This is a genomic window from Blautia sp. LMAG:89, assembly GCF_008679485.1.
GTDB lineage: Bacteria > Bacillota > Clostridia > Lachnospirales > Lachnospiraceae > Blautia_A > Blautia_A fusiformis.
On the sequence record NZ_NANC01000012.1, the window covers coordinates 115,343 to 171,902 of the forward strand.

Annotated in this window: 66 protein-coding genes and 6 pseudogenes (1 of these 72 only partly in view); 10 read left to right on the forward strand and 62 right to left on the reverse strand. The window is 40.3% G+C overall.

Annotated features, from left to right (window positions below; genetic code table 11):
* The 3 genes from CCC70_RS13655 to CCC70_RS13665 all read right to left on the reverse strand — a co-directional run.
* Positions 1-805: the 5' portion of a sensor histidine kinase gene (locus CCC70_RS13655; RefSeq protein WP_287085069.1), read on the reverse strand. Its footprint begins 95 nt before the window's first position; only the first 805 of its 900 coding nucleotides appear in the window; its start codon is at positions 803-805; its stop codon lies off the left edge, out of view.
* Positions 798-1,475 (reverse strand): response regulator transcription factor, encoded by a 678-nt coding sequence (locus tag CCC70_RS13660; RefSeq protein ID WP_118169678.1) that lies wholly within the window; start codon positions 1,473-1,475, stop codon positions 798-800. The genes CCC70_RS13655 and CCC70_RS13660 overlap by 8 nt, the downstream gene beginning before the upstream one ends.
* A 176-nt stretch (positions 1,476-1,651) precedes the next feature.
* A complete protein-coding gene (locus tag CCC70_RS13665; RefSeq protein ID WP_092072146.1) occupies positions 1,652-2,608 on the reverse strand; it encodes a helix-turn-helix domain-containing protein in 957 nt (318 codons plus the stop codon).
* Between the two features lie 488 nt (positions 2,609-3,096).
* Between CCC70_RS13665 and CCC70_RS13670 the strand changes: the two are divergent.
* Positions 3,097-3,328: pseudogene (locus CCC70_RS13670) on the forward strand (DUF6061 family protein).
* Positions 3,329-3,624: 296 nt separating this feature from the next.
* Here CCC70_RS13670 and CCC70_RS13675 read toward each other — a convergent pair.
* From CCC70_RS13675 to CCC70_RS13690, 4 genes are read right to left on the reverse strand one after another with little or no spacing between them, the layout of a single operon-like run.
* Positions 3,625-3,969, reverse strand: a complete 345-nt coding sequence (locus CCC70_RS13675; protein WP_330577224.1) for a hypothetical protein — start codon at positions 3,967-3,969, stop codon at positions 3,625-3,627.
* Between the two features lie 4 nt (positions 3,970-3,973).
* On the reverse strand, positions 3,974-4,738 hold the full coding sequence (locus CCC70_RS13680; protein WP_270652694.1) for an ABC transporter permease: 765 nt from the start codon (positions 4,736-4,738) through the stop codon (positions 3,974-3,976).
* Between the two features lie 16 nt (positions 4,739-4,754).
* Positions 4,755-5,480 carry an ABC transporter permease gene (locus tag CCC70_RS13685; RefSeq protein ID WP_117657556.1) on the reverse strand — a complete coding sequence of 242 codons (726 nt, stop codon included), beginning with the start codon at positions 5,478-5,480 and terminating at the stop codon, positions 4,755-4,757.
* Positions 5,477-6,241, reverse strand: a complete 765-nt coding sequence (locus CCC70_RS13690) for an ABC transporter ATP-binding protein (protein ID WP_055067099.1) — start codon at positions 6,239-6,241, stop codon at positions 5,477-5,479. The genes CCC70_RS13685 and CCC70_RS13690 overlap by 4 nt, the downstream gene beginning before the upstream one ends.
* A 156-nt stretch (positions 6,242-6,397) precedes the next feature.
* On the opposite strand from CCC70_RS13690, the gene CCC70_RS13695 reads away from it, so the two are divergent.
* Positions 6,398-7,099 (forward strand): response regulator transcription factor, encoded by a 702-nt coding sequence (locus tag CCC70_RS13695; protein ID WP_015515120.1) that lies wholly within the window; start codon positions 6,398-6,400, stop codon positions 7,097-7,099.
* Between the two features lie 4 nt (positions 7,100-7,103).
* Positions 7,104-8,468 carry a sensor histidine kinase gene (locus CCC70_RS13700; RefSeq protein ID WP_118369280.1) on the forward strand — a complete coding sequence of 455 codons (1,365 nt, stop codon included), beginning with the start codon at positions 7,104-7,106 and terminating at the stop codon, positions 8,466-8,468.
* 382 nt (positions 8,469-8,850) lie between these two features.
* On the opposite strand, the gene CCC70_RS13705 is transcribed toward CCC70_RS13700, so the two are convergent.
* The 13 genes and pseudogenes from CCC70_RS13705 to CCC70_RS13765 form a co-directional block, all read right to left on the reverse strand.
* Positions 8,851-9,792: an IS3 family transposase gene (locus CCC70_RS13705; RefSeq protein ID WP_118369387.1), complete on the reverse strand. Its 942-nt coding sequence runs from the start codon at positions 9,790-9,792 to the stop codon at positions 8,851-8,853.
* The gene (locus tag CCC70_RS13710; RefSeq protein ID WP_118369385.1) at positions 9,750-10,433 is read right to left on the reverse strand and encodes a helix-turn-helix domain-containing protein; all 684 of its coding nucleotides are present in this window, start codon (positions 10,431-10,433) and stop codon (positions 9,750-9,752) included. Before CCC70_RS13710 ends, CCC70_RS13705 begins: the two co-directional genes overlap by 43 nt.
* Positions 10,434-10,553: 120 nt before the next feature.
* Positions 10,554-11,015: a hypothetical protein gene (locus CCC70_RS13715; protein ID WP_118064587.1), complete on the reverse strand. Its 462-nt coding sequence runs from the start codon at positions 11,013-11,015 to the stop codon at positions 10,554-10,556.
* A 5-nt stretch (positions 11,016-11,020) separates the two neighbouring features.
* Positions 11,021-11,836 (reverse strand): ABC transporter permease, encoded by an 816-nt coding sequence (locus tag CCC70_RS13720; protein WP_118369374.1) that lies wholly within the window; start codon positions 11,834-11,836, stop codon positions 11,021-11,023.
* Positions 11,837-11,848: 12 nt separating this feature from the next.
* Positions 11,849-12,643, reverse strand: coding sequence for an ABC transporter permease (locus tag CCC70_RS13725; RefSeq protein ID WP_021651949.1), 795 nt, complete (start codon positions 12,641-12,643; stop codon positions 11,849-11,851).
* Complete coding sequence (locus CCC70_RS13730; RefSeq protein ID WP_118064583.1) at positions 12,636-13,562, reverse strand: ABC transporter ATP-binding protein; 927 nt, start codon at positions 13,560-13,562, stop codon at positions 12,636-12,638. The genes CCC70_RS13725 and CCC70_RS13730 overlap by 8 nt, the downstream gene beginning before the upstream one ends.
* A 216-nt stretch (positions 13,563-13,778) precedes the next feature.
* Positions 13,779-14,696: a sensor histidine kinase gene (locus CCC70_RS13735; RefSeq protein ID WP_021651951.1), complete on the reverse strand. Its 918-nt coding sequence runs from the start codon at positions 14,694-14,696 to the stop codon at positions 13,779-13,781.
* 5 nt (positions 14,697-14,701) lie between these two features.
* Positions 14,702-15,394 carry a response regulator transcription factor gene (locus CCC70_RS13740; RefSeq protein ID WP_270406295.1) on the reverse strand — a complete coding sequence of 231 codons (693 nt, stop codon included), beginning with the start codon at positions 15,392-15,394 and terminating at the stop codon, positions 14,702-14,704.
* Positions 15,395-15,427: 33 nt separating this feature from the next.
* Positions 15,428-15,679, reverse strand: a pseudogene (locus tag CCC70_RS16410) (nucleotidyl transferase AbiEii/AbiGii toxin family protein); the annotation flags it as partial.
* Positions 15,680-16,273 (reverse strand): type IV toxin-antitoxin system AbiEi family antitoxin domain-containing protein, encoded by a 594-nt coding sequence (locus tag CCC70_RS13750; protein ID WP_021651954.1) that lies wholly within the window; start codon positions 16,271-16,273, stop codon positions 15,680-15,682.
* Positions 16,274-16,355: 82 nt separating this feature from the next.
* Positions 16,356-16,442, reverse strand: a complete 87-nt coding sequence (locus CCC70_RS13755) for a DUF6040 family protein (protein ID WP_242997104.1) — start codon at positions 16,440-16,442, stop codon at positions 16,356-16,358.
* 21 nt (positions 16,443-16,463) lie between these two features.
* A pseudogene (locus tag CCC70_RS13760) lies at positions 16,464-17,445 on the reverse strand (MobA/MobL family protein); the annotation flags it as partial.
* A gap of 326 nt (positions 17,446-17,771) precedes the next feature.
* Positions 17,772-17,936 (reverse strand): annotated as a pseudogene (locus tag CCC70_RS13765) (relaxasome subunit MobC); the annotation flags it as partial.
* 633 nt (positions 17,937-18,569) lie between these two features.
* Here CCC70_RS13765 and CCC70_RS13770 point away from each other — a divergent pair.
* Together CCC70_RS13770 and CCC70_RS13775 are read left to right on the forward strand one after the other, a co-directional pair.
* Positions 18,570-18,815 (forward strand): helix-turn-helix domain-containing protein, encoded by a 246-nt coding sequence (locus tag CCC70_RS13770; protein ID WP_243003937.1) that lies wholly within the window; start codon positions 18,570-18,572, stop codon positions 18,813-18,815.
* Between the two features lie 45 nt (positions 18,816-18,860).
* Entirely contained in the window at positions 18,861-19,403 is a 543-nt protein-coding gene (locus tag CCC70_RS13775) for an SMI1/KNR4 family protein (RefSeq protein ID WP_118369294.1), read from the forward strand.
* 241 nt (positions 19,404-19,644) lie between these two features.
* Here the strand turns inward: CCC70_RS13775 and CCC70_RS13780 are convergent, their stop codons facing one another.
* The 10 genes from CCC70_RS13780 to CCC70_RS13825 form a co-directional block, all read right to left on the reverse strand.
* On the reverse strand, positions 19,645-20,892 hold the full coding sequence (locus CCC70_RS13780) for a DUF4209 domain-containing protein (protein WP_193599937.1): 1,248 nt from the start codon (positions 20,890-20,892) through the stop codon (positions 19,645-19,647).
* 65 nt (positions 20,893-20,957) lie between these two features.
* The gene (locus CCC70_RS13785; RefSeq protein WP_118369290.1) at positions 20,958-21,437 is read right to left on the reverse strand and encodes a hypothetical protein; all 480 of its coding nucleotides are present in this window, start codon (positions 21,435-21,437) and stop codon (positions 20,958-20,960) included.
* A 123-nt stretch (positions 21,438-21,560) separates the two neighbouring features.
* Positions 21,561-22,943 (reverse strand): DUF6034 family protein, encoded by a 1,383-nt coding sequence (locus CCC70_RS13790; RefSeq protein WP_118369288.1) that lies wholly within the window; start codon positions 22,941-22,943, stop codon positions 21,561-21,563.
* A gap of 110 nt (positions 22,944-23,053) precedes the next feature.
* Entirely contained in the window at positions 23,054-24,313 is a 1,260-nt protein-coding gene (locus tag CCC70_RS13795) for a sensor histidine kinase (RefSeq protein ID WP_270652835.1), read from the reverse strand.
* A gap of 2 nt (positions 24,314-24,315) precedes the next feature.
* Positions 24,316-24,975, reverse strand: coding sequence for a response regulator transcription factor (locus tag CCC70_RS13800; protein ID WP_118039749.1), 660 nt, complete (start codon positions 24,973-24,975; stop codon positions 24,316-24,318).
* A gap of 334 nt (positions 24,976-25,309) precedes the next feature.
* Positions 25,310-25,639 carry a hypothetical protein gene (locus CCC70_RS13805; RefSeq protein WP_173738941.1) on the reverse strand — a complete coding sequence of 110 codons (330 nt, stop codon included), beginning with the start codon at positions 25,637-25,639 and terminating at the stop codon, positions 25,310-25,312.
* Between the two features lie 51 nt (positions 25,640-25,690).
* Positions 25,691-25,921: a PF20097 family protein gene (locus CCC70_RS13810; protein WP_144094365.1), complete on the reverse strand. Its 231-nt coding sequence runs from the start codon at positions 25,919-25,921 to the stop codon at positions 25,691-25,693.
* A 28-nt stretch (positions 25,922-25,949) separates the two neighbouring features.
* Positions 25,950-26,189 carry a hypothetical protein gene (locus CCC70_RS13815; protein ID WP_270652834.1) on the reverse strand — a complete coding sequence of 80 codons (240 nt, stop codon included), beginning with the start codon at positions 26,187-26,189 and terminating at the stop codon, positions 25,950-25,952.
* 87 nt (positions 26,190-26,276) lie between these two features.
* Entirely contained in the window at positions 26,277-26,468 is a 192-nt protein-coding gene (locus tag CCC70_RS13820; RefSeq protein ID WP_270652833.1) for a hypothetical protein, read from the reverse strand.
* Between the two features lie 97 nt (positions 26,469-26,565).
* Entirely contained in the window at positions 26,566-28,014 is a 1,449-nt protein-coding gene (locus CCC70_RS13825) for a L,D-transpeptidase family protein (protein WP_270652832.1), read from the reverse strand.
* Between the two features lie 531 nt (positions 28,015-28,545).
* Between CCC70_RS13825 and CCC70_RS13830 the strand changes: the two genes are divergently transcribed.
* Positions 28,546-28,959: a hypothetical protein gene (locus tag CCC70_RS13830; protein ID WP_044961941.1), complete on the forward strand. Its 414-nt coding sequence runs from the start codon at positions 28,546-28,548 to the stop codon at positions 28,957-28,959.
* Between the two features lie 108 nt (positions 28,960-29,067).
* Here CCC70_RS13830 and galT read toward each other — a convergent pair whose 3' ends face one another.
* The 14 genes from galT to vanR all read right to left on the reverse strand — a co-directional run bounded on the left by galT (position 29,068) and on the right by vanR (position 38,948).
* On the reverse strand, positions 29,068-30,558 hold the full coding sequence (gene galT, locus CCC70_RS13835; RefSeq protein ID WP_118614217.1) for a UDP-glucose--hexose-1-phosphate uridylyltransferase: 1,491 nt from the start codon (positions 30,556-30,558) through the stop codon (positions 29,068-29,070).
* Positions 30,552-30,902 carry a DUF2500 domain-containing protein gene (locus CCC70_RS13840; protein WP_161208822.1) on the reverse strand — a complete coding sequence of 117 codons (351 nt, stop codon included), beginning with the start codon at positions 30,900-30,902 and terminating at the stop codon, positions 30,552-30,554. Before CCC70_RS13840 ends, galT begins: the two co-directional genes overlap by 7 nt.
* Before the next feature lies 1 nt (position 30,903).
* Positions 30,904-31,083: a helix-turn-helix domain-containing protein gene (locus CCC70_RS16605; RefSeq protein ID WP_118169660.1), complete on the reverse strand. Its 180-nt coding sequence runs from the start codon at positions 31,081-31,083 to the stop codon at positions 30,904-30,906.
* A gap of 426 nt (positions 31,084-31,509) precedes the next feature.
* Positions 31,510-31,620: a DUF2316 family protein gene (locus tag CCC70_RS16765; protein WP_158526445.1), complete on the reverse strand. Its 111-nt coding sequence runs from the start codon at positions 31,618-31,620 to the stop codon at positions 31,510-31,512.
* A gap of 12 nt (positions 31,621-31,632) precedes the next feature.
* A complete protein-coding gene (locus CCC70_RS13850) occupies positions 31,633-32,112 on the reverse strand; it encodes a hypothetical protein (protein ID WP_270652831.1) in 480 nt (159 codons plus the stop codon).
* Between the two features lie 61 nt (positions 32,113-32,173).
* Entirely contained in the window at positions 32,174-32,368 is a 195-nt protein-coding gene (locus CCC70_RS13855) for a zinc ribbon domain-containing protein (protein ID WP_055056113.1), read from the reverse strand.
* 80 nt (positions 32,369-32,448) lie between these two features.
* Positions 32,449-32,829: a DUF4825 domain-containing protein gene (locus CCC70_RS13860; RefSeq protein ID WP_270427886.1), complete on the reverse strand. Its 381-nt coding sequence runs from the start codon at positions 32,827-32,829 to the stop codon at positions 32,449-32,451.
* A 232-nt stretch (positions 32,830-33,061) separates the two neighbouring features.
* Positions 33,062-33,394 (reverse strand): DUF1648 domain-containing protein, encoded by a 333-nt coding sequence (locus CCC70_RS13865; protein ID WP_278603971.1) that lies wholly within the window; start codon positions 33,392-33,394, stop codon positions 33,062-33,064.
* 257 nt (positions 33,395-33,651) lie between these two features.
* Positions 33,652-33,984, reverse strand: a complete 333-nt coding sequence (locus tag CCC70_RS13870; protein ID WP_302467739.1) for a DUF3784 domain-containing protein — start codon at positions 33,982-33,984, stop codon at positions 33,652-33,654.
* Positions 33,985-34,377: 393 nt separating this feature from the next.
* Entirely contained in the window at positions 34,378-35,619 is a 1,242-nt protein-coding gene (locus CCC70_RS13875; protein WP_118614211.1) for an ABC transporter permease subunit, read from the reverse strand.
* 1 nt (position 35,620) lies between these two features.
* Positions 35,621-36,508, reverse strand: a complete 888-nt coding sequence (locus tag CCC70_RS13880) for an ABC transporter ATP-binding protein (protein ID WP_118411177.1) — start codon at positions 36,506-36,508, stop codon at positions 35,621-35,623.
* Positions 36,509-36,648: 140 nt separating this feature from the next.
* Positions 36,649-37,713: a sensor histidine kinase gene (locus CCC70_RS13885; protein WP_287085089.1), complete on the reverse strand. Its 1,065-nt coding sequence runs from the start codon at positions 37,711-37,713 to the stop codon at positions 36,649-36,651.
* A 13-nt stretch (positions 37,714-37,726) separates the two neighbouring features.
* The gene (locus tag CCC70_RS13890; protein ID WP_244790864.1) at positions 37,727-38,236 is read right to left on the reverse strand and encodes a VanZ family protein; all 510 of its coding nucleotides are present in this window, start codon (positions 38,234-38,236) and stop codon (positions 37,727-37,729) included.
* Between the two features lie 16 nt (positions 38,237-38,252).
* Positions 38,253-38,948, reverse strand: coding sequence for a VanR-ABDEGLN family response regulator transcription factor (vanR, locus tag CCC70_RS13895; RefSeq protein WP_287085092.1), 696 nt, complete (start codon positions 38,946-38,948; stop codon positions 38,253-38,255).
* A gap of 380 nt (positions 38,949-39,328) precedes the next feature.
* On the opposite strand from vanR, the gene CCC70_RS13900 reads away from it, so the two are divergent.
* Both CCC70_RS13900 and CCC70_RS13905 read left to right on the forward strand, forming a co-directional pair.
* The gene (locus CCC70_RS13900) at positions 39,329-39,808 is read left to right on the forward strand and encodes a sigma-70 family RNA polymerase sigma factor (protein ID WP_287085094.1); all 480 of its coding nucleotides are present in this window, start codon (positions 39,329-39,331) and stop codon (positions 39,806-39,808) included.
* Complete coding sequence (locus CCC70_RS13905; RefSeq protein ID WP_287085096.1) at positions 39,805-41,247, forward strand: DUF4367 domain-containing protein; 1,443 nt, start codon at positions 39,805-39,807, stop codon at positions 41,245-41,247. The genes CCC70_RS13900 and CCC70_RS13905 overlap by 4 nt, the downstream gene beginning before the upstream one ends.
* Before the next feature lie 88 nt (positions 41,248-41,335).
* Here the strand turns inward: CCC70_RS13905 and CCC70_RS13910 are convergent, their stop codons facing one another.
* From CCC70_RS13910 to CCC70_RS13935, 6 genes and pseudogenes are all read right to left on the reverse strand, one after another.
* The gene (locus tag CCC70_RS13910) at positions 41,336-43,084 is read right to left on the reverse strand and encodes a M56 family metallopeptidase (protein ID WP_287085097.1); all 1,749 of its coding nucleotides are present in this window, start codon (positions 43,082-43,084) and stop codon (positions 41,336-41,338) included.
* Positions 43,085-43,090: 6 nt separating this feature from the next.
* The gene (locus tag CCC70_RS13915; RefSeq protein ID WP_055153430.1) at positions 43,091-43,480 is read right to left on the reverse strand and encodes a BlaI/MecI/CopY family transcriptional regulator; all 390 of its coding nucleotides are present in this window, start codon (positions 43,478-43,480) and stop codon (positions 43,091-43,093) included.
* Between the two features lie 132 nt (positions 43,481-43,612).
* The gene (locus CCC70_RS13920) at positions 43,613-44,515 is read right to left on the reverse strand and encodes a hypothetical protein (protein WP_287085099.1); all 903 of its coding nucleotides are present in this window, start codon (positions 44,513-44,515) and stop codon (positions 43,613-43,615) included.
* 100 nt (positions 44,516-44,615) lie between these two features.
* Positions 44,616-45,008: a hypothetical protein gene (locus CCC70_RS13925; protein ID WP_287085100.1), complete on the reverse strand. Its 393-nt coding sequence runs from the start codon at positions 45,006-45,008 to the stop codon at positions 44,616-44,618.
* Complete coding sequence (locus CCC70_RS13930; protein ID WP_287085101.1) at positions 45,005-45,151, reverse strand: hypothetical protein; 147 nt, start codon at positions 45,149-45,151, stop codon at positions 45,005-45,007. The genes CCC70_RS13925 and CCC70_RS13930 overlap by 4 nt, the downstream gene beginning before the upstream one ends.
* Positions 45,152-45,491: 340 nt before the next feature.
* A pseudogene (locus CCC70_RS13935) lies at positions 45,492-45,743 on the reverse strand (type II toxin-antitoxin system YafQ family toxin); the annotation flags it as partial.
* A 112-nt stretch (positions 45,744-45,855) separates the two neighbouring features.
* On the opposite strand from CCC70_RS13935, the gene tnpA reads away from it, so the two are divergent.
* Both tnpA and CCC70_RS13945 read left to right on the forward strand, forming a co-directional pair.
* A complete protein-coding gene (tnpA, locus tag CCC70_RS13940) occupies positions 45,856-46,287 on the forward strand; it encodes an IS200/IS605 family transposase (protein ID WP_442859732.1) in 432 nt (143 codons plus the stop codon).
* A 45-nt stretch (positions 46,288-46,332) separates the two neighbouring features.
* Positions 46,333-47,661, forward strand: a complete 1,329-nt coding sequence (locus CCC70_RS13945) for a transposase (protein WP_287085103.1) — start codon at positions 46,333-46,335, stop codon at positions 47,659-47,661.
* A gap of 202 nt (positions 47,662-47,863) precedes the next feature.
* On the opposite strand, the gene CCC70_RS13950 is transcribed toward CCC70_RS13945, so the two are convergent.
* The 12 genes and pseudogenes from CCC70_RS13950 to CCC70_RS14005 form a co-directional block, all read right to left on the reverse strand.
* Positions 47,864-48,142 (reverse strand): type II toxin-antitoxin system RelB/DinJ family antitoxin, encoded by a 279-nt coding sequence (locus CCC70_RS13950; RefSeq protein ID WP_055066319.1) that lies wholly within the window; start codon positions 48,140-48,142, stop codon positions 47,864-47,866.
* A gap of 436 nt (positions 48,143-48,578) precedes the next feature.
* Positions 48,579-48,779, reverse strand: coding sequence for a helix-turn-helix domain-containing protein (locus tag CCC70_RS13955; RefSeq protein WP_227240443.1), 201 nt, complete (start codon positions 48,777-48,779; stop codon positions 48,579-48,581).
* 24 nt (positions 48,780-48,803) lie between these two features.
* Positions 48,804-49,166: a sigma factor-like helix-turn-helix DNA-binding protein gene (locus CCC70_RS13960; RefSeq protein ID WP_287085104.1), complete on the reverse strand. Its 363-nt coding sequence runs from the start codon at positions 49,164-49,166 to the stop codon at positions 48,804-48,806.
* A 164-nt stretch (positions 49,167-49,330) separates the two neighbouring features.
* Positions 49,331-50,098: an ABC-2 transporter permease gene (locus CCC70_RS13965; protein ID WP_287085105.1), complete on the reverse strand. Its 768-nt coding sequence runs from the start codon at positions 50,096-50,098 to the stop codon at positions 49,331-49,333.
* A gap of 86 nt (positions 50,099-50,184) precedes the next feature.
* Positions 50,185-51,291 (reverse strand): RNA-guided endonuclease TnpB family protein, encoded by a 1,107-nt coding sequence (locus CCC70_RS13970; RefSeq protein ID WP_118513943.1) that lies wholly within the window; start codon positions 51,289-51,291, stop codon positions 50,185-50,187.
* A 214-nt stretch (positions 51,292-51,505) separates the two neighbouring features.
* A pseudogene (locus CCC70_RS13975) lies at positions 51,506-51,697 on the reverse strand (TnpV protein); the annotation flags it as partial.
* Between the two features lie 227 nt (positions 51,698-51,924).
* Positions 51,925-52,482, reverse strand: coding sequence for a signal peptidase I (gene lepB, locus CCC70_RS13980; protein WP_287085106.1), 558 nt, complete (start codon positions 52,480-52,482; stop codon positions 51,925-51,927).
* 10 nt (positions 52,483-52,492) lie between these two features.
* A complete protein-coding gene (locus tag CCC70_RS13985) occupies positions 52,493-52,930 on the reverse strand; it encodes a helix-turn-helix transcriptional regulator (RefSeq protein WP_118608730.1) in 438 nt (145 codons plus the stop codon).
* Between the two features lie 156 nt (positions 52,931-53,086).
* Positions 53,087-54,472, reverse strand: a complete 1,386-nt coding sequence (locus tag CCC70_RS13990; protein WP_278603913.1) for a DUF4179 domain-containing protein — start codon at positions 54,470-54,472, stop codon at positions 53,087-53,089.
* A complete protein-coding gene (locus CCC70_RS13995; RefSeq protein ID WP_287085107.1) occupies positions 54,469-55,026 on the reverse strand; it encodes an RNA polymerase sigma factor in 558 nt (185 codons plus the stop codon). Before CCC70_RS13995 ends, CCC70_RS13990 begins: the two co-directional genes overlap by 4 nt.
* Positions 55,027-55,600: 574 nt before the next feature.
* On the reverse strand, positions 55,601-56,152 hold the full coding sequence (locus CCC70_RS14000) for a hypothetical protein (RefSeq protein WP_110103543.1): 552 nt from the start codon (positions 56,150-56,152) through the stop codon (positions 55,601-55,603).
* Positions 56,153-56,173: 21 nt separating this feature from the next.
* Complete coding sequence (locus tag CCC70_RS14005) at positions 56,174-56,413, reverse strand: hypothetical protein (protein ID WP_055065705.1); 240 nt, start codon at positions 56,411-56,413, stop codon at positions 56,174-56,176.
* Positions 56,414-56,560 lie beyond the last annotated feature (147 nt).

Here is a 56,560-nt window from a genome sequence, read left to right on the forward strand (position 1 = left end):
GGTATAAGCCGATGCCAACCCCTTCTTGTTCCTGAACAGCATTTGAACGATAAAAACGGGAAAATATCTTTGCCTGCTCGTTTTCCGGGATACCTGAACCGGTATCCGATATATCGATCCTTGTAAACATTTCGTAACTTACGGTAGAAATCGTGATTGTTCCATGCTCCGTATATTTGATGGCATTGTCTACAATATTAGCCAGTGCTTCCGCTGTCCATTTGAAGTCAAATGTAGCGGAAATATCTGTATCGTACAGATATATGGACAATCCTTTTTCAGAAGCCTTGGCGGTATATTGTTCTACTACGCTTTCAAGCAGCGGCTGAAGTGATGCTTGCTGAGGGGAAAGTGAAATGATCCCATTTTCCAGTCTGGAAAGTTTTACGAGAGAATCAATCAGAAATCGTAGCTTTTCCGATTGTTTGTACAGTGCCTCCACGTTTTCCTTTGCCGATGCAGGAAGAGTTTCCTCCATCAAAAGCTCGCTGTATAACAGCAGGTTTGCAATCGGCGTTTTCGTCTGGTGCGAAATGTCCGCAATCAAGGATTTGATTTTGTCTTTTTCCTGTGCCATATTTCGAGAAGATGCTTCTGCGGCAGAAAGATAGTGTGCAAACTTTGTTTCCAAAGCAGACAGCTGGCTTTCATCAAAAGTGATTTCAGAAAAAGAACCAGTCATGGCAGCGTCCAGCATCCTTTCGATTTCTTCCATCGTTTTTCTGACCTTTCTCCGCTCCCATAATACAACAGCTGCCGCCGCCAGAGAACACAGCAGTATGATCACAATGCCGGTTTTATTCATCTTTTGTCACCCAGCTATAACCGATTCCATAGACGGTTTTAATGTATTTCTGTGCACCAAGCTTATCCCTCAGACGCTTGATCGTAACAGACAAAGCATTTTCATCCACATATTCTGCGCCATCTGTCCAGATCCGGTCGACAAGGTCTCCACGGGTCATGGTTCGACCACGATTTTCAACAAGCAGACGCAGTAATTTTTGTTCTGTTTTACTCAATTCCACTTTGGAATCTCCCACATAAAAGGTCATAGCCTCAAAGTCAAAGTGAAATAGATCCATATGGAGCGGCGCATTTTTATGGTTTGACGCTTGCTTTCGCAGTTGGGTATTCACCCTTGCCCGCAAAACCGAAAGAGAAAAGGGCTTGGTAATGTAATCATCAGCGCCCCTCTCCAGTCCGTCTACGATGTCCAGATCGGTGTCATTGGCAGTCAGCAGAATAACAGGAATATAGGGTGTGTTTTCCTTGACCTCCCGGAGCAACTCGAGCCCGCTGCCATCCGGCAGATTGATATCCAGCAGGATCAGGGATACACCGCCGCAAAGCAGCTGCTCCTTCGCCGTTTTCAGGTCTTTGCAGGAAATGATTTTCCGATCATCTACTTTCAGTGCTTTGCATAAACCTTGATTCAAACCAATATCATCTTCAACAATCAATAACTGCTCCATATATCTCACTCCCTCGTTACTCAAAGGTATTCGGCAAAGTTAATAACAAGACACAAAAATAACCGCCCCAGCCTCGCAAACTGAACGGTTATTTTCAATCAATTAAGTATGTGGACTAACCGTCTATCGGCAGCACACTTTTTCTATAATCATATTAGCACGCATATGTGACAATGTCAAAAAATTTCTTCATTCTCTTGGTTATTAATCTCCTTGATCAGCTGTACTGCCTTCTCTGTATCATCGGTTTTCACGAATATATCCACGCCATATATTCCAAATCCGGGTGCCCCATGCATTGCAACATTCGCACCTGCTTCCTGGGAAAAAGCTTCTATTTCACTTTGCTTTAACATTTCTACGAGCTGTTCTGTCTCTACTATATTCTGTGCATTATAAATCTTTGTCCATTCTGTCTTAGATTGGGAAGTTTCTTTTCTCTCCTGAACATTTGGTGAATTCTGATTTCTTTTTCGATTAATAAATGCTAAGGTCCTAAGAATAATAAATGACACAATAGTAATACCTATCAGAAATCCCAATGCCAATCGTGTTATCTGTGTTTCTGTAGCTCCCATTCTAAATAAACATGTACCATAGATGACTGTAAAAATTCCTGCACATATTACACTGGTGAGAAAATTCCGCCATATAGCAGCACTTTTTGGCAGGCATTTATCCCATATTCCATTATACACCATAATAGCTACATATAGGATTCCTCCTACTAAGACAGTTACTATCTCTCCCAAAACCAAACGAGTATCCACCATTAATAGCATCTGAATAATAATCGCTAACACACCAATCACAAACATTGATGCAAATGCAAGATTTCCAGCCTTTAATGCTTTTTGTTTCACCCATTCTTCATACACCGCAACTTTGTCCAGTGTTTCTTTCATATCTTTATTCATAGTCTGGCTCCTTTCTCCATCCAGGAGCTCTCTCATCTCAACATCGTAATATTCAGCAAGTTGAACAAGTACACTGAGATCTGGCATATTTATTCCTGTTTCCCATCTGGAAACTGTTCTTGCAGATACCCCAAACTTCTCGGCAAGCTGTTCTTGCGTAAGATTCTTTTCTTTACGACATTGCTTTAAAAAAGCTCCAATCTTTTTTGTATCCATATCTCTACCTCTCTTCCACTTACAGCTTACCAATATGCACCAAAATTACCACGACATAAAACGAGAATCCGTTAATTTTCAACCGGACATCTTATGTCTAGAATAAATAAACGGTATTTTCATACCGAAAACAAATACCTATAATCATTCCAACATTCAAACAAGAAGTATCTCTCGCCCAATGCGCTCGGTCAATTTCGATTGAGATTTCACCTGTTTTAAGAGATTTAATAACTGTTATATTTTGTTATCAAATTCACTGTAAACCATTGAAAACACTGAATTTGTCGCAGGTGAGCTTTCCCTTATTGTTTCCCTTGTGTTATATCGTCCCACCAGTGTTTACAAACTCTGATAAGGGCAAATACAAGGGCAAAAAAATCTGATAACACATTATAACACAAAATGAAAGTGACATGGTGAACTGATTGAAATGCTTCTAATTTTTGTAACTGATGATTGATTGAATGATAAGGAGATGCTATACGATGAGAACGATATTTGCAGAATGCAATCCACACAGAAACAGCATTGATGTTTACTGGTTATATGCTCCGCATTGATTGTTGGGAAGCTGAGAAGGACTTAAAAATCACGCCTGGATCAGACTGTGTATTAGATGCACTTGCTATTGATGAACCACTGGAATATGCAAGATTATATCTTGATGAAAATTTGCAAATGTGGATAGATGCAGAAGATTCATTAGAAATTTTTTGATTTTTAAACAAATACAACAGTTTAAATCACTATTAGCTACAATATTTCCGGAAAATTCATCATTGGTTTGTGTAAACGCAAAGAAAGGGCGTGTCAAATTGTCTGCTCTACGACGGCTTTTTTCTTTTGCCGTCGTCCGGCAGATGGTGTCTGTAGTTAGTTACTTGACTAAGGCTTTAATTTTTCGAATTAAATCAAAATCCGTTTTACAGCAATAGTTACCATAATACAGCTTTGCTTTTTGCTCTAACCTATCGAGATGGAGGAGGCAGTACAAGCCAGCAAAGAAACCGCGATCAGGCAGCATCCAATAAATTTCCCAACTCTACGCATAACCGTTTCCTCACTGAACGAAAGTAAGGAATAAGGCAAGCACCACAATTCCCACCATCAGCAACAGCCAAAAAACGCTGATTGCAGTTGATATAATATTGATAATGCTGCGGATTTCCCTGCTCCGCACACATACCACCGAAAGAATCAGGCCCAGCAGAACAAAAACGATATTGGCTCCGGCCCAAGCGGTTCGGACTCCGTCCGACAGCGAAAGGTGCAGGAACGACGGGGCGAGAGCCGCCAACGGCAGGATGCTCATAACGAGCGCAGCGATACTGATTGATTGGTATTTTTTTCTTTTCCATAGTTTTACCTCATTTCCTTTTTCCCAAATTGGGTGACAGCCAGCGCGAAAAACAGGCCAAACACTACAATCGCGCACGGCAGGAACGGAAACACCGAAAAAGCGGCGTCGGAAGTTTCTGCTGTAAAGTCATGGAGAGAGCAGGAAACGAGATAACCGCTGTAACAGTACGGGTAGGCGATCCACAGCGGCGTATTCGCAACCAATACACCGGGAATCACAAGCAGCAGATTTAATCCCACAGAAAGAAGCGGCTTTTCAAACAGCACAGTGATGGCCCACATAGCCGCAATGCACGGCAGCATAGTCAGAAACAGCTCCAAGCACCATTTCAGAAGATATAGAATCGGCAGGGTTTCTGTTACTCCCATTGTCTGTGTCGCAATCAACCCAGCGATTACAAATACGACAAGAAACACCACCATCTCCATAAACAGATAAAAGGTAAGCACACAGAATTTGGCAATGGATAATGCGCAGCGGCTGACCGGCAGCGCCAGCATTTTCAGAATCCCGTTATTTCCTGTTTCTCGTCCTGCGATCATCACGCAAACCACGATCATGCTGAATGGAAGCAGATAGTAGGCGTAAACAAGCGCACTTTGAATAAACATGGCAGCCCACGCATTGGTGTATTCCGGTGTAAAGTAGTTGCTCAAATACGCAACCCCGGAAACCACCACCAATAAAGGTGCAATGAAAATCAGGGGTGCGATTTTGGAGCGTTTTACTTTCATAAACTCGATTTTGAGTAAATCCAAAAAACTCATTTCTTATTATCCCTCCTTATTCGTAGCGTCTGTACTTCGCCAGCCACAAGCCCACAGCAAGGAACAACAGTGTTTCCACCAAAGCGACAAGGGCAACCGTCGAATCAGGCTGGGCGCTCATGGCTACTGCTGGTTTCAGAATAATCACAAAAGGATGCACCAGCAAAAGCGTCAGCCCCGAATTTGCAAGGGCCATACCACTCAGAAAACCGGCAACACCAATTCCAAGCGGCACCCACATATTTTCAAAGCGCGAGGAAATCAGCAGCATAAACGACAGTACCGGCATGGATGTGAGAAAAGAGTATCCGGCAAAGCGTACCAGCGTACCCATCTCAAACGCTCCGTCCGGCAAGTCCGTCATTCCGATCTGTGCAAGTGCCAGGTTTTGCAGCACGATAGCAACCAAAAACATGACCGTCAGAATCAGAAATTTACACAGATACATGGCCGGGACGCTGACGGGAAGCATATACATCTTCTTTACGGCACTTCCCTTAAATTCCATGTTGTAGATCATGCAGGTAGCAACCACGATACCGAACAGATTCAGCACCATAATCATGCCGTAGAGCTGGGTCAACAAAACATCCATCGGGGCCAGCGGCAGATTCAGAAGTGTGTCTTTCCGCATAATGAAATTGACAAATGCGTAGGCGGCTCCCAAGACACCAACGGCCAGCAGCACGGGAATCACGCCGGTTCGCTTTTCTTTCCGAAGTTCGATTGCCAGCGTTTTCATAATTTTGCCCTCTGCTTTCTGTCCATGTTATCTTTCTCAACCATAGAAAGGAACACATCTTCCAGATTGTCCGCAGCGAAGCCGGATTGCAGGGCGTATTGACGAAGATCATTCATGCTTCCCTCAAACAGCAGCCGCCCGTGGTTGAGAATCCCAATGTCATCTGCAATCAATTCGATTTCAGACAGCATATGGGACGAGATCAGCACCGTGCAGTCGTAAAGGCTGGGCAAGGATTTTACCAGATTGCGGATTTCATGGATACCAGACGGGTCAAGACCGTTTGTGGGTTCGTCCAGAATCAGAATCGGCGGACGCCCCAAGAGCGCCCCGGCAAGGCCCAAGCGTTGCTTCATTCCCAGCGAATACTGTTTTGCCAGCCGGTCGCCAAACTCGGTCAGCCCTACCAGTTCCAGAGCATCTTCCACATCCGCTTTCGGCAGTCCCAAAATGCGGCGGATAATGTCAAGATTTTCCCGCCCGGTGAGATTCGCGTAGAAAGACGGCGCTTCGATGAAAGAGCCGATCTCTTTGAGAATGGCAATCCGATCCTGCGGAAACTGTTTCCCATCAATGGTAAAGCTGCCTTTTGTGGGGTCGGTCAACCCCAACAGCATTTTCATGGTAGTGGATTTGCCTGCCCCGTTCGGGCCAAGAAAACCATAAATGCTGCCCTTGCGAATATGAAGCGAAACATGATTGACCGAAGTGAAGTTCTTATATTTCTTGGTCAACTGTTCCGTTGTAATGATATAGTCCATAGAAACATCTCCTTTCGATGCTTCTATGGTACAACTTCAACCTGACATCTACATTCTCCCGTCCTTACTTTTACCTTACTTTTCAAGGAACAAGAACGCAGAATGGACAGCCCATGATATAATAGAAACAAATAAAATCAGATTGGAGAAACTGCTATGGATAATTCCTTTTTACATACTAAAAGGCTCCTGTTGGTAGATGATGAACAGGAACTATTGAAAATGGTTTCAGATATATTGAAAGATGCAGGATTTGAAACTGTCCTTACCGCAATGACGGTCAAAGAAGCTATTTTGACCGCAAAAGAGGAAACTCCCGATTTAATTGTTTTGGATGTCATGCTGCCGGATGGGGATGGCTTTTCTCTGATGCAACATTTCCGCACTTTTACCAATGTGCCGATCATTTTCTTAACAGCAAAGGACGAAGCAGCCGACAAATTATCGGGATTGGGGCTTGGTGCAGATGACTACATTTCTAAGCCCTTTATGCCGCAGGAACTGTTACTGCGTATCTATGCGGTACTGCGGCGGACCTACAAAGAGGATTCACCGCTGCTTGTTTTGGATGGATGTACGATTGATTTCAGCCGGGCCGAAGTCCATAAGGGCAGCGAAATTATTTCCCTGACAGCCAAAGAACATACTTTACTTGAAACGCTTGCCCGTAATGCTGGAAAGATTGTTACCGTAGATGCGCTTTGTGAAGCCCTCTGGGGGGATAATCCTTTTGGCTACGAAAACAGCCTCAATGCTCATGTCCGGCGCGTCCGGGAAAAGATTGAAACCGATCCATCAAAACCCGTGTCCCTAATAACCATTAAAGGATTAGGCTATAAGCTGATAGCAAGGAAGTGATGTCATGAAATCATTCGGAAGTTATATATCTAAATATCTTGTGTCGTTCGTTGCCTTTATTCTGATATTGCTTTTTCTTAATGCAGTAGTATTCGGTCTGACTTTTCAAAAGATTGTGACCGAGGATTATGGCGATTCATCCCCGCAAGCCATGTTGGAAATGACTGCTACCGCCGCTACGCCGGAACAATTATCGGATGAGGCGGTGCAAATGCTCCGACAGAATCATATTTGGGCGATCTACTTGAATACAGATGGTCAATGTTATTGGTCGGTTGATTTGCCGGACAATGTGCCGAAAAATTACACAATTCAAGATGTCGCACTATTTTCAAAAGGGTATATTGAGGATTACCCGGTTTTTATTTGGAACACCGATGATGGGTTGTTGGTGCTGGGCTATCCCACAGACAGCTACACAAAACTCACCAGCAATTACTATTCCATTGCAGCACTTCAACGACTCCCCATCTTTGTTCTGGGGATGCTTGGCTTGGATTTGCTGTGCCTCTTTTCAGCCTATTACTTTTCCAAACGCAGAATCATTCACAATACCGAACCGATTGTGTCCGCTGTGGAAACTTTGGCAGATGGAAAGCCAGTTTCACTTCATATCAGCGGAGAACTATCGGAAATTGCAAGCAGTGTAAACAAAGCTTCTTCCATTTTGAATAGGCAAAATGAAGCGCGGGCGAACTGGATCAGCGGCGTTTCCCATGACATCCGCACACCTCTCTCCATGATTATGGGGTATGCGGACCGTATTGCAGAAAGTAAAGCTGCCAGCAAGAGCATCCGTGAACAGGCGGAAATAGTACGGAAGCAAAGTGTAAAAATCAAAGAGCTGGTGCAGGATTTGAATTTAGTATCGCAGTTGGAATATGAGATGCAGCCGCTTAATAAAGAGATGGTTCGCTTATCCAAACTACTGCGATCCTATGTAGCAGACCTGTTGAATACAGGAATTTCCGATAGCTACAACATCGGAATTAAGATCACTCCTGACGCCGAAAATGCTGTGTTGGAATGTGATGCCAGATTGATTTCGCGAGCTGTAAATAACCTTGTCCAGAACAGCATGAAACACAACCCACAGGGCTGTGAAGTCTGCATTTCTCTTACAGCATCGCAAAACCATCTTATCTTGGCGGTTACGGATAACGGAACGGGTCTGTCTGCTGAAAAGCTACAAGAGCTGGAAGAAAAACCGCATTATATGGAAATCACAGATGAACGGCTTGATTTAAGACATGGGCTTGGATTGCTGATTGTCCAACAAGTCGCCATAGCTCATAACGGCAATTTCAAACTTACTAATGTTTTCCCGAAAGGGTGTGAAGCTACTTTAATATTCCCGTATATTGGATAAACAGGCAAGTACAAATCTATAAGAAAACGCCAGATTTCCGTGATGGAAAACTGGCGCGCCAAGAACAGCCATTATTATACTGAATTACATGGAACGATAATGCCGATGCAATGTTATACGTGCCCGGGAGGAGTAATACTTTTTTAACTGATGTAGATCATGTGGGCTTTGAAAAAGCAAACAGGACACGGTAAATTAACCTCCAATCGGCTACCGTGTCCCCGCAAGTCGTCATAGGTTTGTGTAGACGCAAAGAAACGGCGGCTCTGAAAATCAAAGCCGCCGTTTCAAATGGGCGTTTCAAATTTGGTGTGCGCCCCGTCAAGTAGACAATTAAAAAAATATAGGTTTTTTGCTACCCAGATCATGCTGGGTAGCATTTTTATGCTGCCATAAGCATGTCATGGTATTCCATTGGAGTTAGAATACCGAGACCTCGTTGAGGTCTGTCGTTTCTGTAATAATCTATATATTCAACAATCGCGGAGACTAATTCTTCTCTACTATGAAATTTCTTCTTATAATACATTTCTCGTTTTAAAATTCCCCAGAACCCTTCCATTGGACCATTGTCTGTACAATGAGCAACACGTGACATACTTTGAGTCATTCCAGCTTGTTCCAGTTTATGATGAAATGCCCTGGATGTATATTGGTAACCCCTGTCACTATGAAAAATCGGCTTAGCATCTGGATTCAAGGTTACTGCCTGATCAAAAGTATCGAATACGAGTTGATTATTGTTCGAATCACCTAAAACATATGCTACAGGTCGTCGGTCACACAAATCTAAAATAACACTAAGATATAGTTTATGAATATCGTCGAAGGATGTGCCGTATTTGAACTCTGTAACATCGGTTACCCATTTTTCGTTTGGATTATCTGCATGAAAATCTCTGTTTAAAACATTCTCTGCGATGAAGCCTGGATTTCTGGAAGGTCTGGTACAACCATCATAACGATGTTTCAAAGTGGATTTTATCTGCTTTTTGCGACAGATTCGTAAGATACGTTTGTCGTTTACGTCGATTTTATCATCATGATATAATTTGTCGTTTAATCGGCGATATCCCATGTCCGGATGCTGCTTATGCAATTCTTCCAATCTTTCTGCCAACTTCTGATTCAATTTGTCATTATCACTTTCTTTATGGTTTAACCATTTATAATAGGCTGCTCTGGAAACATGCCCAATCTTACATAATGAGCAGATAGAAAATTTCGTTTCTTCATGAAGCTCTTTGATTGCCAGATAAGTATGTTCGTTTCTTATTCGGTTTAGCCCCGCCTCCTTTCGATCTCCTCTAATTTTTTTAAGAATGCAACCTCCATTTCAGCACGTTCTTTTTCAGCACGTAAGATTTTAACTTCAGCACGGAGTTTTTCTAACTCACTCATTGAATCTAGAGATTTTCTTTTTCCACGATTATCCTTTAGAGCTTCTACACCTTTTGATTCATATTTAATAGTATAGTTACGTGCCTGCTGATAGGATACCTGATATTCTTCGGCTGTTTCGGCATAATTATGATCATGTGCAATACAATACTGTACGATTTCGATCCTTTCATCAAATGTGGTTTTTCTGCCTGTGGTCATGATATTGTTTCCCCCTGTTCCAGAAGATTTTAATACTTCACAACCATTATACTTCTTTATCCACTTTTTGAGTTGAGTTCCAGAACGAATCTGATACTTTTTTAATATTTCTGGGAATGTAAACTCATGAGACAAGTAATCTCTAACAGCTGCCTCTTTAGTTTCTTTTGAATAACGAGTAGTTTTAGAAGCGGTTTTCAAACCGCTCCATCCAAAGGTTTCATAAAGTCGTTTCCAATCTTTTAAAGAACCTTGATTAATATCATAACGTTTACATATTTCTCTGAACCCATATGTTCCATCAATGTATTCAGAAACTATTTTGACTTTTTCTTCATAAGTAAATTTATGTTTGAATGCCATAAAGAAAGCTCCCTTCTAAATAAACAAGATTTTATTATTTCTCTTGTCTACTTAGAAGGGAGCATATCAATTGTCTGCTCTACGACGGCTTTTTTTCTTTTGCCGTCGTCCGGCAGAGTATTATTCAATATTTAATTCAATGTTTCCAGTGAAATTCTCACATTCAATGCCAATATAATTTCCACCATCAGGAAGTGTAATTGTGTCACTATAAGTTCCGGTTGCTTCAATCAACGTGACTGCTTCATCAGATCCAGAAATCCAAAATACTTTTGCAGTTCCCTCCGTAACCTCCAGCGCGCAGTCAATAGACAGGTCCTTACCAGCTTCACGCTTTATGGAAGTTCCGCCGAACAAATACTCTGTATCTGAAAAATCCTCATAGTTGGCTGTATAGCTTCCTGTATAATCATCAATTCCTTTTTCTTTCGTACCTTGTAAGGATGAATTTCCGGTAAGCGCTATGGAACCAGCAGACTGAACAATATTGTTATACTGATCGAGAAATTCGTCTTTTGTACAACCTGAAAGCACAGAAGCACCCAATAGTATCAGGCATAATGATAAAACTATTTTCTTCACAGCTATCACCTTCCTTTCCTGCGTACAGCACGCTTTCCTTTTCCCTTGGCATTTGCCTGTTTACGGGATTTCATTTCTTTTTTGTTACTGGACATCAGTAACAACAGCACCGCCCAGAGAACCATGATGCCAACCCCAATGACCGCCAACAAAGGGGTTGAGGATGTGGTTGTTCCGGCATATTCACTCATGTCAAATCCCACTAAAATCAGCGCAGCAGAGAACGGATAGATGCTGGCAAGGATACCACCTTTGAAAAACAACATGCTGTATCCAAGAAAGAACGCCAGAATGGAACCGCCCAGATATGCCCCTCGGATCTGCCCAAAAATCAGAATCAGCGGCATACAGACCAAATAGGTCGTCAGAGCTGCTAACACGATCTGCGTACCTCCATGAAAAAACACTTCCGCTGTCAATCCCGATAATCCAACCGTCAAACCAGTAATCAAGGTAATGCCAACGCTGTATATTCCCAGCAAAACTGCAAGCATACCGACTAAAAGTAACTTAGCTCCCAACATTTTCGGCATAGAAACAGGAATTGTCATGATGTTTTTCAGTGTATCATGAGTGGATTCTCTGTCTATAAGCCATCCTCCGATCATTACCAGTGAAATTGGAAGGAATATCTGAGTGTTTCCCCAAACAACATTTTCAAATAGTGCAGAAAAATCATAGTTTGGATTTCGGTACTCCGCCTCCATAATTAACTGGCTTCCATATTGCACCAAAGGACAAAGTGCAAGCGCTACCAACCCTACCAAAAGGATTTGGCACCGGCGCAGTTTCAATAATTCCGATTTTAATAAGTTCCACATAGTCACACCCCCTTAGATTTCCTGACGCCGGTAAACAAATGCAATCAGCGCAAGAAATACAATGGCTTCTACAATAACCACACCAAATACCTGAACACTATTCAGAAAATACGGACTGACCCGTTCCAACAAATCTGCCAACTCCGCACTGGTCTGGCTTTGGTCATAAAATTGAAATGTCCAGCGGAAGGCCAGCGGTCCCGGGAACAGGGTTCCTATGTTCAAACCAAAAGGCTGTGTAAGAAACATATCGTTCATGGAAAGGATATAATTCGCAATCGTATAGAAAAAGGTAATCACAACAGACACGATATAGTTTTTATTAAGAAGAATAACGAGCAGAATGCAGGGAAGTGCGCCAACCCACATAATCAACCCTTCTTCAATCCCAACGCCAAACAAGGTCAAAAAACCAACCGGCTCCCAACCCTGAAACAACAAAACCGCAAGGTTTACCAATCCTCCAACTGCCATAAAGCCAACGGCAAACAACAGTAAAACCAGCATTTTGGACAGCACTAGCTTGGTTCTATTTACCGGTATGGTAACAAGGTTTTTCAGTGTGTCATTATCGAGTTCCTCAAACAACAGATTCGAAGCCAGTATCACAAGAAGTGGCATCAAAAACAAATATGCACTAAGTTGGAATAGGCTGGACATCACTCCATTTACAGCATCCACATCAGTGTTTACATCTGCCAGAAAGAAAGCATAAGCCAATGGCATGAAAACAGAAAGCAGTAGGGAAATAAATACCAATGGCTTCCGTTTCAATTTCAAAAATTCGCATTTGATTAGTTTAAGCAATTCCTTCTCCCCCTGTCACACGCTTGAAGTAATCTTCAAGACTTTCTTCACAAGTATGCGCCTCCGATACCTCCAATCCATTTTCTACAAAGGCAGTTACAATTTTCCCCACAGGTAGATCAAGGTTGTGCAGGCGCAGATTATGGTCGTCCTGTATGGAGAAATGGTTTTCATGGAAATTGCGTTCCAAAATTCTTGCCGCCTGTGCAGTATCAGAGAGCGTAAAACGGATATGTTTACTGCTTTTTTGCTCCAGCTCAGCAAGGCTTTCTTCTTCCAGCAATGCACCGTGGTCAATAATTCCAATATCGTCAGCCAGCAAGGAAATCTCTGAAAGAATGTGACTGGAAATCAAAATAGTTTTTCCTCTTGCGTTGCAAAGCTCCCGAATAAAGGAGCGTACTTCTGCAATACCGATGGGATCGAGGCCGTTGATCGGCTCATCCAAAATCAAAAGCTCCGGATCGTGCATAACGGCAAGGGCGATGGCAAGCCGCTGCTTCATACCAAGAGAATACTGTGAAAAGAGCTTTTTATCTTTGTAGGGCAGTCCTACCAGATCCAGAGCATCTTTGATAGCATGATTGTTTGGTACGCCCCGCAAAGTAGCAAAGATACGCAGGTTCTCTGTGCCGGTCAGATTGGGATAAAAACCTGGGGACTCAATCAGGCTTCCGATACGGGGCAACAGCTTCTTTTCATTCCCTTGCAAAGACTTTCCCCAGATTTTGACCTCCCCGGAAGTCGGCTTCGTTAAGCCCAACAGCATTTTCATGGTAGTGGTTTTTCCGGCTCCGTTTCTGCCCAGCAGACCGTAAATTCTCCCACGCTTCACATGGATATTTAAGTCAGCCACACTCTTTTGTGAGCCGTATTGCTTCGTCAGATTTTTTGTTTCAATGATATAATTTGTATCCATATTCAAAACCTCCTGTTCTGTAAGGTATTCTATCATGCCAACCTTGCATTAACCTTGCCGCAACCTTGCATTAACCTTGCAATTAAGGAATGAATTGCAAGGCAAATCCTATTCCGCTACTTCTCAATCCGTTTGGGGATTGAGAAGGTTCCCATGCCATTTTCTAAAAGACTTCTGAAAATAAGTAAGGCTCCCGCCATAAAGACGGGAACCCGCTTAAATTTCCAAAGGAAAAAGCAAAGTAAATTCCGTTCCTTTTCCCGGTACACTTTCAACTGTTATGCTCCCACCCATCTTTTCTACAAGCTGATGGACAATAGAAAGACCAAGACCGCTGCCTTTGTCAGACCGTCCTTTGTCACACTTATAGAGCCGTTCAAAAATGTGTTTCAAATCTTCCTTCTCAATTCCCACTCCATTATCCGCAAGCAGCAGCTCCATGTTATTTTCCTTCTTTGACAGGGCAATTTCGATTTTGTCTGCATGGCTGTGAGCGATTACATTTTGAATGAGATTATTAACGATCCTCATATAGCTGTCCATATCCAATCTTACCCGGACAGGATGTTCGGGAATATCAATGTCATAATCGACCTGCTTATCTTCAAAAATCGGTATCCAGTCGATTAGGATATTTCTTGTCAGCTCTGCAGCTTCAACGCTCTGGATCTCCAAAGCAAACTCGTTAGAATTTAACTTGAACCAGTCAAAGAGTACATCAATATATTCTTTCAGATCATGGGCTTTCCGGCGGGCGGTTTCAATATAATCATCCCGGTCTTTTCCTGTGACCAGTCCTTTGTGTGCAGCGTCAAGATACCCAATCAGAGTAGTAAGGGGCGTTCGCACATCATGGGAAAGGCTCGTCATAAGCTGGCGGTTGGTTTCTTCCGTCTGCCGTACAGTTGAAAGTCTGCTTTCATAGGCCACAACGATCTCGTTGATTTCATAAGCAAGAGGTGCTGTCAGTTCATTTGTTGCAGATAGAATACGCCGGTTGCCATTTCCGTTTTTCACATCAACCAGCACATCGGCCATTTCTGCTATTTGTTTTTTTACACGCTGAACGAGAACGATGGAAGTCAATACAGCTACAACAGCAATCACAATGGACAAGAATACAATGATTTCCATACTGACTACACCTCCTTATTAAACCGGTAGCCAATCCCTTTGACCGTTTGTATATACTTTGGGCTTGAAGGATTGACTTCTAATTTTTTACGAAGCCGACTGATAATCGCCATAATGTTACTGTCATCATAGAAATATTCTTCGCCCCAAACTTCCTCATAAATCTGTTGTTTTGTCAAAATTTTTCCTTGATGCTTTGCACAGTACAGGAGTAAATCAAATTCCTTTGGGGGCAGTTCAAAAGTGCCGTTTGATGTAGTAACAGAACGATTTTCAAGGTCAATCTGCAGTCCGTTAAAATTTAGCTTTTGTATGGCTCCGGCTTGCTGATTAAAACGGGTGTAGCGGCGTATAAGAGACGCAATACGGGCAATCAGTTCATCCATATCAAACGGTTTTGTAAGATAATCGTCCGCTCCGGCCCGTAAGCCTCGTACTTTAGAAAGGCTGTCATTTTTAGATGTAAACATCAAAATCGGTAAGCTGTACTCCTTGCGAATTTCTTCCAGCGTTTCAAAACCATCCATGCCGGGCATCATCACATCCAGCACTACAAGCTGGTATTCCTGCTCTTTTAATTTTTGTAAACCCTCTTTTCCGGTATTACAAAAATCAGCTTCTATGTTTTCTGCTTGTACGCTACGTTTAATCAATTCACACAGTGCTTTGTCATCATCTATAATCAAAATCCTATTCATGATGCAACTCCTTCTTTGGGATATAATCATTTCTACATCCTCCACACTAACATTAGTGCCTTTTATGGTAGCATCCAGATCCATAGTAGCTCTGGCATCCAGACCAACCATTGCCGCCACCAGCATTCCACCTTTTAATATAAACTGGTTTTTATACTCTGATAAAGAAATTCGTTCTAAAAAACGTTCCATCATATAATTCCGCATCAAAATCTGTGCATCTGCGGATTTTTTCTTTGACATATTACGAATTAAATCCTTTAATTGTCTTGCTGTTGTTATCATCTAAAGTAACACCTCCAAATATGGTCTTAGTATCTTTTCAACATGAAACATAGCTGCGTATTTCATAAGCATCCGTAAGTTTTTATCCTTACGTTTCGCATATTGCTTTAATGCATCTTGGAAGACCTGCATTTCAATATTTTTCCTGCTGCGAAGCAGATCGCAAATCGTTCTCTCCATATCATAAACCGGAACTGAATGTCCAAATGATGTCAGCATAGTTGTGATCCCTATTTCATGTAAATCCTTTTTTACTGTATACACTTGAAAACCGTCTTCCTGCAAACGGCTTGGATTATATCCAGTTCTTACTGTTATGGTGTATTTCAAAGGCTCTCTGTCCGTTAAATCATGAAAAAACGATGCAGTTTCGTGAGAAAATACAGCTTGACCACAACGCAAATGCAAAAGGAACATCGCATCTGTCCACGTATCAGGTGATACATACACACCATGAGAAGCTTGCTCTAATCCTCGTTCCTTCACATAGGCATAAAACACAGACTTACTAATTCCATTATTTAGGACTTGAAATGTCTGAATTGTCCCTCCACATTCACGCAATAACAAATCTAATTTTTCAAATTGAGTCATATAGATTCTCCTTTCATGCTAATATGATAATATATATTAGCATGAAAATAAATATAAATAACGCAAATGAACAAATTAGATTTTAAAAATATCCCCGTTCTTCCTGCCAGTCTTTCACATAACATCGGATTCCAATATAAATAACATGTGATAGTAATAGGAATACCATGAGATTTATCGGAATAGCGTTTTTAATGATCTGGTTTTCCTCCACTTTCCATGAAGCGGAGGATGTCTGTCCGTTTTGAAATTTCTCATCAATTTTTCTGGCATCAGCACCCTCATGGATCGTTGGTATCTCAAATTTTCCCTGCCTTGCATAAGAACGGTGGTCAATGTGATTTTCCACTTTCAAATGAGCATTACATACATTCGCCCATTCACTCCGCCACAGTTCACAATTTTTCGGATTGTTCCACCTGGTAGCATCGGTTAATACACGTTTCCACTGTTTACGGTTCCTTGCACCGACTTTCTGATTGCCATTTTCGTCCAATACCGGGATTCGGATTCCATGACGGTCAGGGTTCTTTTTATCCTGCCACCAGTCCGAATGGGATTCATCCACCACAATATTTCCATTTTCATCTCTGACAAAATCCCAGTCCTTGACTTCTTTGTTTCCCCATGAATGGTCTGGATTGAATGATCGCATCGTCACAAGTAAATGCACATGAGGATTTCCATCGCCTTTATCGTGGATGCTCCAGTCCGCACACATTCCCTTATCTACAAAGGTCTTTTGAATATATTCAGTTGTATAATCAATCTGTTCCTGTCGGCTCCATTCTTTCGGAAGTGAGAACTCAAATGACCTGCCGAGTTGTGCATCCGAGGTCTTCTCAATCTTCAAAACTTCATTCCACAAACGCTGTTTCTGAAAAGTGAGTTTAAATTTTTCCAGTGCGGCATCTTTGTTATCTGCTCTTTTATATCGGATAGATTTCTGGAACCGTCTGATATAAAAGAGCAGGTACATTCAGCCATTCCTGTGGTGCATTTTCACACATCAACAGGTTGGTATAAACAACTTCTCTTTTGGAAGTGTAATAACTGATCCTGCCTGTTTCTTCATTTTTCATCACATCGCCATTGAGATAAGCAGATGCCGATATGATGGATTTTCCTTTGCTGCGTCCAACAATCTTTACTGTATAATGAAAAATTGCCATGATCCGTTTCCTCCTTTCTGCCGTATCCGGCTTTGATTTCCGGCAGGTAACGTTTTCCTAAAAGAAAAAGGTATCTGCCGGAACGCCCTCTGCATAAGAGTGCCCTGTGCATAACAGCCTGCATGGAATGCGCCCCTCTGGCGAAGAGTGCCTCCTACGGCATGAGCAGGTCTGCATGAAATGCCCGCCGACGGAACGAGCCCGGCAAGCGTGAGCGCAGACCGGTTGCCACTTGTGGCAAACTTATACGGACGACCTCTGGTTGTCCATAAGTGCGCCCTTCATAAAAAACAATGAAGGGAATGGAAAACCCACTCCCTCCGGCATTACACTTCCTCCGTATTTGCAACTGGCTCTTTCTGCATTGCCTTTGAGAAAAACTTTCCGTTTGCTTCCTGCCTTTTTAAGAAGCCAATCAGCTTCGGGATATCTTCTTCCTCAATTGCAGAACCCAGCACCGATTCCACCGCACCGCCAATCTGGCAGAGCCTGGTTATGCTGTTAATAAAATCGGAGACTTTTGTGTCACTGTAGATTTTCATCCGGTCTGTAAATAATGGGTGGTTATACGCATAATCGGGATAATACTGTCCGGCATTGTTTTCTGCAATGATGGAATACACTGCCAAGTCCAGAAACAAACCGTTGTTCTTTCCAATGATATCTCCCTGCATTTCATCCAGGTGATACTCCGCTATAATCTTACGCAGTACAAAATAGGTACCAGCTCTGAGACACCCGCTCCTGTAAGCACTGCCTTTTGTTTCCGGCAGTTCCTCAGCCGGGAAAAATTTCAAAAAGTTGGTGTTCGGATACATCAGCTCCGAATCATCCTCTGTACACTTTCTAATCGTCGTGTTCTTAGGGACAGTATACCCTTTTTTTGTATTGTAATTATGTTCATATGCATAGTAAATGTAAGTGGTTCCCTTAATTTTTTTACGAGTAATGCCAGCTGATTCAGTTGGTATTTTTACTTGAAAATCGAGATACATGGCGCCGCCTTTCGAGAGTTAATTATTACGGAAGTTCACATTTCTAGTATAACGTAAATTAAATAGCTACTATATATTTTGAGGATAATGTGTGGTATAATAGTGTTATCTAAGAAAGGGATGAACGCTATGAGAAGAACATATCTTACTCTGTCAGAGGAAGACAAAGATTACCTTAAAACATTATCAAAAAAAAGAACAATTCAGGCACAAATTGTAGATCGTGCCAAAATTTTATTATATAAATCTGATGGCATGACTTTCAACGATATCGCTGAAAAACTTGCCGTTAGTTCAGCAACCGTACGGCTTTGTGTTTCTAAATATTACGAGGGCGGTATTGAATTTAATGCCTGTCAAAACCGAAAGCCATAGAGCAATAACTTCTTGGTTTAGAAATTATTAAGGAGAGAGTACATAATGGAAGATGTAAATGCAATACACAGAATTTTCAAAAATTTAAAATATGAAATGGATAATAATGGTTGGGTCTATCAATGGCATTTAGGTGATGAGCCTATAAAAGTAACTCATAAATTTTACCCACCTGTATCCTCCGAAGAATTTCAGTTATTTGAAAAATATTTTCCCAACATGAAACTTCCCGCTTCGTATAAAGCCTTTTTATCTTGTTCAAATGGAATGGAGCTTTTTTGTGGAGAAGAGGGTAGTTCTCTAGTCAGCTGTACCATCTACTCTTTAAAAGAAGCTCTTAATCAAAAAGAGGTTTGGAATAATACACCCATTTTATCTGATCCAGAATTCACCTATCATCTTCCCGTTCTTTTTCTGCAAGATATAGGTGATATAACCATGGATTTACAAGCTGTATTAGAAGGTAGAGAAGATTATTTATGTTATCCAGCTCCTGACACCGATCGTTTTAACCTTCCTTTTAATGAATGGTTGGAGCGCTATATTGTATGCCAGGGACATGAATTTTGGTTTTTCTTAAATCCGTAACTACCAAAATACTTTCTCTATATTTTTATTTAAAAATATATGTTTATGAAAAACACTCTGACTACTAATAAGTTGGAGTGTTTTTATAATTCATATTATATTTATAGATTTACTCTCAGTGCTACACATTCCGGGGGTTGAGGCCGTCCCCAAAGTGCGTTTTGATATCCAAACGCTATGCTTGCCAGATACTTCCGAACACTTTTTAAGGAAACCATACCATCCGTCCAACCATTTTATATTAATTCTCATCCATATTATCTTTCTTCTCCATCAGCTGTTTCAGCTTTTTATTTATTTTGCTTCTATTCTCCTCCTGTAATTTTCCGCAGAATAGATAGCAAAATTTCAGTGCAAACCACCAGATATACAAAGCTTTAAAGCTCTGGAATGCCTGATCATCCAGCATTCCATGTGCCACATTGTTGCGCATGTTAAATCCAAATTTTGAACAGAAAATCGTATTTAAAGCAAATATAAGGTCTTCATCCAGACTTTCTTTTACTCCTTCCAATTCTAAGACAGCGTGCATTGATTTTATTTCTTCAATCCCTTCTTCATTCATGTTGTAAACAGGTTCTCCACATTCCACTGCCAGATATCTTACTGCATTTTCTATCTGTGGAATCAGGATACTTAGCGCCGTCAAAAAATCTCCTGAAAAGCCAAACATAAGACCCTTGGTATACGATTCTTTTCTCCCCTCCGGAATCGCACAACTTACATCTACAATCTTTTTTACATCACTCTCTTCGATCACAAATCTGGAACGAATATATTCAAACGTATTTCTCACCAGAATCTGTGCAAAATAATCCATCTCCATGGCTGCTGTCCGCTCCATATTATCCTTAAGCGCACCTTCATCGATTGTTCCATCAGGCTTTTTCACAGGCCTGCTTTTAGCAATTAATTTTCCTCCTTTTCCAAGGATTGCCGCTGGAAATATCGTGTTCAGGATCCCAGTCCTATTTAATACTTGATTCTTTACCTTTTCTCTTACCGGAATCGGAAGAAATGAAGCAAAATAACATAATGCCTCTTCTTTATCAAGATCTTCCAGTTGGCGGAACAGTTCTTTTACAATGCCGCTGGCATCCTGTTTATCACTCCATACCATCATCTCCGAAAGGGAAGCTTCTTCTATCTGTGCTATTTCCTGCAACAGTGCCTTTCTTTCTTCTTCCGTACCCTGTATGGTCTTTAACAACTGAATAACCTCTTTCAAATAGTGAATCTTTCTCATTAAATTTCCTTTGGAAGAGGCCCCGGCATATTCAGCCTCCATCCGGACAGCCTGAATCTTACGTCTTCGTATCGCAATCAGTTTAGGTTCAGTAATACACTTTTTCTTCTGCCAGTTATTTTTTCTGCAATAGAGTTCTTCCAACAGATCACAAAACTTACCAATGAGCGGTGCATCGCAGCTATTGTCATCGTAGGTTTTCAAGATATTTTCCACATAAGGGATCAGATATCCTGTATCCACTTTTTCCTCCATGGCAGTTTTTATCAAATATCCAATTTTTGCATGGCTGCTGTTATCATACTCTTCTAATACTTTATCAGCAGATTCTTTCGCACCTCTTCATTGATTTCCTTGCTTCGGATTTTTTTAGAGATAAACAAGATCCGGTTTATAGCCATGATATGATCTGCAAATGCACCGGTGTTCTTCAGGTATTCGCAATAAGCCGTTTCTGCTATTTTAGCATTTGAAAAATCATTTTCCACAACCCATAAAAAATCCGATATCTTTGCCTTGTTGATCGGTGCGATGGGATAGCTTCGGATTTCCTCCAGCAATGCCTGATACTCTTCTTTATTTATATCTTTCCGATTCCAAATGCTGCGGGCATAGGAAAACGGTACGTCTTTAGGCGTATCAATCCATCGTTCCACAATAATATCCACCAGAAGATTCCTGAATTCCCCATCCATCGGTCCGCAGAAATTTGTCAGTGCTTTCTCTGCCGTTTGAAAATTAGGTTCTTTTAAAATCTCTGCGATCTGCTCTGCCATTTTTTCTGCCATACATATTCCTCCAACCTTTTTCTATAGGAAAAGTATAACGTATTTTTCTTTTTCCTGTAAAGCAGAAAGACCTGAAAATCCAGGTCTTTCTGTCATCATTGCTTAGAAATTGAAATTCACACTCTATTTTATATCCTTGGAACCCATAGAAGCCGCCCATCCAGCCTGAATCCTTTGTATTACGCTTCCATCCCGTGCATCGATCGTAAGGAGTGGAACACCTGCAGCATCCATCGTCACGTCTCCTATGACCGGTCCATCCTCCCCATTTCCGTACTCATACTCTGGCTCTTTGGATGTCCAGGTTCCATAAAAATCCCACACCGGGATCAGGACTGCTTCGGTATCGCTGCCTTCACTGTCTGGCATGCACATATAACCCAGCTGTACCTTTGTTATGGTTATCTCCGCACTCTGTGCATCAATGGACGGATAACGGTAGTGGCTTCCTCCATCGACAGAGATCAGCCGATTCTTGTCTTCTGTCATGACCTGCAAAGTGATCGTTTTTTCAAAGATATCCTTGACCTCATCAAAAGGAAGTAGGAACAGCCTTTCATCGGAAGCATTCGATGCTTCTATGGGATTTCGGTGCAGAAAACTCTGAAGTGTCCCACTGCAAAAGTCCATCGTCAGTACTTCATTTTCCCATCCTTCAGACTGTCCTTCATGAAGTGTTCCATCTTCGTTTTCCCATTCAAGAGCCTGTTCATTAACAGGCAGAGAGGTTTCCCTCACATAATTAACCGGAACCCCGTCTATCATCCGTTCAAAAATGAAGTCATCTTTTTCCAGGGTAGTGCTTCCTTCAGTAAGTGCTTTTGAGGAACTTTCAAATATCTCCCAGTTTCCGGACACAAGACCTGAAACCTTCTCCTTTGCTTCCTTTTCAGATACTTTCCCGCTTCCTGCCTTTATATAATTTTGAAAGCGTTCTTCCCTTTCTTTTTTCTCACTCGATTCCAGGGTCATGTCTCCACAATCGTCAAAGATAAACTTCGCTATCCCAAATCCGAGTTCCTCCACATCCGATACCTGCTCACTCTGTGTATAAGAATACCGATAGGTCAGTCCATCTACTGTATATGTCCCCGCCTGTTCGTTCTCATTCTTCTCTTCCTGCATGGGCTGTCCTTTTCCAAATGTATCTTTTATCTTGTTCTGTTCTTCTTCAGGAATCGCCATTCTTTTTACCTTTTTTAAACAGATTGCATCTACATCCGGCACTTTTACCGGTGCATCCGCTGTCAGGGTAAAATTCATCGGAGTTTCTTTATCCTCCCGGTCCGCTGATCTTAGATCTGCTTGGATTGTTGTCTGGTATGTTTCCGGTGCCTCTACCTGTTCTGCGACGGTTTTCTGAACTGTTTCCTTTTTCTCTTCATTTTTCTGTTCTGTCTGATTCTTTTCTTCCACAACAGCAGACTGGACAACACGGTCACATCCGGATAATGTCAAAAGATTCATACACAGAACGGCTCCCATAAACATTCTTATTTTCTTCATCCTTTTTCCATCCTTTCCTTTCGGTATTAAAAAAGGTACCCTCTTCTTATGAGAAAAGAGTACCATATTGCTTCGCCGATGTATTCATCAAAATGTAAACAAATTGTAAATCAGAAGATGGCTCTTACCGTGGTCCCCTCTCTCTGTCTGCTTTCGATTTTCAAGCATCCGCCATGGATTTCAGCCACCTTCACACAGAGTGCCAGCCCAAGTCCGGATCCGCCTTCTTTTCGGCTTCGTGATTTGTCCACCATATAGAATGCATCTGTGATCTTTCCCAGTTCTTCCTCCGGGATCCCCATTCCGGTATCCGACACCTCAAAGATCTTTTTTCCAGCTTTCTCATAAGCCTTTACCCAAATGCTTCCACCGGCATCCGTAGCCTTTAGGGCATTGTCGATCAGGTTTATCAGAAGGCTTTCCATCAGGGCCGGATCCATTTTCATGGAAAAAGCTTCACATTCCATCCTGAGGTGCACCGTTTTCTTTTCTGCCTGTTCTTTTTCCATGTCTATGACATGGTTTAAAAGATCACCTGCCGTGGTCATTTCCATCTGTATGGCATGGTTCTGATAAAGCCCCAGCATCTGCAGCATCTTCCCGGAAAGAGCCTCCAGGCGTTTTCCCTCCCGGTTGATATGTTCCAGTGCCCGGTCTTTCTGTTCGTCTTTCAGCTTTACATGACGCAGGGTATCCGAATACCCGATAATGGATGTTAACGGGGTACGCATTTCATGGGAAAGTGCCCCCATGAGCAGCTCCTGTTTCTCTGCCACTTCCTGTAGCTTCTCCATCTGTTCCACAGTTCTTCGCATCATCATATAAATAAAAAGGCCGGCGATCAGGAACACAGACAAATAAATTCCCAAAAACCAGACAGCGGTCTGTCTCAGCTCTGCAAAAAGCCCTGTGACTTCCCGAACAGAGAGGACTTCGTATCCTTCCGGTCTGGATAATGGTTCCATCTGGAGAAGGAGGTATTTCTGTCCCAGTTTCTGTATCTTGTAGGCATACGGATCTCCTTCATCCTTTAAGCCTAAATTTTCGAGCCCCACCACTTTATAATCTGTCAGGTTTTCAATGACGGCATTGCTTTTTCGGTCGATCAGGACCATGCCTTCCCCACAACATCGCTGGAACTGAAAGCCCATATAGGCCTTCTTTCCAGTCTCGGACATCTGCTCATATTTGCTGTTATCCCAAAATTGTTCCAGGAGTATCTTGCCATTTTCCAGCTGTCTTCCGTAGGTCTCTGCAGCATTATTGAGGCTTCGTTTTCCTGTGATATAAAGACTTAGCGTTCCCACTGGGATCAGGGCACATAATAGCGTTACCAGCATAAGAAGTACCGTTCGTTTCCATAGCTTCATCCTTATTCCTCCAGACGGTATCCAAGTTTCGGGATCGTCCTGATTTCATCATAAAGTTCCAGTTTTTTTCTGAGCTGTCCGATATGAACATCTACCGTCCTGCTTTCTCCCAGGTAGTCTTCTCCCCAGACCCGTTTTAACAGTTCTTCCCTTCCAAGCGCAATATTCTTATTTTGCAGGAGCAGCACAAAGAGGTCATATTCCATTGGCTTTAGGCTTACCGGAAGCCCGTCTTTGTAGACCTGATGGCTTTGCATGTCCACCAGGATGTTCCGGACCGTTAAGACTTTCTTGGCCCGTCCCGTCCTCTCCAGTACCTTCTCAATGCGTACCAGAAGTTCCAGCATCTCAAAAGGTTTTACCATATAATCTTCCGCACCCAGCTTTAATCCCTTCACCTTGGAAGCCACATCATCCTTTGCAGTCAGGTAGAGCACCGGAAGCTCCTTCTTTTTAAAATCCTCCATCAATGCAAACCCGTCTTTTCCCGGCAGCATGATATCCACTACTGCCAGGTCCGCATCCTCCTGCCATAAGAGCAGCCTCTGGGCTTCTTCCCCATCATACGCTGCCACAGTCTCATACCCTGCTGCCTCCAGGTTCATGCACAGCAATTCTGAAATTGCACGGTCATCTTCTATCACTAAAATTTTATTTTTCATTCCCGCTGCCACCTCTAACGCTTTTCTATAGTATAGTTTTTTATATCCCAAGTCTACATTGCATTTGTTCTTGCCCTCTCATCATTTATACGCATCAAGACACGATAATGTAACCAGCTCAATTGTTTAAAAAAATCTGTCCTCGAATTCCACAATAAGTTGTTACCATAGTAGAGTTTACTGCTGTGCTTAAACAATGCTGGCAGTCACAATAGAATTGCGAATGGAATGATAGATCTATTCTTCATTTTGATTTTTTACAAATTATAATCCATGTCCTTTACTCATTGTATTGAACTGTCAACTATATTTCCTTGAATTTTCAAAATTGAAATTACTGTTCTTCTATTGAATCAATATTTTCAATCCGCATCAGCTTAACTACCTGTTTATCTTTTTTCTCTGTATAACAAATTTTTATCCATTCATCATCTGCATCTATAATCTTGCAGGATAATTCAGTTTTTCCAGCAAAACTAAAAATGAACTCTGATCTGATAATACATTGTTTTCCTACGAGATCATTAATCAGCTTTGACATATATGCCACTCCTCTCTGTTTTTTCTCCAATCGTTTTACTTTCGTTTCCAAACGCTTTACTTTTCCCGGATACGCTGAATAACAAAGCATCAGCAACAATGCTACAATTCCAAACCATTCCATCTCTTTCTCCTTACAGCATTTTCACATTCTACAAGTCGTAAAACTTTATACTTACTCTTCAGCATCCATCCACATCAATACTTTTTTACAATGCGGACAATGCCATGCACGTTGTTCTCCTGGATATTGCAAAACAGTAACAGTTTTTCTGGAAAAAAATCCTTTTATGCCTGTTTTCTTTTTTTCTGTATCAGCCGTAAATTCATATGAGTGTGATCCACCTTGTGCATAGCCTTCTACTGTCCCTTGTTCCATTTCAGTTCCACAATCTAAACATTTCATTATAATTATCCTTTCACCGTACAGTTTATCACTTACATTTATAAAATTCCTGAAATCCTGCTATGAATGATAAAAGAACTATTATAATGTATGCAATCCTAACTACTGCATGACTGGTTGTCCAACTGTCGATGGCAATCAAAGTCCACATAATTCCCTGAATTATCTGTATCGTACCATTAATTTTAAAGTTATTTTTCCTCTTATATCTTGTAATCAATAAAACAAGATATCCAATTAACACAATTATCAACAAAATTAACATCATTATGTCTACCTCCTTAAAGTGACATTTTGCCATTCAAATCATATCACACTCTCCGTCATATTTCCATTTCAATTTGCTCTATCAAAGTCAGCCCTCCTGCCATATTTCCTGATGGCTTGCTTCTGTAACCAGCATCCTCTTGCTCTTCTCCTGCAAGGTTTCCTTTGCATCTTCATCAATCGAATAGATCTCATTTATCTCGAATTTTTTCGGTTCCCAGTCAAAATGGTCAAAGACTTCTTTCCACATATGGACGGAAAATACACACTTTTCTTCCATGAAAATATTGCTGATAATTATAAAAAAACAGAAGACCATTTAAGATCTTCCATTTTATAAACAAACCTCTATATAAAACTATATATCCTGCCCATTTTTAATAAAAACAGACAATCGGAACACTTTCGTCTATCCTATTATAAAGTTCTGACGCTTTGTCCGCTGGAAGATTAATGCATCCATGGGATCCACCACCTTCCCGGAAACGATTTCCTCCAAAGTATGGCTGCCATGAAGCATCATGAAATCCAATCCCCCCATTAAAAGGCATCCAGTAAGTTACTGGTCTTTCATATTCATATTTCCCATTTTCCAACATCTTTCCTTTCAGCACAGATGGACTTTTCTTGTAATACAGTTGAAAAATTCCCGGTGGTGTCTGCCGTCCTACATACTGCATATCTCCTGACACAATATCCGATTCCAAAATGATAGAACCATCCTGATAGTAATATAAATGCTGTGCAGACAGGTCCACTTCAATATACGTGTTGCCTATATCATTCATACCCCGTGCATTCGCTCGCATAGCGTACACCGGTTCCCGGTTTATCTGTACTCCTGCAATCATTTCCTGCATGATAGTTTCTATTTCCTTTTCCTGATCGATCTTCCATCCATAAACGGAACTATACACCTGAACAGTACGTCCGCTTGTTGTGCAAAATTTCCTCTCTGTATTTACGGTATCATATGTGGCAGCCAGCTGTGCCACATATTCTGCCACACACTGTCTCAGTTCATCCTCATTTTTTTGCAGCCTTCCTCTTTCATCAAAAATAAGCCAGTTTCTGATCTCGTCTCCCTCCAATGTTACCGTTTCTTCTCCAAATATATATACGATTTTGGTCCGGATCAGATTTTGGTATTCTTCCAATGAATTTTTAAGATCTGGATCATCTTTCAGTACTGCTGCTTTTACATAAACAGCCGGACAACTATTCAGATCAATGGTTCTTTTTTTGTCAGTAACCGCTTCTGACAGTGCCTGATAAGCTCCATTGAAATCCAGGGTATTCCCTTCTGTTTCCGGTACGATTTCAAACTTCGAATCTTTATAAACTACATAAGCATCTTCTGGTGCTGTCTGATTCTCTTTTTTTACACATTCCAGTTTTTCCAGCTGTTCTTTTAACTTCACTTTATCATAAGTCATATTTTCCTTGGCTGTATAATTTTGCTTTTTCCAAAATCCCCGAACCCATTTATATGGTTTTTGTTCATCCAGATATTGGGAAATACTGCCATCCGAAACATAACGATATCCGATCAATTTTCCATTGATACTCTGTGATTTCAGCTTTCTTGCCTTTACTTCCAGTAGATAATCCTCTGCTTTTTTAGCAACCGCCTGTTCTGCCTCTTCCGATGTTTTTCCAGAACAGTTAATTCCATTGATCGTTGTTCCCCGAAAAAATCTGTCTGAATAGTAATAAGACATTCCTGCATAGCCAGCCATAGCAAAGAACACTATGATGACAGTGATTATTATCCACATTTTTTTCTTTCCATTATCCTTACCGGTTATCTCTTTTCTTTTTCCCATCCATGCCCCCTGTTTTTAACGATAAACAGCATTCAGACAAATTTTTTAAATCGTCTGATTTTAATATCTCCGATTTAATAAAAAATAACCAGGGCTGCTGAAAAAAACATTTTCTTTTACAAACAGTAAGCTGATTTCTACAAAACATTTTTCTTCTGTTCTTTTACGGATAGAAACACCGCATCATCATTTATCTCATATTTAGCACTTTTTGGGTATTTTCAGACACTTTCCTTTTTCTCTGTGAACAGAACCCTGAAAACAGGAAAAAAGGGGCTGACATGACCGGTCAGGGATGTTTCATCCTAGACTGATTCATGACAGCACCTAATCAGATCTCACTTATTTTCTTCTATACAAAATCGCTTCTCTGTTTTCTCCTTCTGTCCGGCCGGATTGTACACGTGTTTGTTTTACACTAATTAGATGCAGATACAAGCAAATCGGTTCTCATAATAATAAATTTTTTCTTTCTATCGAATTTTCCTGGTTCATTTGATAAAATGTCCTTATCTGACAGGAGGGGATTTTTTGAAAAGAGTATTTGATAGTCCTTTTTTGAATAAAGCTGCACTGGTGCTGATCTGGCTTCTATTAATGGGCGGGACATTCTTTTATGCCAATAAAAACTATTTTCTTTACCATGAAAATCCAAATTTAATCAAAGCAGACGGATATTATCTTTATAATTTTGGTAGTCCGCGTCATTATTACTGGGCACTGCCTGTTAAATTCACCCATGAAGGCAAAGTATATCATTCTCAGCTTCCTTTAGATATACGAGATGAAAGTTCATCCTGTACTGTAGATCTTCGCATTTACATACCGGCAGATTCTTCTGGCAGTGCATTTGCATTCCGAAACAATATCACCATTCCTGCACTATGGAGGATCTTTATTTTTGTTCCACTGCTACTTCTTCTTACATCCAAAAGAAAAGCCTAGGAAGGTTTCACACCTTATAAAAAATATTCTATTTTCATCATCTTCCTTTAAAAAAATGGGAGGTTTCACTTACCTCCCATTTTCCCAAAAATCCTTTTATTTCAGTTTTTATAATGTTTCAAGAAAACGCATGAATGCTTCTCTTCCCTCGGTCGTACATTTGTATACTCCTGCATCTTCCAGAACATGGGTAAATACGATTCCAATCTCTTTCTGAAGAATGCCATGGATGTTTTCTTTTGTGATTTCCGGATATTTCGGAAGAAACTTCTTAACCCACTCTGCATGTTTCTCAATCTGTTCATTTGAAGAAATATCTTTGCCTTCGAGAATATACTCTTCCAAAAGTTCCATCTCACCTTTTAATCTGGCCGGAAGAACTGCAAGTCCCATAACTTCGATCAGACCGATATTTTCTTTCTTAATATGATGATATTCTGCATGCGGATGGTACACTCCCAGCGGATGTTCTTCTGTTGTGATGTTGTTCCTTAATGTCAGATCTAGTTCGTAGGTATCACCTACTTTACGTGCAATTGGTGTAATTGTATTATGTGGTTCTCCATTGGTCTCAGCATAAATAAATGCTTCTTCATCGGTATAGCCTCTCCATACTTCCAGCACATGTGTTGCCAGATCTACCAAACGGTTGGAATCTTTATGCCGAATACGAAGTACAGATAATGGCCATTTTACAATTCCAGCCTCTACATCTTCAAATCCCGGAAGTATTACATGCTGCTCAATTGGTGCTTTTGCCATTGCAAATGTATAATGTCCACCCTGGAAATGATCATGGCTTAGGATCGAACCACCTACGATCGGCAGGTCTGCATTAGATCCAAGGAAATAATGTGGAAACAGTTTTACAAAATCAAACAGTTTAATAAATGCATTTCTCTCAATTTTCATTGGCGTATGCTGGCAGTTAAATACAATACAATGCTCATTGTAATACACATACGGAGAATACTGGAAGCCCCAAGGAGTATCATTGATCATGATCGGAATAATCCTGTGGTTCTGCCTTGCCGGATGATTAACACGTCCCGCATATCCTTCATTTTCCGGGCAAAGAAGACATTTCGGATAGCTTCCGGATTTTACATTCCTTGCCGCGGCAATTGCTTTTGGATCTTTTTCCGGTTTGGACAAATTGATGGTAATATCAATCTCACCGTATGGACTGTCTACCTTCCACTTTTGATCCTTCTCTACGCGATATCTGCGGATATAATTGCTGTCCTGACTCAGTTTATAGAAATAATCGGTTGCTTCTTTTGGGCTTTCTTTATATTTATCCCAGAACTCTTTTTGCACCTGGCCCGGACGCGGCATCAGACAGTTCATTAATCTGGTATCAAATAGATCCCGGTATACAATACTGTCTTCGATCAGTCCTCTTTTTACGGCTTCATCCAGCAATTTACCCAATGTTGCTTCAAGATTAACAGGTTCCTCAATGTTGTCCGGTTTCTCATAGTCATCCTCATGAAAAACGTCCAGCAGAAGATTTGTTGTGTAGTTTCTTTCACATTCCGGTGTCAGACCTGTTGTAATCCCATACTGTACCAGCTTTGCAATGCTTTCACTTAACATTTTTCTTCCTCCTGTGCTTCACTTTTAAATTTATATTTTTGGTAGCATATATACCGATTTCCCTGATAAGTCAGCATACCTCGATCACCTTTTTCCAGTTCACGAAAATCTCCCTGTTGTATTTGAAATTCCATCAAACTTCCATCCGTCATCTCAAACACAACACGAAACCAAGGTACATGTGCTTCAGACTGCATATGGGTATAGATTCCTTGCTTCTTTTCAACTACAGTCGCATCAACAGATTCAACTGCCGCACTGCTGTTATTGCTGAAGCTTAACAACATTTTGGTAAATACAAACATCATAATTATGAGTGCTGCTATACAGATTATAAATGCCATCCTATTTCTCCATTCCAGATATTTCATCCTGGGTCTGACTTATATATTGTTCACGATAAAGATTCCGGTATTCCCTTGACGTTACTTTATATCTTTCACGAAATACCCGGTTAAATGTCCTTTGGCTCTCAACTCCTGCATCCAGGCAAATGTCTGTGATGCTCTTACCAGTACATTCCAATTAATCTCCTGCAAGTTTTGTCTACTTTTTCTTCCCATTTGGCAAGTAATATACGTCTTCTGATATTATAATGTGCTTGTAAGATAAAGAAAGGAGGAAAACGAAATGAAAAGATTTAAAGCATACGTCAACTACCTCATGAACTTCTATGCCAACTACTTCAGAATTTACCGCTATATGTAAAGGACATTCCTGCCATCACAGGAATGTCCTTTACGGAAACCCAGTTTCAATGGTTTCCCTTATTATACTCTAATTTAGTTGCATTTGTACATGAACAGGATTCTCGAAAACATAGACAAAATTGAACAGAATTATGAAAATACTCTTACCAAGTTTTTTGATTTGTAAACCACTTATTAGCAGACGGATCCGCCAATGTTGAAAACGGATAGGCCGTTTTCCTTTCAGCTTTCAATTTGTCCATTAATAATCTCTGAATTTCCATACATCTGATGGATTTGCATTTTTCATCCTCAGCATTCTTTGAAGCTGCTCTTCTGTAAACCACAGATCGTGCAGTATTTTCCGAAATATAGAGGCTAGATATCAGACCGCTTCATTGCAATTATAAACTGTTGATTTACCAAGATTATTTACATATACGGTAATCAAGTCACCTTTTTTAAGATCCGGCTTTTCCCATACCAAACGGCTTTTGTGATAATACACTTTATCATGATATGTAAAACTATATAAAATCCTGTATGGAATCTGTCTTCTATATCTTGTGTATTTTTGCAAATATACTTTTTCTACCAAGCCATTCACTTTTGTACCATTTTCGATTAATTGTAAATGTAATTTATCAAGCTTTGCAGTATAAATTCCAAGAGCAGCACTTATTATACACAAAAGCACTCCCGTTATAGAAAACACAGTTCCCAACATGTCTGGATTCTGAATGCCTGAGTTTACTGCTGGTTTTAATATCCCAAGAAAACTTAAGACACCGGAAACAAGAAAGAATATTCCTATCCAAGAGAAGATAACTCTCAATAAATCTTCTGTATAGTTAAGTTTTTTCATATTTATTTTCTCCACAAGCATTCCATCAAAATTTTTTATCCTGTTTCAATCATATCTAATTTTACTTCAATTTAGTTAAATCCTCTAAATACATTTCTGTATGTCCACACTCTGGACAGACTGCAACTTTAACATCATCTATAGTTGTCGTTTTTTGTTTTTCATCTACATCTACAACGATCCCATAGCCACCGCCATTAACTTTAAGTCTTAAATCCGCTCTCATGACTGTTCCACACTTTTCGCATTTTCTCATTGCTGTCCTCCAAATATATATTTCGCTTTCCTATTTTTCTTACTACATAATAGCAGACAAAATATTAACCCCTGAATGATCTACCGTTCATACGATGCAATGATTTCCTTGCTATCCGCTATTTTATAATCAAGTGTTTCCAAATTACCAATCAAATCAAATGTCATATCCGCATTAACTTGCAATTCATCTTCAATCTTAACTGCAGACGGCTCAACTTTTAGAAATACTGTTAATCCATAAGGCTTCGTTTCAGACTGTATCTGTATGCTATCATAAGAATATCCTTCCGGATACTCTTGCCCATTTACAATATTTATAACATTCGAAGAATCTCCTATATAATCTGTCTTGTACTGTGACAGGTCAGGAATCTCGTACAGTTCTTCTTTTCTGCCACATGCAGAAAGCAATATTGCTGATACCGTAAATAAAATAATTGGAATTACTTTTTTCATCATGAACCAGCTCCTCTTCACACTTTGATATAAAACAGCCTGCCCAATGAACCAGAAACTGCCATATATTTGCTTCTTTATTTATAGATCAGCCTTTAAAGTATTCTGACCACAAAGGCTGATATTTACAGTAACAATGCTCCTCTTTCATCTTTTTACACAGGTTCTACTGTTTTTTACGACATTTTGCACTTTCCATTTTTAGTCCTTGTTTTCGCTATACTCAAGTAGTCATTTAGATAAACGAAGCATAAATCATAAAAATTTCTGCAATCAAAATAATTCCTAAAACACAATCAATCATCAGGTTATATTGACCATCCGTTAGCCAGGTCTTCGAATGCATCAGAACATACTTTATACTTTTTTTACCACTCAAGATTGTAACAGCCAGAAGGAGTATCGGCATTAAAAAAATTTCTATCTTATTACCAAAGTCATCTGCGACTCCATTCCCAGCAAAGTGAACGGGAATAATCTTCGGTAAGAAAAAGAAGCTTATTATTGCAATCGCAATGCCAGCGATGCAAATTCCCCATGTTAATTTCCTGCTGCTTATACCATCCATAACAGTGCCTTCCTCTCATATGTCAGATACTGGTACTTACTCAAAGCCCTCTAATAAGCTTACTTTTTGAGCAATTCTTTAACAACCCAGCATGTAGCTATTGTTTGCATCAGAAAAACGAAATCACACACATATTTCATTCCAAATTTCATAGAAGAGCTCCCAATCAATCCAAAACCTATGCAAGTCGCCCCTATGCTGAATATCAAAGCCAAAATAGAAATAAATATTCTATATTCTTTTTTCATATCCCTTGCCTAAATGTTCTTTTCTATTTTTTCTCGTTTCATACGTTCTTTCATCAATAAAACAAATTGAACGGTCCATATTACACACGCTGCAAAACATCCGATTCCACTGTATAATAAATCTATGGCTGCACCGGCTACAAATGGCAGTGCCATCCACATCATCCGATTTCCATATACTCTGCACATTTCTTTTTCATCATACTGTTTTCGTTCTTCCTTAGATTTCATATTATAGCCAGACAAAAATGCAGCGGCCTTTCCATTTGATTTTACAAAGCAGATTCCGAATAAAAACATAATCACTGCCATTCCCAAATCAAAGATAACACAGATTATCATTGCAGACACCTCACTTCCCACTCTGGCTATCAAATAAAAAAAGCCAAACACAACAGTAAAACTTATTATGTTTGGCTAGGTCAACTTGTTATTTTTTTATCACTTCTTATGGTTTTATTATACTATATATTTCTCTATAGTAAAACAATTTTTTATATTATTTTTTATATTATTTTTTATTTTAATATTATATTTCTACTATCATCAATTTTTCAGATATTTTCAACGCATAAACAATGCTATTAGCTATAATATTTCCATAAAATTCATCATAGGTTTGTGTAAACGCAAAGAAACGGCGGCTCTGAAATCAAAGCCGCCGTTCCAAATTGTCTGCTTTTTTCTTTTGCCGTCGTGCGGCAGATAAGCAATTCATTCTATTTTGAACTTCTTTTATGCTACCTGATGTCTGCGATAGGAATGAATCGCCAAGAATGTAAACACAAATAATTCAATTCCTGCCGAAATCAAAATAACATGCGGTGTCCAGAAACTCGTTCCACCGATATTCAGATAATTGAAATCTGCAAGCTGAGAAAGGAAATTGTTCTGCATACCAATTCCGGCAGATGGAAGTATGGTAGAGAGCCATGTTGCTCCCATCGCCACATAAGCAAAAAGCGGCATGAGAAGAACTACAATAGAGATCAGCAGAACTGTCAATGTGTCTTTACATTTTGCAGACAGGAACAACGTACAGCTAACCGTTGCTAATACAGAAAGTAAGCCCGCTGCTGCGAGAATGATCTGCAACTGCCCCAGATTGATGTTTGGCAGATTAATGATAGAGTATCGCATCTGAAACGATGTTTTTAAGCAATCCGTCCCGAACGCTGCATCTAAAATCAGAATGTGTACCGTGATCCCGACAAGGAAAGTAACAACGAATAGTGTAAATGCCGCCAGAATTTTGGTAATTGCTAATTGTTTATGCCCGTATTTGGTGGTTCGCAGGATGCTGTCACCGCCCGTTTGATATTCTCCGGCGAAAGTAGGTGCTGCGATTGCCACACACAAAATAGCAAGGAACAAAATATAAAACTCAATGTAATCAAATGCATCTTTAGAAATTCCAGAATGAAGATAAAATGGCGTATCAAGTTCTGAATATTTTTCAAGAGCTTTCTGCTGTGCGGTTTCGTTTTCTCTTTGCTCATTCCGCATGACATCCTGTAAATGTTCTGCGCACTTTTCATAATAGGCTCCGTCAATGTCATTCGGGTCAATATCCATTAAATCAGCACCAATGCCTGTTAATGGATCAGCAAACGCTTCGGACAGACCCATCAGCAAGTGACGGAACGGGACGATTTTTTCAATATATACAGTCAGAGGAAAGCCATCTTCCTCGGGCGACCCATATTCTCGAACGCAGCTTTGATAAGTTTCCAAAGCCGATTTGATCCTATCCGGGGTCACTTCACCAGCGGATGTTTTATATAAATCTTGTTTGTACTTGATAGCTGCCAAGCCATCTAATTCTGTAACCGTGCCATCTTCGTTTGGACGGTTAATACCCTCATATGAAATAGGCAGGTATGCCATGGCTACGGAAAGCAAAAGTGCGATTGCAAGTAAAATCAGGGTGCGCCGTGACTTCAAAATACGTTTTAGTTCAAGTCTAAAGAGCCGCATATTATCTGTCCTCCTTTTCCAAGTCTGTCTGCGGGAACAACCACAGATACAGATCTTCCAATCGTGGCTCCGTTGTAACAGACCCATCAATTTCCGAATGTTCGGACAGATAACGAATAGAAACCTGATTGTGATCTTCGCCTCGCTGATTGATAATGCGCAGCCGCATTTCACATTCCGGCAGCTTTGAGGCCGGAATTATGCAATTCCAAACCTTGCCTTCAATCTGCTTGACAAGTTCTGCGGTAGTTCCGACATCAACAATTTCTCCGGCTTTCATAATTGCGTTGCGCGTAGAAATATATTCTATGTCAGATACGATATGGGTGGAAATCAACACGATTCGATCATGCGAAAACTCGGAAATGAAATTCCGCAGACGCACGCGCTCTCCGGGATCAAGTCCTGCTGTCGGTTCGTCCATGACAAGTATCTCTGGGTCGTTTAACATAGCCTGCGCAATACCAACACGACGCTTCATGCCGCCTGACAGATTGGAGATTTTTTTCTTTTTCACATCGGAGAGCGAAAGAATGTCCAACAAATGATTGATCTTTTGGGTGGTTGCCCTTGTAGGAATATCTTTCAGCGCAGCCACATACTCCAAATAATCTTTGACCGTAAAATCCCGGTGATACCCAAAGTCCTGCGGCAGAAAGCCAAACTTGCTTCGGTAAACTTCACCCAACTCTCGAATGTTTTTTCCGTCATAGTAAACTGCTCCGCTGGTTGGTTTCATAATATCAGCAATCATGCGCATGAGCGTGGTTTTCCCTGCGCCATTCGCCCCCAAAAGTCCCCAAACGCCGGGAGTCAATGTCAGATTGACATCATTTACTGCTGTTTTGTTTTTGAACTGCTTGCTTAAATGCTCTATTTTCAGTTCCATGCTTACACTCCTTTCTTTTGCTTCGGCTGAACAATAAAAAGCCCTTGTTCGATAATCATTGTACCGAACAAAGGCTTTTCAATCTCAAAAATCACACGCTTAAATTCCTAAGTAATTCCTAAGATCACAGTCTTATTTTCCTAAGCGGAAAGGGGTAATGTAATCACAAAGTCTATGGTTTCGTTTTGACTGGATGCAGTAATCGTTCCACCGTGTAAATGTATAATTTCTTCCGCAATAGAAAGACCAAGCCCCGCACCACCTGTATTAGAAAGCCGGGCATCATCCAAGCGATTGAATTTTTCAAATATACTGTTAAGCTGTTCCTCCGGGATTGTTTCCCCACGATTTTCAAAAGTGATCTGAATATCATGTTCTAACCGTTTAGCGGATATAGTGATCTCTGTCTGCGGGTAGCTATATGACGCTGCATTTCGTAAAAGGTTACTGAAAACTCTCGCCAGTTTTTCAGGGTCAGCGTTCACGGATAAGTTATCCTCCGCAGTAAATATCGCTGTATTGCCATTTGCGGAGAGTGTCGGATATATTTCATCTATTACCTGCGCAATCAGACAATGTAAATCCACAGGTTCTTTTTTGATAATAACCGTATGTGCATTGTACTTGGTAATTTCAAAAAGTTCATTGATGAGCTTTTCAAGGCGTTCTGCCTTATTCAACGCAACTTTTACATACTTTTCCTTTTGCTGTTCAGGCATGTCAGGGGCTTCATGGAGCAGGCTCAAATAGCCGATTACCGTTGTGAGAGGAGTGCGTATATCATGTGCCAGATACATAATAATTTCATTTTTCTTTTCTTCTGCCTGCTTTGCAGTCTGCTTGCTCAACAGAACAGACATTTTAATCTGATTGAGCTGTTCCTCCAGTTCTTTCAGTGGCTCAGACAACGATACGGTATGACTGTTCTGCTCATAGACCGTTTGGGTCGCATCAATTACTTCATCCAGATAGCCCCACGGCTTTTTCCAATAGTAATTGAAAATACATACAAAGCCGATCATCAGATACAAAATAAAAAGCAGATCGAGCCGCCAGTAGAGCCATGCAAAAATACCGTTGTCAAATTTTGAAAAGATGTAGTCCAAAATAAGGGTCAAACCATATCCAACAACGGTATAAACCAGCAATGATAGGTATAGGCGCACTTTTAGGCGCTTTTCTGTTGTCATTTCTTTCTTTGACATGAGAATACGCCTCCTACCGATTAGCAAACAGAAGAAAGCCAAGCAGGCCAATCACGACAACACTTACTATGCCTGCCAGAATAGAAAACAGTCTGTTTGCTTTTATTCTATTTCCGATTAACCGGGCTGTTATCGAATATACAGCAAGTCCCAAAAGACCGCCTGCCGCATTTGTGAGTACATCAGTAATGTCAGAACGTCCGATTGCTAAAACATACTGCATAGTTTCAAATAAAAAACTTGTTCCAGCAATCAGCATGAATTTCACATATAATTTTGTTCTTGGCAGAAGCATTTGAAGATAAATACCCATAGGCACAAAAATCAAGAAATTTTCGAGCACCTCTGTTAAGTGAAATGCTACTCCAATTTCCTTGTCATAGTGAAAAGGAATAAAGTTTATACTTCTTATCTTGTCTAGATCACTGATTGAAAATTGTAGTTTGAAAAGTATGATCCAAACCAAGAGTGCCAGATAAATTAAGAATAAAATGGTTACGAAGCAATTTGATTTTCTTTTCATAGCGTACTCCTTTCGCTTAAATTTTGTAACCAACACCCCAAATCGTTTTAATATACTGCGGAGTATCGGAAGTATCGTTCAGTTTCTCACGCAGATGTCGAATATGCACAGTAATTGTGCTGCTGTTTTTAGAGTAGTATTCATCTTTCCAAACTGCATGAAACAGTTCTTCAATACTTACAACATTCCCAGCATTTGACAAAAGGACGTGGAGAATAGAAAACTCTGTCGGTGTCAGAGAAACCGGCTCACCGTCTAACAGACATTCATGGGTCTGCACATTCAGGCACAATTTGTTATAGGAAAGTTCCGATGGAACTTTCTCTGTGATGATACCGGGCGAATATTTCTTGTAACGTCTTAACTGCGCTTTCACTCTGGCAACTACTTCAAGTGGGCGAAAGGGTTTTGTCACATAATCGTCCGCTCCCAATGTCAGCCCTGTTATTTTATCCGTTTCCTCAATTTTAGCCGTTAGCATGATGATTGGATAAGTGTATTTCTTTCGGATAAGCTGGCAAAGTGAAAAGCCGTTCATATCCGGGAGCATAATATCCAGAATAGCAAGATCAATGTCGCCGTTTTCAATACACGACATGGCATCCGTTGCGCAGTAAAATTTATAAACAACGTAATTTTCGTTTTTCAAGTAGACCTCCAACAGATCCGCTATATCTTGCTCGTCATCTATAATTAGTATCTTTTCAGACATATTTTCAACTCTCCTTTTTGCTTGTACTCGATTAAGTATAACAAATACAGCATCTAAATTCACAATGGATTGCATGCGAAATTATTAAGATTTTCCTAACTTTTTTCATGCTAATATGATAATGCACATTAGCATATTAGCATGAAAGTAATCACAAATAACACCCATGAACAAATTTAATTATAACAATGTCCCTTTGCAAATGCTTGTTTTATTGCTTTCATTATAGAATACTATCGAAAATAGACATTTTTTTGTGCAAAACCACGAACTTGTCCATTTATAAGAAAAAGAATAAATTATTAGGGATATTTTTGATTTCTGCACGTCTAATAGATGTAAAGAAAATGCTGGCTGGCAAAAAAAGAGGTGGTGTTTAAATGACAAAGGAACAACTTGGATCTCTGATCCTAGATTCAGAAAGACAATTATACTCAACTGCAAAAACAATTTTATTTAGTGACTATGACTGTGCAGATGCTATTCAGGAAACAATTGTGAAGGCTTTTTCCAACGTCGGTACATTAAAAAACGATAACTATGCCCGGACCTGGTTAATCCGTATCTTAATCAACGAATGTTACAGCCTTGTGCGTAAATCCAGTAAATTTATCCCATTGGAAAATCTAGCTGACAGACAGGAATCGGAATCAGAAAAAACGAAGAATTACAGTGAATTATATACAGCCGTAAATTCCTTAAAAGAGGAACTGCGTTTACCCGTTATTCTATACTATATAGAAGATTTCAGTGTAAAAGAAATCGCCCAGATCCTTGAAATATCGGAAGGTGCCGTTCAAAAGAGACTTGCAAGGGCAAGAGGAAAATTAAGGCAGGAATTACAGGAGGTGTCAATATGAGATTAGAAGATATGAAAAACGATATTCCCGAAACACCGGATTTTATCCATAATATGATTCAAAATGAGGTGGCAAAGCAGCTGGCGGATAATAAAGTGGCGAATCTGCGAAGAAGAAAACGATGGACAGCTCCGAAAGTTGCCGCAGTGGCAGCTGCGTGTGCGCTGGCAGTTTCCACGGCAGTATATGCAGGAGTAAATCTGTATCACTGGTTTTTGGAAAAACAGGGTTCTTATGGTGTTTCAGTCAAAATTGATGCTGGTGATGCAGCAAAGAAGACCGTGCTTCCAGATGAGGTCCCAGAGGTAGATCTGTCTGCTAAATATATTCCGGAGGGCATGAGCTGGATTGACGAGTACCATCTCCAATATCCTGAGCATGGCATGACTGGCGGGTTCAGTTTTTCATTTGTCCTGTTGGATAAAAATGATCTGGGACAGGTAGTACAGGATCAGAATGTTATTGATAGTGAAGAGCGTACATTTGGGAAATACCAGGGGATATATCTCAAATATAATAGCATTACCGAAAGCGGGGCTCTTAACCAGAGAATTTATCTTGTCTGCCCGGATTTATATCGTGTCCTTATGATCTACATCGGAGATGATGTGTCAAAGGATGAAGCCATAAAAGTAGCAGAAAATCTGGTGATTGAGGGAAACACGACTATGGTAAAGACCGCCGGATTGCCTACATGGAGCGGAGAGATGATATCTGAAAAGACAGAAGCTGATAATGATGAAATAAGTACTTCTGTAAATGAGAAAAAACTGCCCATTTACCAAATTGGTGACACCTTTGATCTGGATGTGATTGGTGAAAACACAAATGGTGAATATCTGGAAAAAACGATTTCTGCAAAGGTAGATTCTGTTCAAATTTCTGATACTCTTCAGCTTCTCGATCCGGACAAAATACCACAAGAATGGGCGGAAGCCATTGATGCTGATGGAAAGCTATCTACAAACACATTGAATTATGTGAAATCGGGCGACGGAATCGATTCCCTGGATGAAATTGTGAAGTCAGAGGAAGTGAATCAGAAACTGGTCTATGTTACAGTTACCTATATCAATCATTCAAATGAGGAAATCGACCATATGCTTTATCTTGGTGCTTTACTGACCCTGACTAAGGAAAATGGAAAAGTGCAGCTTTACATTCCAACAGAACAGGCCGGCGATGGCTATGACTACATTAGTTGGACCAGCGTGGCAAAGACTGGAGAAATGGTATATTATAGTGTCTCTGAAAATTATGGCAACGGTGGAAACTATATTTCCTCTATAAAACCAGGCGAAAGTGTACAACTGAACATGGCCTGGATCGTAAATGAAAGCGACCTCAAAAATCTGTATCTGAATGTGACTGGAGACGGAGCTTCATATGAGTTCTCTGAATATATACTGAAAAAGGGACTAGTAGATATTCGCAAATAATATGCTATCGTTTATGATTCCATTTTTTTATATGTCATATATGAAAAAGCGTTTTTCGATTCCTTTTGGTTTCGAAAAACGCTTTCTTTTATTCTGTATAGATGTTCCCATTCTCATCCGTCCAGGTACCGTCACCATTGTCTGTGTATCCGACCCCATCTGCGTCACAATAATAATAATCTCCGTTTGTTGTTTCTATTACATTAACAGTACCGTTACTGCCCTGGAGTTCATGCTGTTCCAGTTGGTTTCCGAAATGATAACCTTCGTCATTCCAGGTACGATATGAATTTCCATTGGCATCTGCCCAGTTTCCATCTCCCTGATAACTGTATCGGCTCCCATAATAATCAGAATAGGTCCCATCTCCGTTATCGTAAAGAACTCTGGATTCTTCATCTCCTCCACCCGGTGCTACAATTGATGCTACACCGGAAGTAGTACTGAATCCACTGGTATATGGTACGCCTGCTGGCAGATTTTCATAAGATGAAACAGACCCGTTGTTGTCAGAGGTAATTCCATCATCGGTCGTTTCACTTACCTGTCCGCTGTTTTCCATGGCAGGTTCATCGTTTGTTTCCGCATCTGCTTTTTCCTCTTCGTCTACAGAATCCTCTGTATCTGTATTCTCTGTCACTCCTCCTTCGTCCTGGGTTTCAGCAGCTTTCTGCATAGTTACCATTTCAGAAAATGGTGCATAATCCGGTACATTATTTTTCTCTGGATCTGCATTTTTTTCAATACCAGACTTCTCCGTCTCTACTGAAACTGTATCTGTCCCGGCAGAGACATTAAATACCAGATTACCGCCTGCAAGCAGCAGCGTCACAAGAATTCCCGGAAGAATTCCTTTGCGGAGTTTCCGAATGTTCACCATATACAGAATCCGATCTTTAAACACCATTTCGCTGTCATTAAGACTTGCTGTCACATATGGAATCTGATTTTCCATGGCTACTGTCCTGAGAAGCAGCTGTCGATATAATTTATGTTCCTTTTTATTAACTCTGCGAACAACTGCTGTATCACACAGATTCTCAATATCCTTATCCGCTTCTTTCAGCATGATAAGAAGAAAGGGATTGAACCAGTATATCGATGCACAGATTCGAAGGAGCATCTTATACCAGAGATCCCGATGGCAATAATGTGTAAGTTCATGGTAAAAGATAAGTTTTCTTTCTTCTGCTGAATACCCGGTTGCTGGTAGATACAATTTTGTATGTAAAAGTCCTGCAAGAAGCGGTGTGGTAAGACCTGCGTTTTGCCTGAGTTCCGGTATTCTGCGTACGTGCTTCTTTTGACACGCTGCACGGTACATCTGAATACTCACCGTATCACTTACCTGTAGACTCATCCGTTCCAGATTCCTTATAGAAAAATAATATGCCAGCAATTCTCCTGTCAGTTTAAGTACCGCTACGCTCAGCCAGACAGCAGCAAAAATCACAGCCACAATTCCCAGCCATTTATCTGATTCGTACCTGACAGTTCTCTTTTGTTCCGGGATTTCTGTCAGATTTTTCATGTCTTTGCTCGCAGATGATACGGTTTCTGTTATCTTCTGACTTTCCTCTGGTCTGACTGCGTAATCCGTTATCTTCGGGCTTTGCGTATTCTGTTGACTGCTTCTAAGTACTTTGAAATCCACCAGTGCCAGATTCGCCGGAAGGCGCACCGGAACACAAAGGCTTATCGTAATCAACAGCCAGATAAGGTACTTCCATCTCGCTGATACACGTCCTTTAAACAGAGTCGCAAGCACTTTTACCAGTAAAATTACTACTGCTGCAATAACATTCAGTTTCAGAATGTGTAGAATGAAAACCTCCATAATTCGCTATTCCTCCCTGTCCTCCAGGTTCTTAAGAAATTCACTGAGATCCTGGACTTCTTCTGAGCTGATCTTCTTTCCATGATAAAGTGAAGTTACAAACTTTTTTAGTGAATTCCCATAAAGTTTCTCAAGAACACTCTGGCTTTCATGTGCCTGATAATCTGACTGCGAAACCAGGGGTGTATACAGATTCATTTTTCCCTGTTTCGTCACTTCCACGAAATTTTTGTTCTCCAGTCTGGTCAGCAATGACAAAATTGTTGTTGATGCAAGATTTTTCTTCATATTGATCACTTTCTCAATCTCCGGTCTGGTCATCGGCGGAGTATTATTCCAAAGAACGAGCATAATATCCAGTTCTGATTCCGGAAGTCTCTGGTAAGTTTTTTTCACTTTTTCATACCTCCTGTTACATATTTTCTACAAATGTAGGAATAATTCTATTTTACCACGGTTCACGGAAATGGCAAGGGCTTTTGCACAATTTGCAAATACCCTTGCCATTCCTGCAGCTACTGACCACTATCAGTCTATTTCTGTATAGCTGTTGCCATTTTCATCACTCCATGTCCCGTCTCCGTTGTCCGTAAATCCTGTACCATTTTCGTCCTGGAAATAATAATCACCATTTGTAGTTTCCGTAACCGTCACAGTATTACCGTTTGCATCCTGAAGGTCATGCTGTTCCAACGTATGTCCCAGATGATGAGTGTCATCATTCAGAGCTGAGTAGGTATTTCCATTTTCGTCGGTATAAGTTTCATCCCCATTATCGGTATAGTTCATTCCATCATCTCCACGATATTCACAAGAATAATCTTTGTGAAGAATGTAATTAATCTCAATGGTATTTCCATCACTGTCAACTAATGTCATTGGTGAGGTAGTAAGGATATCGGAATCATCATCGCTGTCCGAGGATTTTGTAGAAGCATTTTCTTCTGTATCGGAGGAATCTGAATCTCCTCCTGACTTCTGACTGGCAGTATCTGTAGTTGACTTATCAGAATCATCAGAAGAATCATCGGTCTGGTTTTCATTCTCCTGTCTGGTAAGTGAAGGATTTCCAGGATAAGAAATATATTCTACAAATTTTCTGACATCACTGATGTCATCTGCATCTTTTGCATATCCCACTGCCATATACAGGCTGTTTCCCTCTGAATAAATTGTCTGATAGCAGGCATCGTATGTGTCATTGCATTTGGCAATCCCTGTTTTGACATCCTCCAGTGAATATTTATAGATATTTACATAATCATTTCCGTTCGTATAGCTTGCATAGGTACCTTCCGTATCTGCTTTTTCCCATTCAGATCCAGCCGGCGGCTGTGTATAGAAATCATTATTTCCTGCTGCCATAACCGTTGCAGCTGAAAAAATCCCAAGTGTTGCTACCGTCATAAGTGTCATAAATTTTGTCTTCATCGTGGATTCTCCTAGAATTTTATTTTCTACATCTGTAGAAGTTAATTGTATTCTACAACTGTAGAATACAATTGTCAATTCTTTTTTTAATATTTTTTTATCATCTCAGTTTAATTTCTATTTTTCCTTCCACTGGGCTATATAAATCCAGAGGATCTTCATCACTTTCATAAACACGTCCTTCGCCTTCTCCGTAAGTATCTTCTATTCCAGTTTCATATTTTTTATATGTTGTTCTGTTTTTTTCTTCTTTATTTACATATAATTCTAATGTCACCGTTTTAGCATCTGGAGAAATTCCTTTATATTTTGTATTATTTCTGCTTTCTTCAAACACAGTCTCTGTGCCTCCATAATTTGTCATTCTATAAAGCCCCTGATTTCCTTTGTCATCGGTTCCTATTAAAGTATGTAACAGCAACCATCCACTCTCCAGTTTTTCAATGCCCCCAAGCTGGCCCGTCATGATCTTTCTGGTACGATGTGCATTCAAAAGCTGATGCCATCTGCTTCTTCCTGTTCCTCCATGCTTTCAACCTGCGCGTCTACATCGATTGTCAAAACACTATCGTAGACCGCACGCGGAACATCTTTTTCCCCGTTTCCCACCAAAACTGTTTTTTTGGTATCCTCCATATACTTCCTCCTGTTCTTATTTATTTTTGTCTTCTCTGCTCCATCCAGAAAGCTCCTTTTCCTCCGGTACTCAGGAAAGACAAAAGAAGACACAAAAAAAGCAGCCCGTTTAAAGCTGCTTTCTTCATGCCTTCTTTTTACAGATACCATTCTATAATACATGGAATTCTATGTCAATATTACCACGATTGCAATAGTGTCGCATATTGATTCCTTTTATCGAAGTGGTAAGGGCTACCGCGTTTTGGCGTACCACTATCAAGGTCGTCGCGTTTCACGACACCCCTTTTGCATACAGAAAAACCGCCGTACAGGTTTCCCCCATACGGCGGCAGAATGTTTATTTGCCGAACAAATCGCTGTGTGTACCGGTGCGGGCCAGCGTCAGCACCAGAACATCATCCTCTATGCGGTAGACAAGCAGCCAGTCCGGGAGAATATGACATTCCCGATGACCTGCCCAATCGCCGGACAGGTCATGGTCGCGGTTCTTATCTGGCAGCGGTTCGCCCATTGCCAGCATTGCTACGACCTGCTCCAGCAGCTCGATCTTCAAGCCACGCTTGATGGCTCGTTTGTAGTCTTTTTTGAATAACTATGAGTCGCATTCGCGTTACTTTAGTGATGAGTTAGGCGCACTATTTTTTTAAAAAAAGACAGAACAAATGTTTGTAAAATATTCTTGCATATGGCATAATAAAAACATGGAGAAAAATATGTTTAATATCAATAATAATGAACTATCATATGGTAGAGGATATGTGTATTCCCTACAGTATCATCTGGTATGGTGTACAAAATACCGGAAAAAGGTTTTAAAAGATGGTATTGATACAAAATGCAAAGAAATGCTCTGTGACCTTGCAGAAGAATATAAATTTCAGATCCTGGCAATGGAGGTTATGCCGGATCATATCCATCTGCTTGTAGACTGCAGACCACAGTTTTATAGCTCTGATATGATCAAGATCATGAAGGGGAACATTGCCAGACAGATGTTTCTTGCGCATCCAGAACTGAAGAAGGAGCTTTGGGGAGGGCATCTGTGGAATCCATCTTATTGTGCAGTAACGGTGAGTGACAGGAGCAGGGAACAGGTATGTCCTTATATCGAAGGGCAAAAAGAAAGACATTAACCTGAAAGAACCCGTTTTTTAAATTTGTAAGAAAGAGGAAAAAAGATGAGGACAGTATCCAGTTATGGCGTAGAATTGCGAAAACAGAATATCCCGATCCGCCAGACACTGGATATTTATCGTTCTGCGGTCAGTTGTCTGATTGGGATCTATGCTCAGACATGGGATGAACTGGCAGTAATCACAGAACCTAAAAAACGTTTCAACACGGCAGAACATCTGGTACATAGCACTAAAAAGAACCAGGCAAGGTTTGATTTTGACCTGCGATTTCCAAAGATGCCTTCTTATCTGCGAAGGGCAGCTATCCAGCATGCACTGGGAAGTGTATCCTCATATAAGACAAGGCTGGGACTGTGGAAAAAAACGGATCAGAAAGGCGGCAGGCCGAAGCTGGTGTGTAATAATCATGCCATGCCGGTATTCTACCGTGATGTGATGTACCGTGAGGATACAGAAGAAAAAGATAGAGTGTGCCTGAAACTTTATGACGGCCATGACTGGAAATGGTTCCGGGTCAGCCTCAGCCATACAGATATGGAATATCTCAGAAAGAACTGGGCAGGAAAAAAAGCTGCAGCCCCCGTGTTGGAAAAAAGGCATCGTAAATACTTCCTGCGTTTTTCTTATACGGAAGAAGTGTCGCTTACAAAGACACCTGCAAAAGAACAGATTATCTGCAGTGTGGATTTAGGACTCAATACGGATGCAGTCTGTACCATTATGCGGTCAGATGGAACTGTCCTGGGAAGAAGGTTTATTGATTTTCCCAGTGAAAAAGACCGGATGTACCGTGTACTGGGACGGATAAGCAGATTCCAGCGTGGGCATGGCTCTGCACAGGTGAAAAGCAGGTGGACTTATGCGAAGCGCCTTAACACAGAACTCGGAAGAAAGATCGCAGGAGCAGTCACAGGATATGCAGAAGAAAACCATGCGGATGTGATCGTGTTTGAGTATCTGGAAATAAAAGGAAAGATATCCGGGAGAAAAAAACAAAAGCTGCATTTGTGGAGAAAAAGGGATATCCAGAAAAGATGTGGACATCAGGCGCATCGCAAAGGGATGCGGATATCCAGGATCTGTGCGTGGAATACCAGCAGGCTTGCCTATGATGGGTCAGGAACAGTTGTCCGTGATCCGGGCAATCACAGTCTCTGTATATTCCAGAACGGAAAAAGATACAACTGTGATCTTTCGGCATCCTATAATATTGGAGCAAGATATTTTATACGGGAACTCTTAAAACCCCTTCCGGTAACGGAAAGGTCTTTGCTGGAGGCAAAAGTCCCTTCAGTAAAGCGTAGGATCTCATGTGTATATGCGGACTTAAGAGAACTATCTTCAGAAATGGAAGTCTTAAAAGCAGCATAAACACAGGCAGATATACAGCGGACTACCTGTGGTGTGGGAACCTGCCATATCTGGCATGGAAAAACGCATGACTGCGCATATCCTAAGTTACAGGCGTATCCGCCGATATTTAGCCTTGTCGCTTAAAGCGACTGAGGAGCATGTGACTTTAGTCATGTGAGATCCACACTGGTCGTGTACTTGACGGTATATTTGGTTTCTTTCATCTTTTCAGGTCAGCAAACAACTCGTCAAGGTCATTGAAGCCCTTTACAGACGGGTCTTTTGCAATCCTTTCCGCTTCCAGCATGGCAGCAACCGTTTCTTTGTTCGGCTGTTCCAGCCTTACTTCAAAGGGAATGCCGCCTTCACGAAGCGACTGGCGCACAAAGATGTTAAACGCCGTAGTCAGGTTCATGCCAAGTTCAGTAAACAGTGCGTCCGCCTGCGCTTTCAAATCTGCGTCCATGCGGATACTGATGTTTGTGGTATTTCTAGCCATACGATCAACCCCTTTCTGCTGGCAATTATAGTATATGTCATTTGCACGAAGAAAACAATACTTTGCACGAATATTTAACAATAAATTCATTCAATGAGGTTAGCTGCACGATGAAGCCTGTATAACAGAAGGATTTGGTGGTGATAATAATTGCCTGATTCCTGTGGCCTTTTAGTTATTTGTAGTTCCATCCTGCCCGCCTCATAGCAAGCTCCATCTCATATATATTTGTTTCATTGTAGAGTTTTTCTTTTTGCCCGCCAAGCTTGATTGTCCGCAAATAAGATAACCGGGTATTTTGCGTATTTTTGATATAAGTAGATTTTATATAGCAATTCTCAGGATTCACAGTCGTATAAAGCAGAGCATCGTTTTCAAGGATTTCCAATGGGCGTAAGTTATGTGATGTAAAGATCAATTGTCCTTTAGCTTTATGCTATCGGTCAAGCCGGAACTTAAACAAGCTTTCAATCAGCTTTGTTCTGATGTAATCCTCCATATCAGAGTTATAATAACCGTTCATCTTAGAGAAATAGCGGATATATCCGGTGTAACGGTTAAGGACGGCTTTTACCGCTTTCGGATCACCCTCATGTGCCTCTATAATCGTGTCATAGGGGAGAAACCGGTTACTCATGGGACAACACCTCCATTTTCTCTTTCAGCCTCTTTGTTCTCCGATTTCTTTCTGCGTCAAGTGCTGGAAGTAATACAAAAAGATTTCCTCCTGTGTCTGTTCCGGCAGCCGGGCAAGAGCCGCTGCAAGGGAACGGCTGTCTAAAAGTATCGTCTGCCCCCGGACAGAAAACGGATAGGTTTCTCCATAGTCCGGCACTTGAAAATACTCGTCTGTGGTGCTTAGCGGGACAAACTTTTCTTCGGTCAAATATTCAAGGGAGATTTCACGTTTCCACCTCGCTGCCAGCATACGGGCAGCGTCAAAGGACGCATGACGAATAACAATCCGGCAGTAGGTATCATGGGTATAGCGGATATGTTCTTGATAGGTTTCGTATTCAGTCATGGAAAATCCCCCTTTCTTCGATTATGTGAAAGGGCGGCAGCACTTTTTGCTGTCGCCCCTTGATTACCTACCAGCAAGGACAGACGGGGTTGTCAACGGTGGGCGTAGCCCATTTACTTGCCGTTGACTGGCTTGGCTGGGTTTGCTATTCTGCTACTGTGTTATCAAACTATATCCCGATTTTTATATACTGCTGCTGCAATCCGATATGAGATAAAAAACCACACAACAGAGATTACAAGCACGATATTAAAAGCCAACTGGATATTGTCTTTTACAGGAATAAAGAGGTTTGTGAGAAGTACAAGCCCAACAATAACACCTGTCGATGCCATAAAGGACATCATAAAAACAATTTGGGATTTTTCCGGGTCAAACAAATAAGCACATGGTAAGCTAATGCCGCCCGCTAATAAAGTGGCACTCATACCGATTGCGGCATATAAGCACAAAGAATGAACTGTTATATCTGCTCCCGCTAACATAAGCACAATACATGGAATAAGTGCTGTAATTAAACCGATTACCGCAAGCAAGATATAAAAGATAAATTTCTCTCTGATAATCTGATTTCTTGATACGGGCATGGTAATCACATTTTTATTCCATTTTGAGCCTGCGTCACTTGTGATACTGATAAAAACCGCTTCTGTATCAGAATATAACAAAAACCATGAATCCTGAATCGGCAAACATCTTGCGTTTACTTTTCCTTTTGCATCGGTAATACAAACAACTACCACTTTTTCAGAATTATTGATTTTATTATTGGACATCACCAGTACCGGACGCATTTTATTTTTTTCCGTTCCTATGTTGTATCCCAAATCACAAAACCATATTTGTCCATGTAAAACCTGTCTATGTTTATTCGTAGTGACATGCTCCCACCACTTAAATCTCTGATTTTGAAGTGGGGGCTTCTTGCTCAATGGCTCTACAGAGCCAAGTATCTACAAGCTATCCTCGCGTGCCCCGCGATTTTTATTAGTCCGGTTACGGACTTTTTATTGTGCTGTCATGCACATTCTGCAAAGATTCTTTTTCCCTCATTCATGATGTTAACTGCTGCATTTACATCACGGTCCATTCTGTGTCCGCATTCACAGTAATAGATCCTTTCAGATAAAGACAATTTTTCTTTTTTCTTTCCACATACACTGCAAATCTTACTTGATGCAAAATAACGATCTACTTTTATCAGATACTTCCCGCGTTCCTCCAGTTTATATTCCAGCATAGATAGAAACAGGCCATATCCATTATCATGTACACCTTTTCCAAGATGAAGTCCTCCTGCCATCCCTTTCAGATTCAGATCTTCCACGCATACTGCATCGAAGCTCTCAGCAAGACTGGCACTGAGTTTATGCTGAAAGTCTTTTCTCTGATTTCGGATCTTTTCATGGCACAGTGCAACTCTTTTCTTCTGCTTCTTATAATTCTGACTGCCTTTCTGACATCTGGACAGCTTTCTCTGTTCCCGCGCAAGCTTTTTCTCTGTATTCCGATAGAACATCGGATATTCAGCTCTTTTACCAGTAGAAAATACACACATCCCATGCATGGCAAAATCAATCCCCAGAAATTTTTCTGCCGGTCTTTTTTCTGCTGTTTGGTTTTCACAGCAAAACAAAAGACTGGCAAAATATTTTCCGGATGGCTCCCTGCTGACTGTCACAGATTTCAGTTTCCATTTTTCTGATATCGGACGGTGAAGCTTCATTCTGACAGCCGTCATCTTAGGCAGTTTCAAATATTTTCCTTCCAGAAAGATATTTCCATTCACTACGTTTGTTGTATAAGATTTTCTTGATGACTTCTTTGATTTGAAACGCGGAAATCCTGCAGATGGTTCACGAAAAAACTTATGGAATGCGCTTTCCAGATGCATCTGTACATTTGCTAACGCCAATGAATCCACCTCTTTCAGCCAGGGATATTCTTTCTTGTAACTGGCTGGTGTGTTCCTTAACATCTTTTTTTCTTTTTTATAATGTTCCATTTTGTCAGCAAGCATACAGTTATAGATAAATCGGCTGCAGCCGATTGTTTTTTCTATTTGTACACGTTGTTCTGCATTTGGATAGATTCTTACTTTTACTGCCCGATTTATTTTCCTCACCTTATTCCTACCTGTTTACAAATGATTGCAATTGCCATTCCTGAACAATATGTTCTTTTTCATTATAATACAAGTCATCTACAGGAACAAGTGTTTCCTTTTTTATTTATAAAATTCTTTTGAGCATTTATGCTCAGATCTACAATTCATCTCACTACCTGCAGAGGTAGGAGAATTCTTGTTATATATTATGTTAAATACATAATAGGAAATACTTGTCCACTTCCAGAAGATGCTTTCCAATCGTATCCTGCAGAAGCATCACCTGATAGGTTGAATTTCGATGGTTTTTCAGATAATCTCTGCGAAGAAAACCATACTTGCCAAGTTGCTCCATCTGCTCACCGGATTTATAAGTAAGATCCGGAAGCAGATATCCATTTACATTCGTATACTTTAATTTCATTTTGTTAGCACTCTCCATTTCTCATCATTTTTTGACCACAAATTTACGACATTTACGACAAATCTGACACTGCTTTACAATACCAGACAAAATGACTGATACCCCGGAAAGCCTGTAAAACAGGCACTTTTGGGACACACAAGACAGGACAAAAATCGACTTCCATTATCAAATAAAAAACGCGAATATTCCAGTGCTTAATAAGCCACTGATATTCGCGTTTCTTATTATCCTAACCACTTGAAAGATGGATAGTATCTTACAACAGCTTTCCCCACAATCTGGTCAAATCGCACGAATTTGTTTTTCCATAAACGTGAATCCTTCGAATCATTCCGGTTATCACCAAGCATGAAATAACAGTTTTCCGGAACTGTATATGGACCATAACTTCCGATCATCTTCTCCGGAATGAAAGAGTCATCCAATGGAGTTGGTGAACCATCAATGTAAACTTTCCCATCCTTGATTTCCACTACCTCTCCCGGCAGTCCGATCACTCTTTTGATAAAAAGACGGCTTTCATCATCTGGATATTTGAATATTACAATATCAAATCGCTTCGGATCCTTGAACTTTTCAGAAATTTCATGACCGAACAAATTAAGATTGATTCCATACGCAACCCGAAAACCGAAAAGGCGGTCCTTCACCATAAGTGTTTTTTCCATGGAGGGTGAAGGGATTTTTGCGTTAATCAAAACAACATTGTTGATAACCAGGATAATCGCCACTACTATTACAAGCAATTTCACATAGCCTAACAGTTCACACCAGATTTTCATGCTCTCCACCTCACCGTTCTTCATCATTCATATATCTGAACAATCTTTTGTCATATTTTGCTTCGCGATACCATCCAATTCCGATCATGACCACGCCTAATACAATGGTAACCGTTCTGGCCATTGTATCGGCTGAAAACAGGCAGCTAATTACAATTCCAGTTCCTGCACCTGTAAAAAAGTCAATAACAGACTTTTCCCGTTTCAATGATCCAAGAACTCTTTCTTTGTCCATGGTTTTTACCATTTTGGCATCTTCCTTTATTAAGACATCGAGAGAAATATCAAAACGGTTGCTGATGTCTATGAGAATCTGTAGATCCGGATAACTCTTTTCATTCTCCCAATTAGACACAGTCTGTCTGGTAACATGAAATATTTTTCCAAATTCCTCCTGAGTCAACGCCTTTTCTTTTCGTATTTTTAATATTTGCGTTCCAATATTCATATTTGCTCTGCTCCTGTTCTTCCAATCGTTTTTGCTTTCTCACTTGGATTATAAAAAAAATTCTGCTAAATGAAAAGCGATTTACCTTTTACAGCGAAAAAACATGTATGCAAAGCTTTTTTGACATGGGATTTTTGAAAACAGATTCACGTTTCTCTACCTAATCTGAATCCTTATTTTATCACCGACAGGTGTCCAGCCAGATTCTGCAGTGATTTCACCTGTAGTTCCATCATATGCGCTTTCTTCGGTTCCATAATCTTCATCCGTTTTATCTGCTGCGTCGGTATTTTCTTTCTGGTCTGTATCGTCTTGAAGCCTTACTTCTGTGGGAGCATCTGCCCCTCCGATAATTTGAGTTTCAACCTGATTCTCTGCATCTGACGGATTTTTTTCCTCCAAAGTATCCTCCGGAACCTCTTCTACCTCTTCTGTAGTCTCACCAATTTCTACAAAATCGTCATCAACCCAGACTGTGTCTGCAGTAGCCATGTAAGGTTCTCTGGTATAAAGCTGTAATTCCAGATAATCGCTGTCAATATCCGGGAGCAAAAGAACCGGGCCGTCAGAATCCAGCTGATACATGCCCCAGAAACTGGTTTTAAAACTCCATTGAGATTTACCATCTGCCGAATTACTGCGCAGTTCATACTGTACCTGATTTCCTTTATTGTCTGTCCCCATAAGCATCATCTCATTACCATTATACAGCTTTTCCTCAAGTTCTTCCGGAATTTCTGCCGTAATTATACTTTGCAGTTTATTCATGGAAAAGTCTGTTAATTTTACGGTTCCTTCTTCTGTTTTAACAGAAACACCTTCTAGTTTTTTATGAACTGTCTGTTTCATAAGCTCCGCATGGGGAATAGAAAAATCAAACTCAAACTCTGCAAAATAATCTTCGCCAAGATTTTCATTTTGATAGGCACCAAGTACCAAATGTATTTCCGGATTTTCTCCCAAATCCTCATCAAGGGAAAAGCGGGATTCCAGAACAGCATCATAGACATTTTCATCCAGTCCAGTATTTAGTAAATCCTCATCCGAATACGGCAGATAGTGTCCGCTTTCGTATTCTTCAATTTTCTGTCCATTTATTGTAGTTTTCTGATAATCAATGTCAAGCTGTGTATTGACAAAAGACCAGGCATCCTGGACATCATCCGTGCCCTTTTGCCCGGAAGATGTTTTTTCTGCATGCACCTTTGTTAACAGAACCCCATTATCCAGAACAACTTCTTTTAATGTTACAGTAATTCCTTTGTCTTCCTTAGAGGAATTCAACACTTCCGTATAAGATTCAATGCTTTTGGGGAAACCAAGTGTTTCTCCTATGGACAATGTAATATTTTTTATTGCAGCCTGGATATGTGGATTAGAAAAGATAACAGAACCCAAGGTGACAATCACACAGGCAGCAGCAGCTTTGCTCCACCCTTTTAGTCTCCGGTTTTCCTTTTTTTCACTCCATTCCCGCTCTGCTTCCTCTATATATTTCGGATCAATATTACCAAATTCTTTTGAAAAATCAAACTTTTTCATATGCGTCCTCCTTCTTTTTCCAACAGTTTCAACAGCTTTTTCCGGTTTCTGTATAAATTCATTTTCACGCTTCCCGCTGACATATGATGCCTTTTGGATATTGCAGAAACAGGATCTAAAAACCAGTATCTTCGTACAAAAATATTTCTGTCTCTTGGAGACATTTCTTCCAAAAAACGATTTATGGTTTCCATCAGTTCTTTTTCTGCCAGATGTTCTTCCACTGTATAAGTTACATTTAGCTGCTCCATTTCATCCATAACATCTGCCATATGAACATCTGGGCGCTTGCCTGCAAACTTTTTCCTTAAACGGTCAATACTAAGATTTCTTGTAATCCGACCGCAAAAATGTGCCAATACAGGAGGCTGCGTAGGAGGAATCTGAGACCATACTGAAAACCAGGTATCATTCAGACATTCCTCGGTATCTTCTCTATTCGCCAATAAATTCCAGGCAATCTTGTAGCAATAGGGATGATACTTAGTACTCAATTCTATAATTCCATTCTCATCTCTTTTCAAAAACAGATTTATAATTTCATCATCATTCATTTACAGGTTGTCCTCCGGGTTTCTTTAAAATAAAAGTCACTGTCCATAATCTGACCAGCAACAGATAAGGTGCCTTTTTGAATAAAAATATTTCCATTCATATTATATATCGTAAAAAATAGTGGATGGTAACAAAAAAATTTAAATTTTTTCAGTTGAGATCCAAACTACAGTTTTGGTTTTCAGAAGATTACCTTTTAGGGGTAAAAGTAATGAAAAGCAGCCGATATTCTCATTTTATATATCATGAGATACCGGCTGCAACTGCTGTTATAAAATATTTAGTCCAATAAAACTCCCTCTATTTGTATTTTTTAGAAAAGATTTGCACGTCTAACTCATCACTGAAATAACGAGAATGTGACGCACAATTATTCAAGTCGTTGAGTCGCTCTTGAAAGCAAAACCGTATTACACTTGTAAAAAAGGTCTGCCGCTTCTGCACTCAGATTTTTTAGCAAGTGTAATATTCTACATATTCCTGAACTATCCTTATGGAGTAACATATCACTGATATGGACAAACAGATACCTTTCGACGATCAATCAGTCTATTAATTGTTTTAGTATCAACATCAAATTGAATCAATTTCTTTATATAACTTTATTAATTGCCTAAGCAAATTTTCATATTCTTTTATTGTCTCATCCGAATCAGACTCTTTTACTATATCCTTGTCATTTCGTAGATTAGAAATTTCAAATGGGTATTGGTTCAATAATTTGATTGTTTCTTTGCGATTTGGGATTAATTGATTTCTTTTATTATATGGAATCGCATTTATGCGCTCTCTTAAATTATGCCGCAGATTGTATGCAAGCCAGTCTGCCGTATCAAAAAAAGCACGATACTCATGTCCATATGCTTTCTCAAGGTTTCCTTTGATATAAGAATAGTAATCGTATCCTTCCGGCACTTTTTTGGTTGTGCTTGCAAAAATCCTTACAATATGATCATATGCATCCCGGTGCTCTTTTAATGGCTGAATCAATGCATCCCCATTTTCTGATATTTCTTCGGCTGTAAGTAGATAAATTTTGGTTTTTTGATGTAATTGATATATCTTTTTCCACAACAGCCCAATCTCATCGTTTTGCATCAGATTAAAAACATTTTGTTCAGCCATTTAAAATACCCCGCTATTGAATTAATGAATTTTTAACTTTGACTCCTTTTCCCTCATTACCAGAAACGATTTTTCATCTAGAATACGGTCACCAAAAATCCGCCAGGATCCACGTCGCTTTATTCGGTACGCTTTAATAGTGGAGATTTGTCCGTTTTCACAGTCTCTTGAAAAATTTTTCCTATATTTAAAAGTTTCTACTATCCCCCATAGAGTCCCTGCAACTATAAAAAAAAGAAGTACTGCTACAGCTTCAATCATAAATATTCTCCTTATCATCCCAGTTACATGCATCGTCACAATCGGACTGCATCCCAAGGTCTTTTGGTTCGATCACATTTCTTACACTACTACCTGCACTATATTTTTCTCTTCTGTAAATTATGCTAAGATGAACAAATGTTTCTC

Coding starts and splice junctions, on each gene's coding strand:
- CCC70_RS13860 (WP_270427886.1), bottom strand. CDS start 32,829: ATGATGAAAAAAGTAATTCCAATTATTTTATTTACGGTATCAGCAATA.
- CCC70_RS13900 (WP_287085094.1), top strand. CDS start 39,329: ATGACAAAGGAACAACTTGGATCTCTGATCCTAGATTCAGAAAGACAA.
- CCC70_RS13685 (WP_117657556.1), bottom strand. CDS start 5,480: ATGAAAACGCTGGCAATCGAACTTCGGAAAGAAAAGCGAACCGGCGTG.
- CCC70_RS13990 (WP_278603913.1), bottom strand. CDS start 54,472: ATGAAAAAGTTTGATTTTTCAAAAGAATTTGGTAATATTGATCCGAAA.
- CCC70_RS13865 (WP_278603971.1), bottom strand. CDS start 33,394: ATGGATGGTATAAGCAGCAGGAAATTAACATGGGGAATTTGCATCGCT.
- CCC70_RS14000 (WP_110103543.1), bottom strand. CDS start 56,152: ATGGCTGAACAAAATGTTTTTAATCTGATGCAAAACGATGAGATTGGG.
- CCC70_RS13710 (WP_118369385.1), bottom strand. CDS start 10,433: ATGGCATTCAAACATAAATTTACTTATGAAGAAAAAGTCAAAATAGTT.
- CCC70_RS13740 (WP_270406295.1), bottom strand. CDS start 15,394: ATGAATAGGATTTTGATTATAGATGATGACAAAGCACTGTGTGAATTG.
- CCC70_RS13700 (WP_118369280.1), top strand. CDS start 7,104: ATGAAATCATTCGGAAGTTATATATCTAAATATCTTGTGTCGTTCGTT.
- CCC70_RS13720 (WP_118369374.1), bottom strand. CDS start 11,836: ATGTGGAACTTATTAAAATCGGAATTATTGAAACTGCGCCGGTGCCAA.
- galT (WP_118614217.1), bottom strand. CDS start 30,558: ATGTTAAGTGAAAGCATTGCAAAGCTGGTACAGTATGGGATTACAACA.
- CCC70_RS13680 (WP_270652694.1), bottom strand. CDS start 4,738: ATGAGTTTTTTGGATTTACTCAAAATCGAGTTTATGAAAGTAAAACGC.
- lepB (WP_287085106.1), bottom strand. CDS start 52,482: ATGAAAATCTGGTGTGAACTGTTAGGCTATGTGAAATTGCTTGTAATA.
- CCC70_RS13920 (WP_287085099.1), bottom strand. CDS start 44,515: ATGAAGACAAAATTTATGACACTTATGACGGTAGCAACACTTGGGATT.
- CCC70_RS13945 (WP_287085103.1), top strand. CDS start 46,333: ATGAGGACAGTATCCAGTTATGGCGTAGAATTGCGAAAACAGAATATC.
- CCC70_RS13695 (WP_015515120.1), top strand. CDS start 6,398: ATGGATAATTCCTTTTTACATACTAAAAGGCTCCTGTTGGTAGATGAT.
- CCC70_RS13855 (WP_055056113.1), bottom strand. CDS start 32,368: ATGAGAAAATGCGAAAAGTGTGGAACAGTCATGAGAGCGGATTTAAGA.
- CCC70_RS13730 (WP_118064583.1), bottom strand. CDS start 13,562: ATGGATACAAATTATATCATTGAAACAAAAAATCTGACGAAGCAATAC.
- CCC70_RS13750 (WP_021651954.1), bottom strand. CDS start 16,273: ATGACTCAATTTGAAAAATTAGATTTGTTATTGCGTGAATGTGGAGGG.
- CCC70_RS13890 (WP_244790864.1), bottom strand. CDS start 38,236: ATGAAAAGAAAATCAAATTGCTTCGTAACCATTTTATTCTTAATTTAT.
- CCC70_RS13870 (WP_302467739.1), bottom strand. CDS start 33,984: ATGATAATCTGTGTTATCTTTGATTTGGGAATGGCAGTGATTATGTTT.
- CCC70_RS13955 (WP_227240443.1), bottom strand. CDS start 48,779: ATGAGTAACCGGTTTCTCCCCTATGACACGATTATAGAGGCACATGAG.
- CCC70_RS14005 (WP_055065705.1), bottom strand. CDS start 56,413: ATGATTGAAGCTGTAGCAGTACTTCTTTTTTTTATAGTTGCAGGGACT.
- CCC70_RS13785 (WP_118369290.1), bottom strand. CDS start 21,437: ATGGCAGAAAAAATGGCAGAGCAGATCGCAGAGATTTTAAAAGAACCT.
- CCC70_RS13850 (WP_270652831.1), bottom strand. CDS start 32,112: ATGAAAAAACTTAACTATACAGAAGATTTATTGAGAGTTATCTTCTCT.
- CCC70_RS13930 (WP_287085101.1), bottom strand. CDS start 45,151: ATGGAGGATACCAAAAAAACAGTTTTGGTGGGAAACGGGGAAAAAGAT.
- CCC70_RS13735 (WP_021651951.1), bottom strand. CDS start 14,696: ATGGAAATCATTGTATTCTTGTCCATTGTGATTGCTGTTGTAGCTGTA.
- CCC70_RS13820 (WP_270652833.1), bottom strand. CDS start 26,468: ATGGAAGAAAAGTGTGTATTTTCCGTCCATATGTGGAAAGAAGTCTTT.
- CCC70_RS13675 (WP_330577224.1), bottom strand. CDS start 3,969: ATGGAAAAGAAAAAAATACCAATCAATCAGTATCGCTGCGCTCGTTAT.
- CCC70_RS13690 (WP_055067099.1), bottom strand. CDS start 6,241: ATGGACTATATCATTACAACGGAACAGTTGACCAAGAAATATAAGAAC.
- CCC70_RS13825 (WP_270652832.1), bottom strand. CDS start 28,014: ATGGGAAAAAGAAAAGAGATAACCGGTAAGGATAATGGAAAGAAAAAA.
- CCC70_RS13770 (WP_243003937.1), top strand. CDS start 18,570: ATGAGAAGAACATATCTTACTCTGTCAGAGGAAGACAAAGATTACCTT.
- CCC70_RS13885 (WP_287085089.1), bottom strand. CDS start 37,713: ATGTCAAAGAAAGAAATGACAACAGAAAAGCGCCTAAAAGTGCGCCTA.
- CCC70_RS13790 (WP_118369288.1), bottom strand. CDS start 22,943: ATGAAGAAAATAAGAATGTTTATGGGAGCCGTTCTGTGTATGAATCTT.
- CCC70_RS13665 (WP_092072146.1), bottom strand. CDS start 2,608: ATGGATACAAAAAAGATTGGAGCTTTTTTAAAGCAATGTCGTAAAGAA.
- tnpA (WP_442859732.1), top strand. CDS start 45,856: ATGGAGAAAAATATGTTTAATATCAATAATAATGAACTATCATATGGT.
- CCC70_RS13910 (WP_287085097.1), bottom strand. CDS start 43,084: ATGGAGGTTTTCATTCTACACATTCTGAAACTGAATGTTATTGCAGCA.
- CCC70_RS13960 (WP_287085104.1), bottom strand. CDS start 49,166: ATGACTGAATACGAAACCTATCAAGAACATATCCGCTATACCCATGAT.
- CCC70_RS13775 (WP_118369294.1), top strand. CDS start 18,861: ATGGAAGATGTAAATGCAATACACAGAATTTTCAAAAATTTAAAATAT.
- CCC70_RS13840 (WP_161208822.1), bottom strand. CDS start 30,902: ATGGCATTTATAATCTGTATAGCAGCACTCATAATTATGATGTTTGTA.
- CCC70_RS13755 (WP_242997104.1), bottom strand. CDS start 16,442: ATGGTATTCCTATTACTATCACATGTTATTTATATTGGAATCCGATGT.
- CCC70_RS13800 (WP_118039749.1), bottom strand. CDS start 24,975: ATGAAAAATAAAATTTTAGTGATAGAAGATGACCGTGCAATTTCAGAA.
- CCC70_RS13950 (WP_055066319.1), bottom strand. CDS start 48,142: ATGGCTAGAAATACCACAAACATCAGTATCCGCATGGACGCAGATTTG.
- CCC70_RS13805 (WP_173738941.1), bottom strand. CDS start 25,639: ATGGAATGGTTTGGAATTGTAGCATTGTTGCTGATGCTTTGTTATTCA.
- CCC70_RS13795 (WP_270652835.1), bottom strand. CDS start 24,313: ATGAAGCTATGGAAACGAACGGTACTTCTTATGCTGGTAACGCTATTA.
- CCC70_RS13810 (WP_144094365.1), bottom strand. CDS start 25,921: ATGAAATGTTTAGATTGTGGAACTGAAATGGAACAAGGGACAGTAGAA.
- CCC70_RS13905 (WP_287085096.1), top strand. CDS start 39,805: ATGAGATTAGAAGATATGAAAAACGATATTCCCGAAACACCGGATTTT.
- CCC70_RS13660 (WP_118169678.1), bottom strand. CDS start 1,475: ATGGAGCAGTTATTGATTGTTGAAGATGATATTGGTTTGAATCAAGGT.
- CCC70_RS13995 (WP_287085107.1), bottom strand. CDS start 55,026: ATGAATGATGATGAAATTATAAATCTGTTTTTGAAAAGAGATGAGAAT.
- CCC70_RS13985 (WP_118608730.1), bottom strand. CDS start 52,930: ATGAATATTGGAACGCAAATATTAAAAATACGAAAAGAAAAGGCGTTG.
- CCC70_RS13875 (WP_118614211.1), bottom strand. CDS start 35,619: ATGCGGCTCTTTAGACTTGAACTAAAACGTATTTTGAAGTCACGGCGC.
- vanR (WP_287085092.1), bottom strand. CDS start 38,948: ATGTCTGAAAAGATACTAATTATAGATGACGAGCAAGATATAGCGGAT.
- CCC70_RS13880 (WP_118411177.1), bottom strand. CDS start 36,508: ATGGAACTGAAAATAGAGCATTTAAGCAAGCAGTTCAAAAACAAAACA.
- CCC70_RS13815 (WP_270652834.1), bottom strand. CDS start 26,189: ATGATGTTAATTTTGTTGATAATTGTGTTAATTGGATATCTTGTTTTA.